Raw genomic sequence first — 51,050 nt, forward strand, 5'->3', positions numbered from 1 at the left:
GGAGTTATCTTCGCCACGCCGGTCTACAGCGTGAACGTGACCGGCCGGATGAAGACCTTCATCGACAGGATAAGCTACAACGGCCACAGGCCACAGTTCTCCGGGAAGAAGGCTTTCTTCCTTGTGACGACCGGCATACTGGGCGCCGGCGAAGTCCTCGGTTACCTGGAAAAACTGGCGCATGCATGGGGGTTCGAACCGGCGGGAAAGGCCGGGCTCATCACCCCGAACGGTCCCGTGCCGCGTGATCGGGCAGAGAAGAATACCCGGCTGCTCGAAAAAGCCGCCGCCAAATACTCCGCCTCCCTGCTCGGGAAAAAACAAAAACGTCCCGGCCTTAGGGATGTGATCTATTTCTACTGCCTGAAGGGGACTTTTTCGGGACTGGAAAAGATATCGCCCGCCGACTACCGGTTCTGGAAGAACAGGGGCTGGCTCTCGCCCGGCACTCACTACTTCACGGATGTCCCGGTCAATCCGTTATACAGGGCCGCAGGGAAGTTCTTTGAGATATACAGCAAACGATCCAGTGATAAATACAATAACCGGTGACCCGTGGTGACTGATGAATACAATTGAAAATAATCCCCCGGCAGAACACGAGTACAGGGAATTCTTCGACGGCGTAATAGAGACTACACTGAAGAGTGCGCTGAAGATCGCCGCGTCAGACCCGAAGCTCGCAGTCGCCGGGGCGAAGATCCTCTACCACCAGAAGAAGGCCGCAAAGACCAGGCGGGGATACGAAAAAGAAGGAATAACGGTCCCCGCCGTCATGATGACCGCCCTTACATCGGGATGCAATCTCTCGTGCAGGGGGTGCTATATGCGTACACTCAGACGTGAGCCTGCGCCCGACATGACGAAAGAGCAGCTCTCGGGCCTTATCGCACAGGCGAAAGACCTGGGGGTCTCGGTCGTCGTTTTCGCAGGTGGAGAGCCCCTGATGAGACTTCCGGAGATCTCCGGTTATGCAAGAAAGTATCCTGAAATTCTCTTTCCCGTTTTCACGAACGGACTTCTGATCGATGAAAATATCGCAGACGAGATCGCAGCATGCAAAAACATCGTCCCGATGATGAGCTTTGAAGGCCCGGAGGAAGATACAGATCGCAGGCGGGGGCCGGGCACTTACGAAAAACTTGAGGCTGCATGCACAAGGCTCTCGGAAAGAAAGGTATTCTTCGGGTGCTCGGTCATGGTTACGAGCGGAAACATCGGGACGGTCACCGGCGATTCCTTCATCACCGGTATGATCGAAAAAGACATCCGGACCTTCGTGTTCGTCGAGTATGTCCCAATCGAAGAGGGGACTGAGGATCTCGTGCTGACCGAAGACCAAAGGTCGGAACTCCGGGAAAAGATCAGGGTCTTCTGCGACAGATACCCGGCACTCTTCATCGGGTTCCCCGGCGAGGAGGACGCATATGGTGGATGCCTTGCGGCAGGAAGAGGATTCGTCCACGTGAGCCCATCCGGAAAACTCGAACCCTGCCCCGCCGCCCCTTTCTCGGACGCGGACCTGACGAAGATTCCGTTAAAGGAGGCCCTCGGATCGGAGCTGCTCGAAAAGATCAGGCGGGAGCACAACCTGCTTGTCGAGACGAACGGGGGATGTGCACTCTGGGCGAACCGCGAATGGGTCGAGGGCCTGACGGAAAAAGGGGGACCTGACTAAAGGTAGGACCATGATAACGGATGAAGATGAGATAAAAAGACTCGGGAGGCTCTACCCGGTAATACTCTCGGAATACGACCCAGGATGGCCGGAGATCTACGCCGCGGAAAAAAAGCACATCGAAGATGCCCTCGGTGCCGAAAATATCGCGAGGATGTCGCACATAGGCAGCACTTCTATTACGGGCATGACAGCAAAGCCGACGATCGACATCCTGCTCGAAGTCCGGGACGAACTTGAAGACGACCGTATAATCGCCGCCCTGACAGGTCTCGGATACGGCTACGACCCGCAGCCGCAGAATCCCCCGCCCCATATGATGTTCATGAAGGGCTACGGGAGGGAAGGCTTCGAAGGGCAGGCATACCATGTCCACGTCAGGTACGAAGGCGACTGGGACGAACTGTATTTCAGGGAATACCTCTCCATGCACCCCGGAGCGGCGGAAGAGTACGCGGATTTGAAGTGCCGGCTCAAAGAGAGCTATGAATTCAACAGAGAGGCCTATACAAAAGGCAAGACCGAATTTATCAGGATTACAATGAAAAAGGCACGGGAAGAGATAAAAGAAATTCCGTGATAATTTCAGCCCCAACTTTTTTTATATATCGTGCATATGTTACACCTGTGAGAGATCATGGATATCGATACGTGCATTAAATTCGCAACCGAAAACCCGATCGCCTGGGTCGCGACCGACGACGAAGGCCAGCCCCGTGTAAGGCCGCTTGGGATGTGGTTCGCGGACAAGACCGGGTTCTACTTCCAGACGTGGACGATTAAGGACATCTACAAACAGATTGTAAAGAACCCGAAGATCGAGCTAGGGTTCATAGGCGAAGAGAACGGGAGAGTTCTCCGCGTTGCAGGCCGGGCCGAATGGATCGAGGATATCGAGCTCAAGAAGAAGTCGCTCGAAGACCGCCCGTTCCTCGCCGACATGGGCCTCACACCCGAGAGCCCCGAACTCGTCCTTTTCAGGATCGCAAAAGGTGAGGCGTACTTCTGGACGATGGAGACGAATCTCGACCCGAAGAAGAAGATATTCTTCTGAAACAGGAAACCTTCAAAATTAATTTTCATTTTTTTCCGTTCTGTACATCACCCGTGGCTCCTCCTCCCGGTCCTCGATACGGATCTCCCTGCCCCTGATGCGGCAGTACAACAGCTCGATACCAAGAGCGATGCCGAGCATGGCTGCCAGAACCAGAAGGTTCAGCGGTGCGGTAAGGATCGTATCATAGACCAGGAACCCGACCGCCGCAAGGCACAAAACCGTTCCGACAGCCGGGATTAAACGGTTAGATTTCGTCTCCTTCCACAACTTCACGTTCGCGTAATTCACGGCCGCAAAGATTAGCAGAAATCCGGCCGAGCCCATCGTCGAGATGTCCCGGAGGTCGAGGGTGTTCGCGATTACGAGCGTTATTCCGGCAGTCAGGAAAAGCCCTTCGAGATGGCGGTTCCAGATCTCCTTTTCAAGAAACCGGGGAAGCTCGCCCTGCTTCGCGATGATATAGCTCAGCCGGGCGGTCCCGTAGAATGTCGCGTTTATGGCCGATGCAGTGGAGAGAAGAGCCGCTATAGCGATCAGGACGAAGCCAAACTGCCCGAGGAAAGGAGTGGCCGCCTCCGCAAGGGCATAATCGCTCGCGGAAACTATCTGGTCGACGGGGAGATTTCCTATTGCCACTATCGCAATCAGGGTATAGAGGACTGCAACGAACCCGACCGAGATGTAAAATGCCTTCGGGAGCGTTCGTTCGGGCTCGCGGACATCCTGGGCGGTGTTCGCGATCAGCTCGAATCCCTCGTAGGCGACGAAGATGATGAACCCGCCGGATACGAGGGCGAGTGCCGGGGACCATGTCGAAGGAGAGAGCGACGCCGCATCGACCGAAAGGAGGCCGACTGCGATGAAGAGAACGAGGATCGCGAGTTTAATCGCCACGATCAGGTCCTCGGCCTTCCCGACTACATTCGCCTTCATTATGTTAAGCAGCATCAGGACCAGTACCACCACGGTGATCAGGACATGCTTCATCAGCGGCTGGAGATCGGCGGAAAAAAAAGTCGACCCGTAACTCCCGAACGCATACGCGTAGAGCGAGAGCATTATGATATAGCTGATCCAGATAAGAAGATTCATCGTGCCCGAGAAGAGGCCGTTGCCGTATCCACGGAGGATGAACTTTACCGTCCCCCCCGCACTCGGATAGGTGACCGAAAGCCGGGCATAGGAGTACGAGGTAACGATTGCAACCAGTCCCGCGATCAGGAATGCGACCGGTGTCCCGCCGCCTGCAAGCTGGACGGCGAGCCCCAGGACGGCGAAGATTCCACCGCCGACCATCCCTCCGATACCGATAGATACCGCCTCGGGGAGACCGATATCCTTTCTCTCGCCGGACATTATGCTCATAACCCGAAGTTCTCCTTCAATGCGAGGATCATACAGCCCCCTCCGGGAAGGGGCACTACTTTTTCCACCGAGCTTGCACTCACATCCGGAACCTTCGTCTCCCTGAGCAGGTTTCCGCCTGAATCATACAAAGACAGATCGATTATTCTGTCCCGATACCCGCCGGCCGATCCGCCGCTGCTTCCGGGAGATGTGCCGGCGATTAAATACTCGCCACCTGCTGTCCGGGCGAAGACGGTGCCGGTGCCGATTATACGGAGAGATGTCACCTCTCCTTTCCCGGCATCGAAATGCGCCTCAGCGAGCCTGTTGAGATAATGTCCGTCGTGGAGGGTCGTATTTATGTACATGATGTCGTATCCTCCGGGAGCATTGCAGATGACCGGTATTGTATAATACCCAATCCGGTCGAGGCGGTCCGAGCTTAGAGCCGTCCCGTTCCCGTCGAGAAGCAGTACCGCAGCATAACTTGTGGTGTTCACATTATGATCGCCGGTAGTCTCGTATCCTGCAACGAAGAAATTCCCTCCGTCTGGAGATTCGGCCACGGTCCATGCACTGGTCAGGTTTTCCGCACCGTAAGCCTTCTTCCAGGAGACACTCCCGTTTTCGCCCACCTTCACCACGGCTGCCTGCTTTATCGTATCTACCGGGACCGTGCACTCGGTCACCGTCATCGCATTGTCCCCGGACCCGATGACAGTCTCGTGACAGCCTGGGGTTGCGACAACTTCCCCGGGAAGGGGATCACGATACGTGACGTTGCCGTTCTCCCCGTATACAGGGACCGAACCGAACGGGATCCTGTCCTGCTGCAGCCCTGCCGCCGCAAATCCGCCGTCGGAGGTCGCGACGAGGGATCTTGCATCTTCGATTCCGGTAGCGGTCCTCCATAACAGCTCGCCGTCAGGCCCTGTCCGGAAGATGGCACCGTCACTGGTCAGTACGGCAAAACCGCCGTCATGGGTCTGAACAACGGAGTACCGGCTGTAGTACTGGCTTCCGTCTGAGCCGGGGAGTGTTTTGTCCCACAGGATCTCTCCCCCGGGAGAAAAACGAATCAGCCTTGAGATGTAGTCGCCGTAACGGCCGCTGGCGTTCTTTCCGGCAACGATACAGCCGCCGTCATATGTAATTGCAATATCGCCCGTATAATCGTCGAAACCGTAGTCGAGAGTCTCCGCCCAGTCCGTTTCGCCGTCCGGAGAGATCCTTACGACCACGATGTCGCGGTTGGCTACATAATTCCCGATGCATCCAGAAGAGAGGAGAAGAAGAATGATGAATGCGGCGGCAGGAAAAGGCAGAGAAAACCGTTGGGATTTCATATAACCCCCCGGGCCCACGAAGACATTCCGGAAACGGTCTTCGTTTTTTCCTGCATCATTAAGTAAAAGACGGCAGGATCATACTTATTGATTTGTTCCGCCTTCGGTGTCATCACAGCCGTTCCCGTTGCCCAGGTATATCGTGCCCCATTTGCATAAGGCCTGGAGGACAGGAATCAGGGTCATCCCGAATTCGGTGATCGAGTACTCGACCCGTGGCGGAACCTCAGGGTATACTGTCCGGAGAACTATCCCGTCTTCCTCCAGCTCTCGGAGCTGCTTCGTGAGCATCTTGGCGTTCACACCGGGAAGAGTCCTCTGGAGTTCGGAAAAACGCATAACGCCGTCGCCGAGTTTCCATAGTATAAGTGGTTTCCATTTGCCGCCGATTACGTCCAGTGACGCCTCCACCGAACAGTGGTATGTCTTTCCGTTCTTCCTGTACATGATTGTCCCTGTATTTCGGTTAGGTTTCAATATTGAAAGCTGCTTTCACAAAACGCTGTATGCAGTATTTATTCGACTGAGGCGTATTTTACCCTAATGGCTGTTGCAGCCGCTGCTTAAAAAATGCCTTCATACCTCGTGCGAACGGCATTTTAAGGATAATGCACACTATGGAAAAGAGAGGGATCCAGATGGAAAAAGAAATGAAAAAGGAAAAGATCAACAGCAATTTCTTCATCCCTATGCCTGTCGTACTCGTCGGGACACAGGTGAACGGGAAAGCGAACTTCATGACAGTCGGGTGGTGCACCCGTGTCAATGCCGCCCCGCCGATGATCGCCTGCGCAATCGGAAACAATCATTATACTCCCAAAGGGATCGCGGAGACGAAGACTTTCTCGGTCAACATCCCGTCGACGTCCATGATCGAAAAGACCGACTACTGCGGAATTGTGTCGGGTGCGAAGACGGACAAGTCGGGCGTCTTCGAAATATTCTACGGTGAACTTGAGACGGCTCCGATGATCTCCGAATGCCCGGTTTCGCTCGAATGCCGGCTGGTGCAGACAGTGCCGCTCGCAACAAACAGCATTTACATCGGCGAGATCGCCGGGGTATATGCAGACGGCCGTGTGATCAGAGATGGGAAAGCTGATTTCACCGAGATAGACCCGGTAATCCTGACCATGACGGACAACAGTTACTGGTCACTCGGGGATCACGTGGGCGATGCCTGGAGTGCGGGAAAAAAGTTAAAGAAGACGGACTAAACCGAATGTAAATACGAAAACAGGAGAATGAAAGATATGAGTACGATAATAGTCGATGAAGATCTCTGCACCAAATGCGGGATCTGTTCTGAAGCCTGCCCGATGAGCATTGTCAGTCCTGCGGGAGAGGAGACGCTCCCGGATGTCCCCGGTGAAATGGCGGACAGGTGCATTCAGTGCGGCCACTGCGAGGCGTTCTGCCCGACCGGAGCACTTGTACTGAACCTCCGCCCGGAGGAGAAGGAAGTCCTGCCGAAAGGAGCAGGCAATATTTCGGCGGACGAGATCGGGTTCTACCTTAAAAAACGGCGTTCGGCAAGGATGTATAAGGCCGATCCCGTACCCCGCGAAAAGATCGAAGAACTCCTGGACGTGGCAAGGTACGCACCGTCCGGCGGGAACGGCCAGCCTGTCGAATGGATTGTCGTCCATGACCCGGCGAGAGTGAAGAGAGTTGCGGACCTTGTCGTCGAATGGATGAAGAGCCTTGTCGCAGCCGGCCACCCGATGGGCGGATTCTTCTCGGGGCTTATAGGTGCATACGAAGGAGGCTTCGACGGCATCTGCCGCAACGCCCCGCACATGCTCTTCGCCCACGTCCCGGAGGACAACCCGATCGCACCGGTCGACGGGATAATCGCCCTGACTTACTTCGATGTCGCGGCACCGGCGGCAGGGGTGGGTACCTGCTGGGCCGGATTCGTCGCGATGGCCGCCGCCGAATACGAGCCGCTTCAAAAGGAGATCGGAATCCCGGCCGGAAGGAAATGCGCCTACGCGATGCTGTTCGGCTACCCGAAGTATAAGCCGCAGAACATCCCCCGCAGAAAACCTGCGAACGTCACTTGGATCTGAGGTCAGTCCGATGAAAGTCATTGCAGTCAACGGGAGCCCGAGGAAGAACTGGAACACGGCGACCCTTCTTAAAAACGCCCTCGAAGGCGCCGCTTCAACTGGTGCAAAGACCGAACTGGTTCACCTCTACGACCTCGATTACAAGGGTTGCACCAGTTGTTTCGCCTGCAAACTCATAGAAGGGCCGAGCTACGGGAAATGTTCCATAAAGGACGGACTCACGCCTCTGCTCGAAAAGATCGAACGGGCCGATGTATTAATCACCGGGTCGCCTATATATTTCGGCTTCGTCACCGGAGAGACGCGGTCTTTTCTCGAAAGGCTCTTTTTCCAGTATCTTGCATATATGAACCCAACGTCATCGCTCTTCGGCAGGGAGATGAAGACGGCGGCGATCTACACGATGAATGTTTCAGAACAGCAGGCTGAAAAAATGGGCTATAACTCCATCTTCTCGTATACAGAAGGCAACATGAAGATGCTGTTCGGGCATTCGGAGAGTCTGTGCTCGTACGAGACGTTGCAGTTCGAGGACTACGGCCGGGTGGTCTCGGGCCTCTTCGACCCGGAGGCCCGGAAGGAGAGGCACAGGACGGTCTTTCCCGAAGACTGCAAAAAGGCATACGAACTCGGGCGAAGGCTTGCAGAACCGGCCGGTACCGGCAACCGAATCTGAATCTCTCTTTTTTCCCCTGCCGATGCGATTTCAACCCGCGGTCAGGGCAGGAAAATATTTATATCAAAGAAACAGTCTGGAACTGTAAAGGCTGTAAAATTAATGGGGTGGCTTGAATATGGCAGAAACTGGTGTTGATAACAAATACTTTGTACCGGCAGGAGTAGCATTTCTGGTTCTTACCGTGATCCTCGTCACGATGAAGACCGTCACCGGCTTAACGATCTTCGGGCTTTCGAGCACGATCGTAATCGCGATCTTCGCATTCTGGCACGGTACCATCAGGTACGACTGGAAGAAGATGCTCTTCTTCTTCGTCGTGATATTCATCGTGAGCTGGATGTATGAGACGGTGAGCATCCTGACCGGGTTCCCGTTCGGGCATTACAACTATTCCACCGACTGGAGTCCCATGCTGGGACTCGTCCCGGTCATGATCATGCCCGCATATTTCGCAATGGGATATCTTTCCTGGACGATCGGATCGATACTGCTCGATAAGAGAGATTCGTCCGTTGCCGGCTGCGAGATTATACTTCTGCCCGTGATATCTTCATTCGTGATGGTTATGTGGGATATCTGCATGGACCCGATCAACTCCACGATCGACAGGTTATGGATATGGCACAACGGCGGCGTCTATCTCGGGGTTCCGTTCGTAAACTTCCTAGGATGGTTCCTGTGCGTGTTCACTTTTTACATGATATTCGTCTTCTTCCTGAGATATACGGACAAAGGAAAGAATCCGGGCGCTCCAATTTCACTGAAGGCGTTCTGGATTCTGCCGGTGCTCCTCTATGCTTCAAGGACGATCGAGTTCTTCGGGGACTTTGCACTCGGGTCCAATTACGAAGTCACTGCCGGAAACGGGCATGTATACTGGACGGGGGATATCTACGGAACTCTCGCACTAATGGCGATTTTCACGATGATCTTCGTAGCATTCTACGCGATTGCGAGAGTTTACCTGAATAAAAAGGAATACTCCACTCCCTGATTTTTAAACCTTTAACTGTACATAATTTACCTGACAGATATGAAAAAAGAGAGTGAAGAGAGTAAAACGAATGGCAATAATAAGGCCCTGGAGCTGAGAAAAAAAGTCCTCGATCTTGCCGGGCCGAATGGCAAAAGCATACTGGATATCGGGGCGGGGCCTCTTGCGATATTCGCCGTAAAGAAGTACGACTGCACGGTCACGTCCGTCGATATCGACAGGGAGAAGATCGAGACATGGAGAGAAAAGGCGGAGGTGGAGGGTGTATCCGACAGGATCACATTTAAAGAGGAGGATGTCACGGCTCTTTCTTTTTCCGATGACGAGTTTGACATGTCACTCTGCTTCGGCTCCCTCCATCACATTGCCCCGGGCGACAGAAGGAAGGCGGTCCTGGAGATCTCGCGTGTAGCCAGCAGGCGGATCGTGATCTCCGATTTCACCACCGAAGGGCTGCCGGAGATTCACCCGGGGGGAGAGTTCGAACCCGTGAACTTCGACCACCTGAAGGAGATCCTTGAAAGCAAAGGGTCCCTTGAAATAATCCCGCTGGAAAAGATGATGGTTTATATCGTTGAAAAAAGGAAAGGGCCGGAAGGGAAATAGACCGGGGCCAGGCTCCGGCTTATCACGATTTTTATTTTTTTAATTCCTGAAGCTGTGGATGGGTGCGGGGATGCGTCCGCCGCGGTTGATGAAATCTTCGCAGCCGAACTTGTTCACTTTCTGGACCGGGGCATGGCCGAGGAGCCCACCGAACTCCACGGTGTCTCCGACGTCCTTTCCGATAACAGGAACGAGGCGGACGGCGGTCGTCTTCTGGTTGATCATTCCTATCGCTGCCTCGTCTGCGATTATCCCGGATATAGTCGTGGCGGGTGTGTCCCCCGGTATTGCGATCATGTCGAGACCTACGGAGCATACGCAGGTCATGGCTTCGAGTTTTTCGATGGTGAGTGCACCGCGGTTTACGGCATCGATCATCCCCTGATCCTCGCTTATGGGGATGAATGCACCGGAAAGACCTCCGACGAACGAACTTGCCATAACCCCGCCCTTCTTCACCTGGTCGTTTAGGAGAGCAAGGGCGGCGGTGGTTCCCGGTGCACCGACAGACTCAAGGCCCATCTCTTCGAGAATCTCGGCGACGCTGTCTCCTACCGCAGGGGTGGGTGCAAGGGAGAGGTCGACGATCCCGAACGGAACGCCGAGCCTGGCGGACGCCTCCTGTGCGACGAGCTGGCCGACGCGGGTGACCTTGAATGCGGTCTTCTTGACGGTCTCGCAGAGGACCTCGAAGTTTTCTCCCCGGATTCCTTCGAGTGCATGCTTGACGACGCCCGGACCGCTTACGCCGACGTTGATTACCGCGTCGGCCTCCGATACCCCGTGGAAGGCCCCGGCCATGAACGGGTTGTCGTCGGGTGCGTTGCAGAAGACGACGAGTTTCGCACACCCGAGGGAGTTGTCGCCCTTCGTCGCTTCGGCCGTCTCCCTGACGATCTCTCCCATGAGTTTTACGGCGTCCATGTTGATCCCGGTCTTCGTGGAACCGATGTTTACCGAACTGCATACCCTTTCGGTGGAGGAGAGTGCGGCGGGAATGGAGCGGATGAGTTTTTCGTCGGTGGGGGTCATTCCCTTCGAGACGATGGCGGAGTATCCGCCGAGGAAGTTGACGCCGGTATCCGCCGCTGCCTTGTCGAGCGTCTTTGCAACAGATACGAAATCCTCCGTGGATTTGCATGCCTGCCCTGCGACGAGTGCGATGGGGGTTACGGAGATCCTCTTGTTTACGATCGGAATCCCGTATTCGAGCTCGATCTCCCTTCCGACGGGGACGAGGTTCTTTGCGATCCGGGTGATCTTGTCGTATATCTTCCGGTTCAGGGCATCAAGATCCGAATCGACACAGTCGAGAAGGCTGATGCCGAGGGTGATCGTCCTGACGTCAAGCTTCTCCTGCTCGATCATCTTGTTCGTCTCGTTTACCTCGAAGATGTTTATCATGGAAAACCTCAGATGCGGTGCATCTTCGTAAAGATATCCTCGTGCTGGCAGCGGATTTTGACGCCGATCTCGTCGCCGAGATTTTCGAGTTCGGCGACCATCTCCTGGTACGGTTTCGACGACCCGCCGGTGTCGACGATCATCATCATATTGAAGTAGCCCTGCACTATAGTCTGGGATATGTCCTCGACATTTACGTTGTTTTCGGCGAGGTAGGTGCAGACTTTCGCGATTATTCCGACCGTGTCCTTCCCGACGACGGTTATGATTGTCTTCTTCATGCTCTCCCTTCTCCTGTATTATTGGCCCTCTTCAGGCATTAATCCGATGAAGAGGGAAACAATATTTATGTATCGTAATATCACTTCTCAGTCAGGAGGATATTACTGGCATGGCTGACTTCGTTTTTGTGCACGGCGGGAACATGGATACGGCGACGTGGAACGGGTTGACAGTAGGAGAAGAGGTCTTCACGGAGGACGGGAAGATGGGCGGACAGATCTGGGACGGGACTGTTTCATTTCTCCGGGACCTGGGCCACCGGGCCTTTGCCCCTACTCTCGCCGGGGAATATTCCTGTAATCTTTCGGGTCATATCCAGGAGATCTGTGTGTTGATCGCAGAAAACAACCTTCATGATGTTATTCTCGTCGGCCACTCCTACGGCGGGATGGTAATTACGGGAGTGGCGGCACGGATACCGGAGAAGATCGGGCGGCTGGTATATGTCGATGCGGCTCTTCCCGGTCCGGGCCAGTCGTTATATGATCTGATCGAATCGGCGGGGATCGATACGGGGTCGTTCACGGGTCTCGAACCCGCTCCTCCTTACGTTGAAAAATTGTTCTTCGATCCGTCTAAGATCCGGGCGATCCCGAAGACGTACATCCTCTGCACGAAGAGCGATTTTGTCTCGGTTACAGGTGTCGCCCGGAAAAAGATCGAGGCGGACCCGGAGGGGTGGGAATATTATGAGCTCCCTGCTTCCCACGTTCCTATGGCAGATTTGCCGGGGAAGTTTTACGGGCTGATCGCGGATCTTATTTAGTCACCCGGAGAGTGAACGGGGCAAAATCGAATCCACCCATCGGCGTTCTCAGTTGTGCACTGAAACAGTAATCACCGGGTTCGACCGAAGGGTCGACCGAAAACGACATGTCGACATAATAATTCGCAAAACCTCTCGCGAGGAACCGGTTGGGATTCACGGATGCCCGGATTCCTTCCGGCCACGGCGGCCATTCGTCGTCCCCGCGTGGCATGTGATCCATTTCACATGACATTGTCGTCAGGTTCACGGTGACAATTCCGGTGTCGAGTTCCCTTGTGCCTATATAGAATTGTGCATGCCCCGATCCGCCCCGCGGGACTACAAGCAGTCTCTCGCAGTAACCGCCGGTGCTCTGGTAGAAATGATACAGTCCCGCTCCACTCATGGGCGTTCCGTCGTTAACCGCGACTCTCACCCAGTCGTCCGTGATCGCACTCGGGGCCCCTTCGACATCGGCATGAATGTACAGCCACAGGTTGTCAGGGATCTCCGATTCAGGGAGGAGGCGGGCGGTTACCACGGACGTATATTCCTCCCCGGGTTCGGCCGTGAATTCACGGGGCTCTATTGTTACGGATAAGTTCTCCGGCATGGGAAGGGGTTTTGTATCGTAGAGGAAGGCTACGCGGTATATATTGTAACTGACGTTTCCGTGGCTCATATTCCGGGAGTAGAAGGTGTAGTTGACCGAGGCAGACGGGGCTGGATCGGGGACGAATTTGTAGTCTGCACCTTCATAACTGTAAGTTGATACCAGGAATCTCCTGCCGTTGAACCCGCCGACCGGGGAGTTCATCAGGGCCTCCGTGCAGTTCCTGCATCCGGGCATGAGGGCGGGGTCGACCGTCTCAAGGTCTATTCCCTCAGGCAGGGTATTCCAGCCCGTACTGTCGCACTGCGGATTCGATCCGGGCGGGGGATCGAATGAGAACCAGCTCTCCGGGATGCCGGTGTTTGTTTCGATGTGTTCGTAACGTATGGTGTGGATCACGGTATCCGACGGGTAGAAGGTGGTGATATTCCATGCAAGGCCGGATTTTGGATCGATCCAGGCCTGTATCTTCGAACTTGCGTATGTGGTGTACTTTTTCGACCACGGTTCGGTTATTACTTCGATCCCGTAGAGCGTCCGGCCGTCTTCCTTCATTGTTCCGGTGACGGAAAAATCGCCGTCCCTGACGATCTCCCGGACCATCGCCTGATAATCGTTTTGCGGGAGATCCCTGATCTCCGGCTGGACTATGTATACATTTTCCCCTGCATCGTAGCTTACAGCGGTTGTCAGGTTCATGCAGAGGAAGGAGCCGGGAGCGACATAGGTTTTGTTTAGATATTCAAGGCGGTATTCGGCGGGAGATTTCCAGTCGAAGATGACCTGCCCGTCGGAGTCCGAAGAATATTTTGAGGTGTAGTCGCGGATGTTGTCCGCTTTTTCCAGGAACCTTGATCCGAGTTCCGAGGCTGTAAGGTTCTCCGCGGGAGTGTCGGTGCAGCCTGAAGCGGAAGAAAAGGAAATAAAAAGAACGGCAATGGTCAGGATAAACAGGATGTTTTTCATTTCATCATCTTATCCATGATATTTTCAAACCGGCCATTGCTGATCGGGTGATGGCTGATTACCTCCCCGTTGTACATAATGCAGAATGTCCCGAAGGGACACGGTGAGTTCTGAACTGATTCCGCACTCTCCATCTCGATCAGGCGGGGAGTCAGGCCGTACTTTTTTTCGGCGGACTCCATGATGGCTGCGACGTTCTTCTCTGAATACGGGCATTGTGCCGAGCGGAATATCACTAGACCTTCGGGATACTTCTCACGGTTCTTCTCCATTTCCGGCCTGAACCTAGGGTCGGCAGCGTCCGGGTCGAATTTGAGTGCGAGCAGTTCGAAATCAGGTTCGGCTGAATCCACCGGGACAAAACCCTTTTTGACGAAGATATCCTTTTTGGCCATGAACGAACCTTTCCTCGTGACGACGGCAACACCTTTCATCCCGGCCGCTTTCGCCTCCTCGATACAGGCGTCGATGAGTAGGGAGGCATATCCCTTTCCCTTGAACTCCTTTTTGAACCCGACGAAGATGCAATGGATGAACATGTATCCGTCCGCATCGACGGGGCGGTGGGCATACCGGCCGGGGATGTATTCGAGCATCCCCTGATATCCTCCTTCTTCCGAAACGAGCGCCTTTATCCTCAGGCCGAGCGGGTAATACCTAGTGAACCAGTCGATCTTTCTCCTCAGTTCGACGTGTTTTTTTATGTCCTTGTAACCGCACACCCCGTATTCTGCGATATTTTCGGGAGTGAGATCGATGACTGAGATGTCTTGCATACGGATCACCACCTTGAAATTTTTAATGCTGCTGTTAGTCCGATCATTTTATCCTCCGGCTTTCTCCGTTTTATTCATCAAACAGCTCGATCCGAAAAACGACGGGCCTGATACCGTCCGAGCAGCAGGCGATTATAGTGCGGTCGTCTTTCATCCAGCCTTCGAATAATCCATGCGAAAAGTTACCTCCTGCAAAAAGGACTGCGACAAACGGATGAATGTCCCGCCACGCCCAGTCGCAGAATCCGGGAGGTTTTTCAAGACCGCAAACGAACTCATCCCCCTCCTGAAAACATGGGCAGGGACCGACCTCGTCCTGACAATATTCGGCGGCCAGATCGGGGTTGAACATTTTTTTGACTACGGTGATCCTGCACTGCTGCATCGGTCTTCCTCTTCGAAATTTTCGAATCTGCTCATACAATTACGGTATAATCAAAGCAAATTTATAATATTATCTGGGTCAGTAAGTCTCGATTTTACTTTAAGCTGAAGTAGAACAGAACCTGAATTGGAAACTGATCCATCTGATAAAACTAAAATTAGTGATAGACATCTAAAAATCATAGAAAGGAACAGATCACTGGTTCATATAGAACAAAAAAGATTGAACTAGATATTAGAAGAAGGGTTTGATTTTAAATTTTATGTATTCCTCCTTCATTTACATAAAAATGAATGCTTCTCATACACGTAATCATTAACAATATAATTTCGGCAGCGGAATCCTTTTCAATAATCCAATGATCTAATGACAATTTATGAACCTTATGAATAGCTGGGTTTCTGAAAGTTCCTATAAAACTGCACATTTTTTGATGTTCGGTGAGAATTACTTTAATCTTCTTTGATCCAAGTCTCTGTCCAATTTCATCTATACCATTAGCATCTGTTAAATCAATCCCTTTTTGATTACCGACTCTTCTAAGATATGATTCAAAGGCACCAGCGGCATCATCAATCGCATTTGAGGGATTATTAGATATTTTTATTAAAGAATCACAAAGTAATTTTCTTTCAGGATCAATGATGTTAGCATAACAATTTTGTCCTAATTTATCGGAAAGGAAAATTTCAGCTGATATTTGATCATTGATAGTGTTGATTACTTTATTTATATTAGAATATTGGGTTTTTGAGGACGGAACTATTTTTAAAATCTCTTCTTTATTTAGACCACTAATACCAATATATTTACAAAAATTATTCATTGTTTTTATAATTATTCGAGGATTTGCATCTATATCAAAGACTACTTTTGTTTTTCTTACAGCTTCTTCAGGATTTTCATCATTTAGAATATAATCACAAATTAGGATAAACGGTTTATAATGGAAAAGAGCCTCTTTAAAAATTACAGTATAATCTCCATTTAGATGTTTTATCAATGAAGAACAATTAGGGGATAATTTAATTAATCCATTTTCAGTTAAAAAAAAATTTAGTTGGTTACCCATGACAATTACTCTTCTTATAGATTCTTTACCAACTTTAAGATAGTTACAAAGATATCCTATATCACCCTCTTTTTTTGAGAGGGCTTCGATACATTGAACAATTGCCTTTGCAGATATTTCCGGAATTGCGTACTTCATTTGATTAGGGATTATTTATTTTCTCTTTTAACTTTAAAATATTCTCAGAGATCTTATCTATATCGCTATTTTCATCGATTGTGACATTTAGATTTATATTAATTTCACCTGAAATAAAAGATTGACCTTTATTAATTGTAGAAGGTAAAAAATCATTTTTATGAATTGGGTTACTACTCTCATTTCTAGGAGAATCTATTTTTTTTTCTAAACTTTCCTTTTGGGCATTCTCTTCTAATGATCTTTTCTCTTTTTCAGGACTCTTTACATCAAGAGAAGGATTTTCTGAGTTTATAGATTCTTTAGGATTGATTAAAAGATGATAATTATTTGTATTCTCATTTACTCCAATTATTTTACCATATTCTAAAAATTTTATAAGATTATTTATTTGAGATTGATTGGATTGATCAGCTTGAGCACATTTTCCAATACTTCGAACTAAGTCATCTTTACTAATTTCTGGGGTCATTTGAAAAATTTGAATTGCATGTTTTCCAAACCAAGTATTGAGCAATATTTTACCAAATGCAATTTCCGCTTCCGGTTGATCCCACTCTAATATATTAAAATAATCCACAACCTCAGATATTGGTTTATATTTACCTCTTTCACTTTCTTCAGTGAGACCAATTTGGTTAAAAAAGCTCAAAACACCACTAACACTGACTTCATGTAATTGAGCAAAGGGAGCAATGTCCGCATATGATACAAAATTATTCCCTTTATTACTACCAATATTTAATGCTTTTAAAACAACTAAATGATTTTCAAACGAGGACTTCCGAAATGGAATTGGATACTTCAATATTTGTTTAGGACTTCTTTTTCGACCTTTCTTTTCTTCTTTAGGAGATTCAGTTAGGGAAGTATCTTCATCCATCATGATCACTATGATATTAAAATAATTCTCAAGAGATAATAAAAATACCGGGGTACAATTTTTCATTGATCCCAACCGAAAAATCTAATAATAGTGATTTTTATCCCGTTTAATCTCTAAGATCCATTTGTACTCAAAAATACCGAACTAAGAACTGTTTTGTGATAGTCGCCGCTCGTCCCTCTATTCGACCTGAAGGAAAAAAAATCAGATTTCACATTCCCTATGATAGTTGGATAACGGTAGCCGCCCTTCCACAATAACAGTCCACCCGTCCTCGACACACAAGAAAAACGCATTTCCTCCCGTCCTGTCCTTTTCGATAAAGTGCATGGAATGAAGATCGATCCTCGTGCACCCTGCATCTTTGAGCGTCTCCTCGATCTCTTCGGGGGTGTAAGTGACCGTCCCGTCCGGGTTGCAGTCGTGGTTGATGACACGCCAGATCCCTTTCGGGAACTTCCGGCGATCTTCGTTCACCAGACGGCAGGGAAGCATGAAATCGAAGATCACGGTGTTCCTGTGATCAGGGGAGGAAAAGAGGCCGATGACACCCGAAAGGAGCGACGGGGGAATATAATACGAGATCCCTTCCGGGATTATCACCGTAGGGAGAGCAGGATCGTACATTCCCGTTTCCCTTACCGCTTCGATTACTCCGGGAAGATCGAACAGATCGGCGGTGACGCAGCTAATTTTTCCGGCGAACTCCGGTGAGGCTTTTTCATACAGCCGCTTCTTCTCTTCCATCCCGGAAATATCGATCTCGATGACCGACCTGATCCTGTCGTTATGATCGTCGAGGAGTTCGAGGGCGAGCGGGGACTTTCCTGCCGCAGGAAGGATCACCTGGCAGGGACCGTCCGCACCCCTGATAAACTCCCCGGCGAGGCGGTGGATCATCCATTTCCTGTTCAGGGTCACCTGGTTGTACCACGGGCATGCCACATCGCATTCCGCCTTCATCTTTTCCCCGGCAGAAAGATCGAGGATGGAGTAGAAACGGCCCGGACTACCCGTGCCGTACATCTCGCGGGCCCAGATCATCACGAGAGCCGCTGTCGGTTCGATCTTCGTATGGTCTTCCATTATAAGCTGATAAAGGTAGAATTACGAATTCATTTAATCTTTTCATCCGGAACACGGAAATTCAGGCCGTCAAACTCCAAAAAGAGTTAAGCACTGCTGAAAACAGTACTTCAACGCCTGAAGATTATTCGCCTGTGCCGGGAAAGAATCAGTCTACCGGCACCAGGATCTCGGTAATGATATCTTCAGGTTCGACAACACGCGGGTCGTTCGGGTAAATTTCACGGATCGGCCCTGTTATCCGGAGATTTCTCTCTGCAATCCAGGCAAAGATTTTCAGGTAGGTTGATTCGCACAACTCATACGGCCCGCGGTGGACACCCTTTACCATCTTTCCGCCAGGAAGCTCATATACCTCGATCTCTCCGTTTCCCTTCACTTCGCCTGATACAGGCCATACAACCTCAACAAACGCCGTCCCTTTCTCGTTTGCCTCCATAACAGCCTCGGGAGAAGTCTCGTGACAGATGAAGGCCGGCATTCCGACAGGTACAATCCCGTTTTCGTCCAGGTAGCTGTATACTTTCATCAGGAGTTCGGGAATCAGGGTATATGAACCGGTCTTCTTTATTCCTGCAACAAGCTGCGGCCCAACTTCAACAATGCCGATCTCTTCCATATTTTTTAAGAGTTCGGGCCCGCCAATATAATTTTGCATATGCGACGGAATGAATAGCCCTTCCGGAAATTTTCATTTGTAAAATAAAATGTTTGAAAGACATTAAGAAAATTATGAACTAATTCGTCCTACCTTCCGGCTACAACCAGCAGCTCGGGAACGACCTCCTCTTTTTCCGCAGCGGATGAGGATTTTTGTGCCACAATCTCATCCCACAATGCGGCATTCCGTATGCAGCCGGGGTCCGGTTTAGTTACGTCGTGGAAGTACGCCCATGCCCGTGCCCTGCACCCGCCGCAGATATATTTGCTTGAGCATGTGCCGCAGTTTCCGGTCAGGAGATCGCGATCTCTCAAAGTCTTAAGAAATTCCGCATTCTGCCAGATCGTCAGGAAATCCTGCTCCCTGATGTTCCCGACAGTGACAGGCATGAATACGCAGGGCTGGATATCACCCTGCGGCTCGACACTGCAATACAGCCGGCCGGCCCCGCAGCCGCCTATGAAATCGGCGAGCATCCGGGTCTTTCCTTTCATCCCGGCGCCAAGATGGAAGTGTCCTACGGGAATACCCGAATCTTCATTCTCCTCGACAGCGACACGGGCGAACTGCGGGGCGGTCGAGAGCACCTCGGGCATCACTCCCGGCATATTCATCGCAAGAATCCGTTTGAGAAAATCCTCTCTCACGCAGGGGTGGATGTCCTTCTCGGCCATTTCGATTCCCCGGCCGGTCGGAATGAAATTGAAGCAGATCATCCGCATCGCACCGATATCCTGTGCAAACCGGTAGATCTCCGGAACCTGTTCGTAGTTGTCCTGCGTTACGGTAGTCGCAATGCATGTATAGATCCCTTCCGCGACGCAGCTCCGGATGCCCGCAACACTTCGATCGAAGGCACCATCGATTCCCCGCACCGCATCATGATGCCTGGCATCCTTCCCGTCTATCGAAATTTCGACATATTCCACCCCGGACTCCCTGAGCCGGGCAGCAATTTCAGGCGTGATCATCGTCCCGTTGCTGGCAAGTGCGACATACATCCCTTCCTCGTGGGCGTAGGAGGCGATATCGAAGAAGTCCTTCCTCATCAGCGGTTCACCGCCGGAGAACGCGATAACGACGACACCGGCGGCGGCAAGATCGCGGATCAGCTTCTTTGCCTCATCCGTATCCAGTTCATCGGGCAGGGCCTTCTGTGCATCCTGGTAGCAGTGTTTGCACTTCAGGTTGCACATGTGAGTGAAATCCCAGACCACGAGAAAAGGGGCGTTGGTTATCTGCGGCCTGGAAATCCCGTAACGTGCAATACCATTCAGGACGTTCATTAGTCCGCGTTTGAATATCGGCTCCTCCAGCCCCTTCCGGATATAATCTTCATTTACATCGAACAGGCCGCTGCTTTTTTTCAGCGTATAGCCTACTATACTGCCGGCGAACCTGCATTTCCAGCAGAGTTTCTGCTCTTTTCCGAGATACTGGTCGATTGCATTCGACAATCTGTTTCCGCATTTGTCGTCGGTTACAACAAACCTGAGAAAGGCACGCGAGACCGGATTTCCAATCCATCGCTCGACTGCCGTTATGGCCAGAGTAATGTCATCAGGCATCGGTAAACCCCTTTGAATTCCTCGGGCGTGTAATTTTGGATATTTACGGTTTTACTCCGCCAATGATTTGCCTGTTACAGGATGTCCGGAGATCGTGCATGATATTATTTGAAAGATTACGCCAATTGTTTGGATGCTCAATCATCCTAGATTAATATTTCGCTGGTCAGGATACATACTGCCTGAGGTATCGATACAACAACAAAAAAAAAAAGTGATTATTTCAGGTGCTCAAAGGCGATTCATCGGTATCAAGGAAATACAACGCATTCTCCCCGTACTGAACGGGGGCGTAACCTGAACCGGCGTGCGGGAGATCTTTGAAACGCACGAGCCATGAGCCGTTGATCTGTCCTGCCATCTGCACCGAGATCGAATCGGGCGTAAGATCGTCTGCCGTTCCGACTACGAGCATGACATCCTTATCTATACCGGAAAGGCCGTCCCATGATCCGTTCCAGATAAGATTTGCCTCAGCCTCTTTTCGCATTCCTTCAGGCATTGTAGGATCGTCTGCAGCCGCTTCGAGTTCGCCGAGCAGTTTTTGGGTCCCGGGAATTCTGAGACTGTAGCTGTTGGAGTCCAGGATCACTTTTCTCACCGAGTCCGGGTGATCGATTGTCAGCTGCTGCGATATGGAAGATCCCATCGAGAGTCCGTATACATTCATGCTGTCATAGCCTACCGCCTGCATAAAGAGTGCGGCATCATCCGCGTACATCGGAATTGAAGTCGTAGTATTAGCTTCACTGCTGTATCCCATTCCACGGTGGTCGTAGGTGTAGACGTGATATTCGGTCGCAAGAATTCCGATGAAGGTCTCGTTCCAGTCGTTGATAGTTCTCGAGAATCCCTGCACCATAAGCAGCGGATCGCCGGACCCGAATTCACGGTATCCAAGCGTTACATCGTCGACCTGCACATACTCGACCGGTGTGTCGTTAAACGAGACTGCGGGATATTCCTGTTGTGACGAATTCAGGTCCTCAGTAACAGGTATACCCGTATCAGCCGTGCATCCCGCAGTGGCGAAAATACAGAGAATCAGGGCAGTTAAAATGATATATGCTTTCAGATTGTTCATAACAAATCATCCTTTCGGGTTTACAAATTCCAAACCGAATATTAAACGTTTAGATAAATCCGTGCTTATAATTTTTGAAATGCGGCCGCCATTTAATAACAGATCAGAACACAGCCAGTAAGACATTCTATCTTGTTTGAATAATATTCACATTACATCCGGTATTTAGTACATTTTGAACCGGCTACACTGTTCTCCGTAACGTCAGAACTTGTCTTTTTTCTGCTAAGAATTCGTCACCGGACAGCAGGAGGAAGCAACAAAAACGGGTGATTTCTCTATAAAACCATTTAAAAAGAAGAGATTTTTAAGCCCGCCAAATCATTCAGCCGTTCAGCGGGGACTCGTCGGTGTCGAGGAAATACAACGCATTCTCCCCGTACTGAACGGGGGCGTAACCTGAACCGGCGTGCGGGAGATCTTTGAAACGCACGAGCCACGAGCCGTTGATCTGTCCTGCCATATGCACCGAGATCGAATCGGGCGTAAGATCGTCTGCCGTTCCGACTACGAGCATGACATCCTTATCTATACCGGAAAGGCCGTCCCATGATCCGTTCCAGATAAGATTTGCCTCAGCTTCCTTACGGATTCCATCGGACATGGAAGGATCGTCTGCCGCCGCTTCGAGTTCCCCGAGCAGTTTCTGGGTTTCCGGGATTTTAGCGCTGTAAGTATTTGAGTCGAGAATCAGCTTTTCCACCGAATCCGGGTGATCAATTGTGAGTTGCTGGGAGATCACCGATCCCATCGAGACCCCGTATACGTTCATGCTGTCGTAGCCCACCGCCTGCATAAATTGTGCGGCATCGTCCGCGTACATCGGAATGGAAGTAGTGGTATTGGCTTCACTGCTGTATCCCATGCCACGGTGGTCGTAGGCGTAAACATGATATTCGGTCGCAAGAATTCCGATGAAAGTCTCGTTCCAGTCGTTGATAGTCCCGGTGAATCCCTGAACCAAGAGCAACGGTTCGCCGGACCCGAATTCACGGTATCCAAGCGTTACATCGTCGACCTGCACATATTCGACAGGTGTGTCGTTAAACGAAACCGCAGGATACTCCTGTTGCGACGAATTTAAGTCGTCGGTAATAGGTATGCCAGTATCGGCCGTACACCCAGCCGTTATAAAAACGGAGATAATCAAAGCTGTTAGAATAATGAATGTTTTCAGATTGTTCATAAGAATCACTCTCCCGGGTATTTAGATCCAAACCGGATTCTCACCGTTGGCTAAATCCGGATATAAAATTTTTGAAAAGTATATGAATTTCCTGTGTGAGGTCCGCAGGGACTCTTGAAATTCCCTTGTCTGCAAATGTTACAATCTTCACTCCGGAATCGTACCCGGGACGGCATCCCGAAATTCAATATCAAAATGACTCCATAGGATCAGGTATGGATGTAAATTTCTGTGTACACTATAAGGGAGACGGGTTCCCGCCGGCTAACAGGTACTGCCGTGAATGCCCTGAGGCGGAGAAGGCATGCGACAAGCTGTGGATGCTTGTAGTAGAGCTTTCCAAATCCAATAAAGGCGGCGCGGTAAAACTTCCGGGAACACGGGCTGAAATGTATCCCAACCCTAAAAACCGGGAGATTATCCACCTTAAGATCAACTGCCGGTGGAATCTTGGAAAGGAGGATTTTCTTTATTTCATCTCCACAGGTTATGCTAATATGGGACGGAAAGACGAACGGCACAAAAGAGAGGTTTCACCAAGTATGACGAGGCAGGTGCCGTATGTACGATCCATAGTTGAGGCAATCGGCGGATATAACATTCCGGAGATCAAAGCCGTAAGAGATATTCAGCAAAAACGTTTATGAAACAAAGGCTTCAGGGACTGTTTCATGTAAATATTGACGGGTGATAATTTCCCGTCAAAAACAGATGAAAATAATGAACGGACAGAAAATAATTGACCAGTATCTCAGGCTTGAGTCGCAGAATACCCGTGGAGATCTCGGAAAAGCGATAGCCGAAGCAGTATCCAACTACTCTCCCGCTGATCTAAAAAAGATGCAATGGAATTTTTCAGGTAAAGTCCGGAATATAAATCCCATCTATCGCAGAATGCTTGAAAAATCTGTCAACAGTCATCTCAGCGAAACCCGGGAAAAGATCAGGCTCATGAAACAGCAGGGATCTTTTTCTTTTATGAAAGAGCCGCTGCCGGAAGATGCGAAACAGTTCTGGAGGATGGCAGCGGCAGACTGCTCTTCGGGAGATCCTGAAAAAGACAGGATCAGGTTTCTCAAGTATCTTCTTGCGGGTTTTTGTATTTTCGTCATGAATATCCCGCCTCATCCCGTCGGAATGCCCTTTCCCGGCGGCGACAAGGTCCAGTTGATCGATGAAATATATTACTGTCCGGTCAGGACGAAGGCGGGGGATGTAGATTCCGCTTTATGCCCTTTCTGCCCGGCCCGGCAGACACCGGAGATCGGTTACCTGAAACCTCCCCGGGACGGAAACACCCGCAGGAAGCAGGAGTTCATAAAAGATACATATGAGCATCATCACTTCAACGGATGAAAAAAACCAATTTAAAAAGCATATAATCCGGATTTTTCCGGAAATTTTTACGCGCTATTTAACGGACATTTTTTACTAAACTGAGAACACTTAACCCGATCTCCTGGCAAAGCAACATGTAATAAATTTCTGAAAATACATTTTTCAAAAGAATACAGCTCGCAACGATTACATGCCGGACAATTCCGAAATCATTCATCAGGTGTGCCGGAATTCAGAATTTTGATGTATTTACTATAGGACAAGATGAGAAAGTGAAACCAATAAATAAACATTTGTACAAACATTTATAGTACATGGAAGGAATATTCCTTCTATGTTAAGAAGGTGATAAACTGACATTAAAAGAGCTTAGATTTTTAATGATCATTTTTATGATCCTGATTGCAGGACTGGTTATGCCGGTTGCGGCCGGAGACCCGTCGGGAGCTGAAACTTACGAAAGCGATCCGACTACTGCAATCAACTTTACATGGGTTTTAATCTGTGGTTTTCTGGTAATGCTGATGCAGGCCGGTTTCGGCCTTCTTGAAGCAGGACTGACACGTGCAAAGAATGCAGCAAACATCATGATGAAGAACATGGCTGATTTCTGCATCGGTGCACTGGGTTACTGGGCAGTCGGATTCGCCCTCATGATGGGAACTGCGTCAGGAATAACCGGACTTATAGTAGGTCTGAACGGGTTCTTCCTCGTGGGGGATGCATACGATGTTTCCACCATTGAACTATGGTTCTGGCAGATGGTCTTCTGTGCGACAGCAGCCACGATCGTATCCGGAGCCATGGCCGAGAGGACGAAATTCAGCACATACTGTATTGCGAGCCTGGTTGTAACCGCATTCATCTATCCGTTATACGGACACTGGATGTGGGGAGGCGGATGGCTTTCGCAGCTCGGCGCTCTTGACTTCGCAGGATCGGGTGTAGTCCACGCAGTCGGCGGTTTCATTGCACTTGCCGGTGCATGGCTCGTAGGGCCGAGGGTCGGCAAGTTCAAGAAGGACGGAACACCTGTTGGTATTCCCGGCCACAGCATTACGCTTGCAATACTTGGTGTATTCATCCTCTGGTTCGGATGGTTCGGGTTCAACCCGGGCAGCACACTGGCTGCAACGGATCTCAGGATCTCGGTAATCGCGGCAAACACTGTGCTTGCAGCGGCTGCCGGCGGACTGATGGCTATGCTCCTTACGTGGAAGAAGTACGGCAAAGCCGATGTCCCGATGACCGGAAACGGTATCGTCGCAGGACTTGTTGCAATCACAGCCCCGTGTGCATGGGTGAGCCCTCCCGCGGCGGTATTAATCGGACTGGTTGCAGGAGCACTCGTAATTCTCAGCGTATGGTTCATCGAGTGGAAGCTGAAGATCGACGACCCGGTCGGTGCGATCTCGGTTCACGGAACAAACGGCATCTGGGGTATTCTCGCCCTGGGACTTCTTGCGGACGGAACCTACGGCGGAGTCACGGGACTGCTTTACGGTGATGCCGGGTTTATGATGGCACAGATCATAAGTGCAGTAACAGTCTTCGTCTGGGCATTCGGAATGGGAGCAATCATGTTCTACATACTGAAGAAGACAATCGGAATACGTGTTACCGACCGCGAACAGATCGAGGGCCTGGATATCGGCGAACATGGCATGACAGCCTACCCCGACTTCCTGCAGGCTGAACCACTGATTAAGGAAGGGTGATTGAATTGATAAAAGTAGAAGCAATTATCCGGTCTCAAAAGATTGACGAAGTGAAGGTCGCCCTCGACGCCCTGGGCGTGGGATCGATGAACGTATCCGAGGTCCGCGGAAGAGGCCAGCAGAAAGGAATCGTCCAGAACTGGCGTGGTGCGGAATACACCGTCGACTTCATACCGAAGACCAAACTCGAACTGGTCGTCAAGGATGACATTGTCGAGAAGGTTGTCGATGTCATTTGCAGTGTTGCAAGCACCGGAAATATCGGTGACGGAAAGATCTTCCTAAGCCCGGTCATTGATGCCATCCGCGTCAGGACAAAGGAGCGTGGAGACGATGCGTTATAACCTCAAACCTAACCTCTTTTTGAATGGAGAAATGCCGCAGGGAGGTGATAAAAAGTAGGCAAAACGGTAGCTAAAGGACGATTTATATGATTCAGATATAAATTCCGTAATTACCACTGTCGGAGGCACCGGGAGAAATACTCCATACTCATCCTCCCGGGTCTCCAGGGCACAAAATTCTTATACCCCCTAGTATATCCGCATTTTGACTAAAAAAATTATTCATCTTTCCTTTTAATTAAAAAATGAAAATTCCTTATAATAAATTCACTTCGGCATGTGCTTTACATGAAAATCACGTTGTGGTTTACACGAAACAGTCTATGAAACCTCCTTTTCATAAACGCTTTTAAGGAAAGCGATTGCCTGCTCCTGTGCCTCCTTTGATTTGGGATTTATCCAGAAGCAGAGATGGGAGCCTTCCTCAATCCATATTCTTTCAGCATCCCTGATATGCTCGTATGCATAAACCCCGTCGTACAGTTTCACGTCGGCGTCATGGGTGCCGTGGACGATAAGCGCCGGACATTCGATCTTTTCTACAGGGAGATGATAAAGAGTCCTTGTAATGGCCATATCGTTTTCCGTCCCGGCCTTTCGGGTCTTATACGGGTACATAGTATTCATGAAAGTCGTAACGAAATCATGAGCACAGGGGTCGTTCAGGACGAAATCAAGATGTTTCTTCATCTGTTCCTTTGTGAAATACGCCTCGCTTTTGAAGATCTCCTTTATGAAAGCATCCGGTTTGGATTTCGTCATCTTCTGCAGGAGTTTCTGGCCGGAATCGGACAGGAATATCATCTGGGCTACCGGCCCTGCTGTTTCCGGCAGATCATAATATCCGCTGACGGAATCGGCAGTTACAAGAGCCCATATTCGATCGGGGTGGCGGATTGCAAACGTGTATGCAAAAGGCCCGCCCGCAGAGACCGAAAAAACCGCGACCTTATCTATTCCAAGCTCATCGAGAGCGGCAGCAAAGAGATCCACCTGATCTTCAAGGGAGGCCCCACTCTCAAGCGGAGTGCCAAGATAACCCGGCCGGGAAAGCGACAGCAGCCTGAAATCCTTTGCTGCGAAATCGATGGCCGCACGGCACTGGTCGATACCGCCAAGACCCCCATGAATTCCCATCAATACGGGGCCGTCGCCTTCCGACAGGTCGATCTCGATCTTCCCGCGTTTTGTCTCAATAATCTTTGGAGTGATTGATACGCCTTTTAATACTTCCAGCCTTCCGTATTCGGATTTTTTGGATTTTTTATCCTTCTTTTGCGACATTACAGATCTCCGTCTCCTGATTGAATGTTTGATTAAGATGTAATTTCTATCAATATTGATATTCTATCTTTCGCTGTCGCAGGTTTTTTTAAGTCCCTCTGGAAAAAATAGAGAAATAACCGGACCTTAACCTTCAGGCAGTCCGGCCCGGCAGTTTGTGGATTGTTTTATTGTTTCTTCAAATATATCTTCAAAACATTCCTCAAAATTTATCAAGCGGGCACACCTTGATGCACATTCCGCACCTGAGCCCCCCGAGGGCATTGAACATGTAGTCCGCACATTTCTCCCTGTGGATCACCCCTTCGGCAGTAATCGCTTTCGGAGGGCAGATCTCGATGCACTTCATGCAGTCCCTGCATGCCTCGTTTACGAACGGGAGTTCTCCCTTGTCGTCAGGCTCAAGAGGCGCATCGGTGAGAATTCCCATCATGCGAACCTTCAGCCCGAACTCCTTCGTGATTAGGAGATGGTTCATCCCGAAGTTCCCGAGTCCGGCATGGTATGCAGCATATTTGAACGAAAAATCGGCCATAAGCGTTTTCCGGTCTGCATACCAGTAGCCGAACTCGCTCCCCTCGCTCGGTGCGATCGTCGCCATGTAACCGGACTTCTCGATAAACTTCGCAACCTGAAAAGAGATGACACGAAGAGTCGCTGTTCCCGCCATGAGAGTATTGGTGTACTCGGCCCGCCCCAAAGGAAGGGTTGAAAAGGCGCCTTTCGGGACCGATACGCCGATTATTATCACGGACTTAACACCCGGCATAACGTCCCGCGGGTTTTTACCCTTGTAATCAGGGCTGTCGAAGCAGGACGAATCGACAATCCCCACAAAATCTGCCCCGAGCCCGAGAGCGGTACTCTTCAGTGATCCTGATATGTTTTCTTCTGCCATCTTTCGCTCCTCGTATCTGAAAAAAGGTTCCTGATGAACTTTTGCGGGAATAAAAGATTAAAGTTCCCCGTTTCCGGTTTACCTGTGAAAGATCCCTTCCAGGCAGTATACCGTCAGTTTTTCGACATGCCCCTCTTCATCGCACAGGGGCCTCAGGTTACACCCTGGACACATCCTTGAACCGAGATCTTTCTTATCGATGTTCAGCGTCCCGCGTTTTTCATGAAGCTCGTAGAGCAGCTTGAGATATTTCCCCTCTGCGATCCTCGGGACCGTGTCTATCCCGTCTGGCCCAGTCCACTCGTAAAGACGCTTTCCTCCCTTGCCGGAATTGCACGAACGGCAGACACGGATCGCGTTGTCGGGAATGTCCGGCCCGCCGCAGGAGCGGGGGAGAATATGCTCGGTGGTAAGCGGACCCTTCGCCCCGCAGTATATGCACTCGTCAGGTTTCTCGTGCTCCTTCAGCCACTCCCTTATCGTCGACGACCACACTATATCGCCGTCGCGGAGCTGGATGAATTTTTTCATCTGGAACCCCCGGTTGCCTCCGAGCCCTGCGGACTTTGATATCAGCTTTGCATACTGCCAGAAGATCTGGTCGCGGATTGTTTTGACTGCTGCAGGCGGCATTGATAAATTTATGTCGTCGCAGTGACGCGATAAAGGTATCGGGAGGGAAGTTCAGGACAGAAAATCCTACGAATAAGGGTGGATGAACCTGAAGAGCCAGACCTTGATGATATCGTTGATGAGGAAGAACAGGAATGCATAACCCCAGACCAGAAGCGCCGGCACCCAGCCGACTGACGTCATGAGGACACCATATACCGCGATAAGAGTGGGTATGACCTGGGTCGCCTCCGTCGTGCCGAACAGGGCAAGAGAGGGAAGCGGGTGCTCCCAGAAATGCTGCTGACCCGTGCGGGCGAGATAGATCGTCATGTGGCCCGCTACTGCGAGCTTTAAGAATATGAGCGTCTGGATGGTATCGGCATCGAAAAGGAAGTAGAACTTCAGCAGCCAGAGAAGAAGGAAACTGGAGCCTACGCCGAGCACGCCGAGGATACTTGCGATAGTTAAGATCCGGTTCATCTGCCAGCGTACAGGTTTTGGCGCGATCGGAGCATTGTCGTATGCAATCATCATGATCGGGAGATCGTTGAGAATCGCAAGAACGACGATCATGAGCGCAGTCACCGGGTAGAAATTCAGAACGACAATACAGAGCGTCATGAAGATAAGAACCCTGACCGTCTCGGCCAGCCTGTAGACGGCATAATTCTCCATCCTCCTGAAGATCGCCCGGCTCTGGCCTATCGCATCGATAATCACCGAAAGACCCGGTTTCGTAAGCACTATATCCGCAGCCGATTTCGCGGCATCCGTCGCACCCGCGACTGCGATCCCGGAGTCCGCCTCTCTCAGGGCAGGAGCGTCGTTCACCCCGTCGCCGGTCATCCCGACGATGTGATCCCCTTCCTGCAGGACTTTGACTATCCTGAACTTGTTCTCCGGGAATACCTCCGCGAACCCGTCGGCATTTTCAAGCTGCGTGAGGACATCCTTCCTCTCCCCGGAGATGAACGACGACTGGGGGACGATCTTCATTCCGAGTCCCACCTGACCGGAGATCTCCTGTGCGATTGCCGTATGGTCTCCGGTCACCATCTTGACATCGATGCCAAGCCCCTTCGCCTCGGCAATCGTTGCGGCTGAGTCCTCACGCGGCGGATCGAAAAGCCCGATGACCCCGAGATACTTCCACTTCCCGTCGCCCCCCTTCCGTGCAACTCCTAGTGCACGAAAACCCTTCTTCGCAAAATCCAGGACCTGACCGTCAAGTACAGCCGAAAAAGCAGGATTGACCGCCCCCCCGGACCCGGTAAGAGAAGATATCGCCTGGGGTGCTCCTTTGGCGACTTCATACAATTCACCAGATCCGTCCCTGACCATCGCTCGGGAATATTTGGATACCGGATCGAACGGGGTGAAGTCCTCCTGCTCGCCGGGAAAAGACTGTCCTCCATTAAGTTCAGAGAAGCGCTTAAGGATCGCACGGTCTATCGGGTCGTTGCTCTCGGGATTCGAGGCGAGGGCGGCGGCCGTGATCACGTCTTCTTCAGAAGCACCGTCGAATGAATGAACCTCGCCGACACTTATGGCATTCTGCGTTATAGTCCCTGTCTTGTCCGAGCACAGGATATCCATCCCGGCCAGTTCCTCTATGGCCGTGAGCCTGCTGACGATCGCTTCCTTCCTGGAAAGGGCCATTGCACCGACGGCAAGAGTAACCGTGAGCACGGCCGGAAGGGCGGCGGGAATCGCGGCGACGATTAAGACCAGTGCGAACTGGAGCGTATTTGCGAAGGACTCCGAACGCAGCATCGATACCGTAAAGACGATTGCAACAAGGACAACTGCAAGGAGGATAAGGTAGTTCCCGATCTTTATTACAGCCTTCTGGAAGTGGCTCCGGGGCGGCTTCACCTCGAGCAGGCTGGTGGTTTTTCCGAAGAACGTGTCCGCCCCGGTCTTGGTTACTGAGGCATCCATCTCCCCCTCGCGGATAATCGAACCGGAATATGCCTCGTCGCCGGATTTCTTTTCAACGGGAAGAGACTCACCGGTAAGAGCAGACTCGTCGAGGAGGAGATAGTTCCCCTTTAGCAGGTGAAGATCGGCAGGGACTATGTTTCCGAGCCTGACATGGACGATGTCGCCCGGCACAAGTTCCCGTGCAGGGAGATCCTGCCATTCCCCGTCCCTTAGCACACGTGCCGAAGGAGCGAGACGCTGTTTTAAAAGCTCTATGGAATTTTCGGCCTTTCTTTCCTGGAGAAAACCTACGACAGCGTTGATCATTAAAAGAAGGACAATGACCGAGAAGTCCTCCCAGTGGCCTATGAACGCAGACAGCACGGCGGCGATCTCGATCATCCACGGGATCGGGCCCCAGAAATAGCCGAGAAATTTCAGGAGAGGGTGTCTCTTTTCCTCCAGTATATCGTTGAATCCGAACTTTTCACGGAGTTCTTCGACTTCCTGCCTGGTCAATCCCTTCAGAGACCCGGAATTTCCTCCGTTGCCGCCTGCACCGGTGAGTCCTGCACTCGCACCCTGCTCAGTCATTATCAGCTCCTGGGGGAGCCTGTAAGTAAAAAATAATACTGCCTGTCATCGGTTTTCTGTATCGAAATCCTTTCAGGATCTATATGCAGAACATCGTAAAAAAAGATCGGCCGGTATGTTCGTGCGGGTTCACCCTTCCCTTTGTTTAGCCGGTAAGCCTAAACGGGGATTCCGGTTTTTTCATGAATCACGGACAATAAGGGTTTAGAGATCAGTCTCTTCTTTTCGAATCTAACCACCAACAAGTATATCATGATCTACTTTCAAGATCGGGTCACCTTAAATAGGTTGGTGATTATTTTGATTTTGAATCGACTTGCATTATTAATTCTGATCGTTCTGTTGGGAAGCCTATGCCTTCCTGCCGCAGCTTCTACGGACTGGCCGGATCAGGTCTATGCACCGTATATAGACATATCCCTCACGACAGACCCCGAGCAGACAATCGTCACAATGGCAGACGATACAGGGGTGATGTATTACACATGCTGCTTCGTTACCGGAGATGACAATAACAATCCTATATGGGGTTGGCGGCCTGTGTGGTCTAATAATGGAGTGGTGTATTATAAAGATAAGATCGACGCCCTCCGGGCTAAGGGAGGAGATGTGATAATATCCTTCGGCGGGGCAGATGCTGTTAATACGGAACTGGCGATAAAGATAAAAGACGTTTCCAAACTTACGGATACCTACCGCTCCGTCATAGATGCATATGACGTGAATTACATCGATTTTGATATCGAAGGACCTGCCCAGCTTAATTATACGGCAAACGACAGGCGCAATCAGGCGATTGTAAACCTCCAGAAGGAGAACCCGAATCTCAAGGTGTCCTTTACTCTCGCTGTCACACCCAACGGGCTCCATCCCGATGGCATGGGAGTTCTTACCGGAGCTAAGGATGCCGGTGTCAGGATCGACAGGGTCAATATAATGCTCATGGACTACGGCCCTGAAGTCGCACCTCCGCCCACGACCATGGGAGAGTATGGAATAATGGCTGCTAACGGTCTGCACGGGCAATTAAAACAGTTGTATCCGGATAAAACCGATGCCGAGATCTGGAAGATGATCGGCCTGACCCCGATGATAGGTCAGAATGACCAGCCGGCCGAGGTATTCTATCCCGATGACGCCCGGCTGGTTGCAGGGTTTGCAGGAGAGAAAGGTATAGGCCTGATGTCGATATGGTCTGCAACCAGGGACAACGGGAATTGCGGCAGGAAAACCCAGGCAGATCCTCTCTGCAGCGGCATCCCAATGGAACAACAATATGAATTCTCAAATATCTTCAAGAATTATGCATCGATGAGACCTTCAGCCACACCCGCTCCGATATCATCAACGGTCTGGCCTGATCAGTTCTACGCACCGTATATCGATTACGGGCTAACACGGGGCTGTACGATCAACGAAGCCTACGCTTCAACCGGCGTGAAGTATTATACATGCTGTTTCATAACCGCGAACACGACTACCGGAGTACTTGGATTTGCAGATAAAAACGTCGGCTACAGATTGAGTGATATCGAGACACTCCGTGCAAACGGAGGAGATGTAATAATATCATTCGGTGGAGCAGGCGGTCAGACGACCGAACCGGCGATCGTAATAAAGGACCTGAACTCTCTCGTTGATGCATACAGCTCAGTCATCGAAACATATGGCGTAAACTACATAGATTTCGACATCGAAGGAGTGGCAGTCACGAATCAGGGGGCCAACAGCAGGCGTAGCCAGGCGATAATAAAGCTCAAGGAAAAATACTCGGACCTGAAGGTATCGGTCACTCTTGCCGCAACTCCCAAAGATGGCCTCCCCACCCCCCAGATTGCCTACCTCAATGACGCAAAGAGTGCAGAGGACAGGTACAAAAATGAAAATCCGGGAAAAGATATGCTCATCTTCGACAGGGTTAATATCATGCTCATGGACTACGGCACCTATTATGTAACAGACCCTGACAATATGGGAGGATATGCCATAGATGCCGCAAATGTAGTCCACGATCAGCTCAAAAGTGGATATTACAGTGGCAAATCAGATGCTGAGATCTGGAAGAGAATGGGCCTTACACCGATGATCGGACAGAATGACATGCCGGGAGAGGTATTCTATCCGAAAGATGCCACACAGCTTGCAGAGTTTGCGGGAGAGAAAGGCGTCGGAATGATGTCGATATGGTCATTAACCCGGGACAACGGGAACTGCGGCAGGGAAAGCGTGGCAGATCCTCTCTGCAGCGGCATTGTACAGGATCCGTTTGAATTCTCGAATATCATCAAGAATTATCCCACCATGAGGCCTTCGGCGACTGAAACGGAAACTCCGACGCCCGAACCTACTCACGCGACAGGTCTGATTACTCCGACACCCACCCGTGCAACGGGCCTGATACCGGAGTGGAGTTCCGATAAGGAATATGATACGGGCGACATTGTCCTTTACAAGGGCAGCATGTATGCCGCGAGGTGGTGGACGATGGACGAGGAGCCAGGCATTGAATATGTCTGGCTCTCCACTTCAGGAAAGCTCGTCCCTAAACCCGATCACGCGAAAGGCCTGATTACGCATTGGAATTCGGATGATATCTATCTCGCCGGCGATACTGTCATCTACGACGACGGCGTATACTCCGCAAAGTGGCTGACAATGGGTGAAAAACCTGGTGAGACCTATGTATGGGAACTTACGTCGGAGATTGAACCTGAGGTTCCCGTGACAGAAACCGTTATGGAGACAGAGACTCCTGCAACCGGCCTGATACCCGTATGGGACTCAAAGACCGAATATGACGCCGGAGATACAGTCCTCTACAAGGGTAAAACCTATACTGCGAGATGGTGGAACGTAGCCGAACCCCCCGGCCACACATATTCATGGATCTCGGATGCAGGCGAATACATGCCTACCCCTACTCCCTCATCGGGCCCGGCAAAACAGTGGGATTCGAGGAAGGCATATGCAGCCGGCGACATGGTCATCTACAACTACAACAGGTACAGGGCGAGCTGGATGAACAGAGGCGAAGTTCCCGGAGTATCGTACGTCTGGGAGCTGGCCCCGGAAGAGCCTACACCTTCACCGACGCAGGCAACCGGCCTGATCACTCCGACTCCCACTTATTCAAAAGGACTTATTACTCCGACTCCGACCCATGCTACAGGTCTGATTACCCCGAATCCCACCCCTGCAACAGGCCTTTTGGGAGGATAAATCTAAACCAATTTTTTTAAATTCATAACTCTCCTTTTCAGAATGCAGGCGGGAAATACCCCGGAGGATTTTCGGCCTCTAACACAATATTTTTATCATCCTGCAAGAAATATTCAAAATAAAGCGTTATCGGTCTTTTTTCGATAAACAGGCACTTACCGGATCAGGCCGTACTTACGGAAGTGACATCAATGTTCAGTTTTAAAACCGACCAGAAGACATACGAGATCGCCGGCACCAGGGTAGGTGGCCAGCCGGGCGAAATTCCAACGGTTCTTGTGGGGAGTATGTTCTATACAAAACACAAGATCGTAACAGACGAGAGAGCGGGGAAATTCGACAGGGATGCCGCCGAAGCCCTGGTAAGAAAGCAGGAAGAGCTCGGAGAAAAGACCCGCAACCCGGCCTTAATCGACATCGTGGCTTCATCGTCGGAATCGATCCTCAGGTACATCGATTTTGTTGCAGGGATGAATGAAAAACCGTTCTTCATCGACTCTGCAAGTGCGGATGTCAAGATTGCCGCGATTGAATACGCAAAAGAGATCGGTCTCGAAAAAAGGATCGTCTACAACTCCGTCTCTATCGAGACAAAAGATAACGAATACGCGGCATTAAAGGCAAACGGGATCGAATCGGCGATCCTCCTCTCGTTCACCAGGGACATCATGAGCAGCAGGGCACGGGCGGAGACCGTGGATAAACTCGCACCCAAAATGGAAGAATCCGGTATCAAAAATATCCTCGTCGATACCTTCGTAATGGACGTCCCGAGCCTCACGCCATCCGGCAGGGCGACGATAGAGATCAAGAAGAAGACCGGATATCCATGCGGGACCGCGGCACACAACGCGATATCGACATGGAAGGGCCTTAAGAATATGCTTGGTAAAGAGGGAGTGAGATCTGCGGATATCGTTGCAAATATCATGCCGGCAATCTTCGGCGCAGACTTTCTGCTCTATGGCCCGGTCGAGAACTGCGAATCGGTCTTCCCCGCGGCCTTCACTATCGATACGACCTACAGGTATGCCGCGAGGATGAAAGAGACCATCGATGTCTGAGAAAGATCACGACGTCAGGGTCACCTTCGAACCCGACGGAAAGACGATCGAGGACTCTTCAGGGACATTGCTCGAACTTGCACAGGCTGCAAACACGAGCCTTCGCGGGGACTGCGGCGGGGCTGGAGTCTGCGGCAAATGCAGGGTCCAGATAGTAAAACTATACGGAAAGGTATCCGAACCGACGGAGAAGGAGAGAGACCACCTGAAGGATGAAGAGATCGCCGCCGGCTACAGGCTCGCCTGCCAGACGAAGATTCTCACGGGGAAATGCACGGTTCACATTCCACCGGCAAGCAGGACAGCGAAGCGGGAGATCTCCGGGCTTGGGCTGGACGAGGACGTCCCCCTCGGCCCGGCCGCCAGGAAGATCCACCTAAAGCCGGAAAGGGCGACATTCGGGGACCCGAGACCTGACATTCAAAGGCTCAAGGACTCACTCCAGACAGGAGACGAACTGAATTTTCCGCTTTCGGTCCTTTCCGAGCTCCCCGCAGTTCTGCGCAGTTCCGGCTGGAACATAACCGCAACGCTGTGGAAGGACAAACTTGTCTCAGTGGAGCCGGAGGACACCTCGAAAGAATGCTTCGGGATAGGGGTCGATATCGGTTCGTCCAAGATCATCTGCCATCTCGTAGATCTCTTGACAGGAGAGACCATTGCAAAGGCGAATGGCGAAAACCCGCAGATCATGTACGGCGAGGATGTAGTATCGAGGATAACATACGCATCGAAGTCGCCGGAGAAACTGAAAAAGCTCCAGTCGCTTGCAACGGGAACCATAAACTCGCTCATAGACGAGGCGTGCAAAGAGAGTGGAAAGTCACCTGAAAATATCTACGAGATGGTATTTGTAGGAAATTCGGTAATGCACCATCTCGTCCTCGGGATAATCCCGAAGTACATCGGTGTCGCACCGTTCGTCCCGGCTGTAACCGGTATGGTGAGCTTTCCCGCAAAGGATATCGGGATCAATATCAACCCCGACGGGATGGTAACCGCAATTCCCCTCATAGGCGGATTTATAGGAGCGGATGCGGTTGCAAACATCCTCATATCAGGGATCTACGAAACTGAAGATCTCTGCCTCCTGATCGATATCGGGACAAACTCGGAGATCCTTCTCGGAAACTCCAAAGAGATCATGGCATGCTCGGCCCCCTCCGGGCCGTCGTTTGAGGGAGCGCACATAAGTTCCGGGATGAAGGCGGTCAGCGGAGCGATAGAGAGCGTGAAGATCATCGACGGAAAGCTCCTCTACTCCACGATCGATGATGAAAAACCCAGAGGAATCTGCGGCAGCGGCATAATCGATCTCGTCGCAGAGCTATATACGGCCGGAATAATCACAAGGACAGGTAAATTCACGGATCTCAGTCATCCCCGGATCGTAGTCCGGGACGTTCCCAGGTTCATCGTCGCAGGAAAGGAAGAGAGCGGGATCGACAACGACATATCGGTCAGCGAAAAGGACATCAACGAGTTTCTGCTCGCAAAGGGATCGCTTAAGGCCGGCTGGAAGATACTTGCAGACAAGTGGGGAGTTGCTCCTTCCGAGATAGACAGGATCTATCTCGCTGGTTCCTTCGGCACGCATGTAAATATCGACAACGCGATAGTTATCGACATCCTCCCGGACATCGACAGGGAGAAGATAGTTTTCGCCGGGGAAACCGCGGTCGGGGGGGCGAAGATCGCACTCAAATCACTGGAAAAGAGAAATGAACTGAAAGAAATCCTGAAAAGGGTCAGGTACGTGGAGCTATCGGTAGAAGATTCGTTCCAGAAGGATTACCTCGCGTCCATCCCGATATCCGGCCTTAAAAGCTGATTTCAGTTCAACTTTTTTAAATTATAACCACGGAATTTGTTTTTTGAGCCCGCAAAGAGGCTGCAACAGAGATAAATTATATCTGGAGCCCCGCAAGAGTACCAATTATCTCACTCATTTGTGAGAGGGGTATAAGAAATGACAGACGTGAGAGAAGATTTTATAAATGCACTCGTCGATCTCGACGAAACTAAATGCATCGACCTTGCAAAGCAGAGAGTCGAAGCCGGAGAAGACCCCTTCACTATCCTGGAAGACCTCAGAGAGGCTACCGACAGAATAGGCAATATGTTCGAAGAGGGCCGGTTCTTTGTCTCGGACCTCATGATGGCGGGAGAGATCCTCAAACAGATAATGGTGGTGCTCAAGCCCGCATTCGGAGACAGGAAGATCGAAAGCAAAGGAACGATCGTCATCGGAACAGTCGAAGGCGACGTCCACGATATCGGAAAGAACATCGTCACCGCACTTCTTGAAGCTGAAGGGTTCACGGTAGTCGATCTCGGTGTCGACCAGCCGCCCGAGGCGTTCATCAATGCGATCAGGGAGAACAAACCGCTCGTCGTAAGCCTTTCAGGGCTCCTGACCGAGGCTATCGATTCGATGAAGAAGACCGTCGATGCAATCAAAGCCGCAGGCCTCCGCGACAATGTGAAGATAATCGTCGGAGGAGGAAGGACCGACGAAGAGGCGAAGGAATACATCGGCGCAGACGACTGGTCCGACGATGCAACAAGCGGCGTTAGGAAGATTAAGAAACTGGCCGGGGTGGCGTAGATGGAGCCCGCAGAACTCTACCGCCAGAGACTTGACAGGTTAGAGGCGGTAATCAAAGGAAAAGAGCCGGACCGTGTTCCGATAACGGCCATGGTAACAATATTCCAGGGCCATTATGCCGGATACAAGGCAAAGGACGTCATACTCGATGCTGCGAAGAACAAGGATGCAACCCTTAAGATGGCGGCCGATTTCGATTTCGATTCGATAACCGCCCTTACCGGACTTGAAGGAACGATCATGAGTATGACATTCCTTAAATCGGCTCCCGAACTCATTCCCGCCGCAAGATTCCTGCAGGCCCAGTACCACCCGATTCTAAAGGATGTCTACACAAAATGGCCTGGAATCGAACTGGAAGACGACGCCCACCCGCAGTTTATCGGCAAGGAGATCATGAAGGTCGAAGAATACGACCAGTTCATCGAAAACCCCACAGAATACCTGAACCGTGTTGCACTGCCGAGGATCTGCACCGGGCTTGCTGAACCGGGATCCCCGGAATCTAACGCTGCATTCTCAAAATACGGCGCCCAGCTTGCCGCTTTCGGTGCATCGCAGGGCGATCTGATAGGATCTCTCGCAGCGATGGGGTACCCGACATTTCCGACGGCATGGAGCTATTCGCCGCTTGATGTACTCGGAGATTTCCTTCGCGACATAAAGAACATAGTCATTGATCTCTTCAGGTACCCGGATAAAGTGAAGCAGGCTGTGGAAGCCCTTACACCTATGCTCATAGAGTCGGCAAGGATAACGGGAACCGTCCCGCCGGAGATGAAGAAGGCGCTCGGCACCGATATCGTCGAATGCTTCTTCCCGCTGCACTTAAACGAGTATCTCAACCCGAAACAGTACGACGAGTTCTACTGGCCGGCACTGAAAAAAGTGCTCGAAGAAACTATCGCAATGAGACAGACACCGTACATCCTCTTCGAGGGGCGTCATGACGCACATCTCGAAACACTCCTCGAACTTCCGAAAGGAAAGGTGATCGCCGTCTTCGACAAAACAGACCCGAGAAAGGTGAGAGATGTCGTCGGCGATCATGTAATTCTCTCGAGCGGCCCGCCCAATTCGCTCCTTATCGGGGGAACGCCCCAGAAGGTCGACGACTACATGAAGAGTATGCTGACCGACTGCAAGGAAGGCGGAATGATGATCTACCCGGGAGTCGACGGCGGAATCTCAGGAGATGCCAGACCTGAAAACGTTCAGGCGATGATCAAAGCCGTGAAGAAATACGGAACATACTGATTTTAACAGGCAGGGAGATCAATCCCGCCTGAATTTTTTTCCTGCCGGAGATGCGAAACGATTCTCCCGCGGCATAAAATTCAAATTACTTCCAAGAAAGAACTGAAATTTTCAGAAAATCCGACATGTATAAATACTACAATACATAGTCTTCTATCATGAAACAGGGAGAAAAGGGGGTACATTGCATATTCTCCTGCAAAGTGCCCGGAAAATCGATCCCTCAGGGGGGTACGGCATGAACCCCGAGGAGAAACTCCAGGTAGGAGTTATCGACGCGAACGTTCATACCGACACTCCGGCAGGAAGGGCTGTAACAAAAATTATCGAGGACCTGGCTGAATACGGAATCGAGGTCACTGTACTTGTATCTACAGAAGATGCAAGGACAGCTCTCTCGAACCTGCCGTCGGCAGACTGCATAATGGTGAACTGGAACGTCGGGGAATCGGATGATAGTCCTGCCGGAAAGAAGGGTGCCTCAGGGGTTGATGCAAACCTAATCATATCCGAGATCAGGAAACGAAACGAGGACATCCCGATCTTCCTCATGGGCGAACCTACGAGCGAACCGCCGAAAAAGCTCCCTATCGAGATGATTAAAGGGATCAACGAGTTTGTCTGGGTGATGGACGACACCGCCGAATTCCTTGCGGGACGAATAAGAGCAGCGGCGAAGAGGTACAGGGATCGGCTCCTTCCCCCGTTCTTCGGCGAACTGGTGAACTTCTCCCGCGACTTCGAATATTCATGGCACACGCCCGGCCATGCAGGCGGAACTGCGTTCAGGAAATCGCCGGCAGGAAGAGCATTCTTCAATTTCTTCGGCGAACAGCTGTTCAGGTCCGACATATCGATTTCAGTAGGCGAACTCGGTTCTCTCCTCGACCATTCCGGCCCGGTAGGAGAGGCAGAAAGATACGCTGCCAAAGTATTCGGTGCGGATTCTACCTATTTTGTGACCAATGGAACATCGACATCGAACAAGATCGTCTTCTTCGGGAGGGTCACCGCAGACGATATTGTCCTCGTCGACAGGAACTGCCACAAATCTGCGGAGCATGCACTGACCATGACCCATGCAGTCCCGGTATACCTCATTCCGACAAGGAACAGGTACGGGATCATCGGTCCGATACATCCCGAGGAGTTCTCGCCTGAAACCATCAAAGCGAAGATCGCGGCCTCGCCGCTCACAAAGAAACTGAAAAACAAGACTCCAATCCACTCGATAATTACGAATTCAACCTACGACGGCCTCTGCTATCACGCGGAATGGGTGGAGAACGAGCTCGGAAAGAGTGTCGACAGCATCCACTTCGACGAGGCGTGGTACGGATATGCACGCTTCAATCCGATGTACCGCAACCGCTTCGCGATGAGAGACGGTGCGGAAAATCCCGAAGGACCCACGGTCTTTGCAACGCAGTCGACTCATAAACTGCTCGCTGCTCTCTCACAGGCGTCGATGGTTCATGTGAGAAACGGAAGGGTGCCGATCGAACACTCGAGGTTCAACGAGGCGTTCATGATGCACTCCTCTACCTCCCCGCTATACACCATAATAGCATCATGCGATGTCTCTTCCAAGATGATGGACGGGGCGTCCGGAAGGATGCTCACACAGGAGCCGATCGAGGACGCGATCAGATTCAGGCGTATGATGGCGAGGATCAACAGGGAGATAGGCACCGGAAAAACACCGAACGACTGGTGGTTCGGAATGTGGCAGCCTGATTTCGTAACTGATCCCGCTACGGGAAAGAAGATGGACTTCGCCGACGCCGGCATTAACCTGCTGGGCAAAGAGCCGTCATGCTGGGTTCTCCACCCCGAGGACAGCTGGCACGGGTTTACTGATCTCCCTGACGACTACTGCATGCTCGACCCGATAAAGGTGACAGTACTCATGCCGGGAGTAAACGACGACGGAACCCCGGCCAACTGGGGAATACCCGCGGCAATCGTCGTCAAGTTCCTGGACACGAAAGGAATCGTCAACGAGAAGTCTGGCGACTACAACATACTCTTCCTCTTCTCCATGGGAATAACCAAGGGCAAGTGGGGAACGCTGGTTACAGAGTTGTTCGAGTTCAAGCGCCACTGGGAGGAGGAGTCTCCGCTGGAAGAGGTCTTCCCCGATCTCGTGAAAGAATGGCCGGAGAGGTACGGTGGGATGACACTACCCGGACTGGTCAACGAGATGCACGATTACATGAAGAAGACAGAGCAGGGCAAACTTCTCCAGGAGGCCTACGAGAAACTTCCCGAACAGGTCATGACATACGCGGAAGCCTACAGGTGCCTCGTCCGCGACGAAGTGGAGCATGTCGCAGTCTCGGATATGGAGAACAGGATCGTCGCAACCGGAGTGTTCCCGTATCCCCCCGGAATTCCGGTTCTCGCACCCGGCGAATCCGCGGGAAAGAAGAAAGGAGCGATCATCAAATACCTCCTTGCACTGCAGGAGTTCGACAAGAAGTTCCCGGGATTCGATCACGACATCCACGGCGTTGAGAACGTAAACGGGAAGTACATGATATACTGCCTTAAGGAGTGACCATGAGCGAAGAAACAAAGACAGGCAAGGGAGTAAAGAAAGTCTATCTTGGCATATTCGCCCTTGCGATGATAAACGTCGCCGCGGTGCTGAGCATCAGGAACTTTCCGTCGATGGCAATCTACGGGTGGTCGTGTATCGGGTGGTACATCATCGGAACGATACTCTTCCTTATACCGATCTCCCTTGCGGGTGCAGAACTTGCAACAGGCTGGCCCGAGGGCGGTGGTGTCTACGCGTGGGTAAAGCAGGCGTTCGGGGAGAGAGACGGATTTATCGCGCTTTTCTGCGAATGGTCGAACAACCTCGTCTGGTTCCCGACCGTCCTGTCGTTCATCGCAGCAACGCTCGCATTCGCCCTTACACCGAATCTTACATCGAGCCCACTGTATATGTTCACCGTGATGATGATCGCATTCTGGGGAACTACCGCAGTCGCCTACTTCGGCGAAAATGCCTCGACAAAACTCAGCAACTTCGGTGTAGTGCTCGGCAGCATCATCCCTGCGATAGTGATCACACTTCTCGGGATCTGGTGGTTTGCATCCGGGCAGCAGCTGGTTCTCCCTGAATTTTCACTTGAACAGATCGCACCGGAGATAAATCTCGATACACTGCCTTTCTTCGCAACGGTTGTTCTTCTCTTTGCAGGTATGGAGATGGCGGGCTTCCACGCTCTCGAGGTCAAAAACCCGCAGACCGATTTCCCAAAGGCGATCGGCATCTCGGCAGTGATAATATTCTTCTGTACGGTTGCGGCGACACTCGCAATCGCGTTCGTGATCCCTGCAAACCAGCTGAGCCTTGCATCGGGCGTTATGCAGGCGATACAGTACTTCTTTGATTCCGCAGGGCTGTCGGCTTTCGTCGGGCCGATGGCGTTGTTGATCACTATCGGCGGTGTGGTAAATCTTGCCGCATGGCTCATAGGACCCGCAAAGGGTCTCGGGGTCATTGCGGAAGAGGGAAACATGCCGCCAATGTTCGACCGGACGAACAAATACGGAGCTCCGGTTGCGGTTCTGGTCACGCAGGCGCTCATCGGTTCAGTAATCTCGCTCCTGTATGTGTTCCTGCCGTCCGTCAACCAGGCATACTGGATACTGTCGGCTATGACCGTGGAGCTGCTCTGTATCGTATACTTCCTGGTATTTGCAGCTCTCATCAAACTCAGGTACAGCCAGCCAGATAAGCCCAGGCCGTTCAAGATACCCGGCGGGATGCCCGGAGTCTGGATCGTCGGGGGCATGGGAGCTGTAGGAGTCGTATTTTCGTTCATCGTAGGACTTATGCCGCCTTCATACTACGACAATACAATCGGCTATGTCGTAGCGGTTCTCTTCGGAACGTTCGTCCTCGCAGTTCCGCCTCTTATCTTCCTCAAACTCAAGAAACCAAGCTGGACAAAAGCTGTAAACAAGGAGGTGGCACAGGATGAATGAAAAGCAGGAGGTTGTAATTATCGCGGTAATACTCGTACTTGCGATTATACTGCTGCCGGTCTCAGTTGCGGTATTAGCTCACGGTACCGACCCGTACCGTATCATCGAGGGGAACCCTATAGAGATCGCAGCAGAGGCTGCGGGCCTGGTCATCTGCAACGAAACGGAGACGTCATGGAATATTGCCGGACTCACCAAAGGAATGACTTACACGATCTCCGACAACTGCGCAAACCCGACTGAGACGATAAGGCTCGATGTATTGTCATTCGACAGTTCCGAATCGAGGGATGCGGCGATACTCGCGTATCACTCGAATACGATAGGAAAGAACCACCCTCACGGAAGCCTGATCGTATTAGGGCAGTACCTGATCTTTGTCAATTATTCGGGAAGCTCGCTCCTGGACACGATCTCGAAAGAACTGGGGAAATTATAGAACTAAACCTTTTTTTTAACAGCCGGATATTACGCGGTATTTTCCTTCCGGAACAGTCATTTCAAATCTTACACCCCTGCCCTGGAGGCCACATTCTCTTATCTCTATACCGGATATCGCGAGGATCTCCCTGGCCAGGAAGAGACCTAAGCCGGTATTTTTGCCGAACCCGCGCTCGAAGATCAGTTCCTTGTCGTCATCCGGGATCCCTGTTCCGTCGTCCTTCCAGACTATACTGTATCCGCCGTTTTCGGAACGCATGCATGAGACCTCCACCCGTGAAACCGACTCACCGCCATGCCTCAAGGTATTGTCGAGAAGCGTGTCGAAGACCTTCCTCAGGATGGGGTCCGCTAAGATCTCTATATCGCAGCCGGTTATTTCAAAAGGAAGAGAACTCTGGCTTTTCACAACAGCGAGAATTTCAGCAAGGTTCTGCCATACAGGCACATGCGAACCGAGGTTCTCGTACTCTCTTGTGAATTCGATCTGCTTCTGGATCTTTTCAAGAAGTTCATGGAGGGTATCTATGTACTGGCCGTACTCCGGATCTTCAGGGTTTTTCAGCAGTTCGATGAAACAGTAAGCAGCCATGACGCTGTTCAGGATGTCATGACGTGTAATGCTGTAGAGGAGTTTCAGCTTGTGGTTTGCATTCTCAAGTGTTTCCCTGATATTTTTAACATCCCCGACATCATCGAAGAATCCCAGGACAATAAATGAGCCGTCCTTATTACTCTGTGAGATGCAGGCATTGATTTTCAGGTGCTTCTTTTTCGTCTCACCTTTTTTTATGTATTCAAAATTAAAGTCCTCGAGATAACCCTTCTCCAGGAGAGTATCGGTCATAAGATCGCTTCCGGCAGGGTAGGAATGCAGAATATCTTTCAGGGATCCTGGACTGCCTGTAACTTCTTCCGGAGAGGAGAAACCGAGAATTTTCGCCCCGGTTCCATTAAGGCTAAGAAATTCACCTTCCGACGTGCTGGTGAATATACCGATGGGAGCATTTTCGATCAGGTTCCGGTATTTCTCTTCGCTCTCCCTGAGTTCCCTGTGACTATTTTCCAGTTCGTCGAAGCCCTGGCGCAGTTCTTCATCCATTGCCGCAAGCTGTTCATACGCAGAAGTCAGTTCTTTATTCCTGTTTATCAGGGCTTCCTCTGATTCTTTTTTGGCTGTGATATCCCGGATCGATTCGATGGCACCGGTGATTTTACCGCCGGAATCATAGAGTGGTGTTGCGATGAACCAGAGATAGGCGCCTTTGCCATCGTATAAATACGGAATCTCGAACTCGGATATGAGCCTGTTCCCGTCGGTTATGACTGAAGGATAATGAGATTCACCAAGAAGATCGCTGTCCAGGACCATATCGATAAGAATGGGCTTTCTTTCCCTGTAGAAGGGCAGGGCATACTCGTAATTTTCCCTGCCGACGATATCTTCGGACCGGATCCCAGTCATCTCCTCGATAGCCCGGTTCCATGCAATAACCCTGCCGTGATCGTCTATTACGAACGTTGCATCGGGAAGGAAATCGATGATGTCCATCAGCTCCTGCCTGCTCTCTCTTAATGCATCTTCGGCACGCTTCTGTTCGGTAATATCGGAAACCATGGCAAACGAACCTCTGAAGTTCCCGCTTTTTCCAAAGATAGGAGTTGATTTCACCTTCATCCACCTGATCTCCCCGTCCTTTCTCATCATTCTCCGGACATATAGACCGGTTGCACCCCCTTTCCTGTGCTCGACCTCCGAAAGGTGAGCTTTTTGATCCCCTTTATGGATGAACGATGAGATCTTTCTCCCGAACATCTCCCCTGTGGAGTATCCAAGCATCTCAGCCATTTTTTTATTTACGAAGGTGGTCATCTCCCTGTGGTCCATCTCCCAGATTCCTTCCTCCGCCGTCTCGACAATGCGCCTGAATTTTTCCTCGCTCTCACGGAGGAGAATTTCTTTTTGCCCCAGTTCTTCGTAATTCTGCCTGAGCTCCTCTTCGGCCGCCTTGAGCTGTTCATATGCCCCCTGGATTTCGTCGTTTCTGCTCTCTATGGTCTTCAGGTGCATCCTGAGCTCTTCATTGAGCTCGGCGAGTTTTCTGTTGCTTTCCTGAAGTTCATCTTCGGCTGCCTTTCGTTCAGTGATCTCGTCAAGTATGATCAGCAGGGCCGGCTTCTCTTCCCAATGAATAAGAGTGGAGTGAATCTTCACCCAGTGTGTATTCCCGGAAGAATCGAGGATCCTGAATTCATACTCATCGGGAGCACTTTTTCCTGCGATTCTGCGTTCATAACGGCCGAGTACCATCTCACGATCATCGGGGTGGATTAAATCGTCAATAGATTTTCCGACCAGCTCACCCGGGGGAACATTGAGAATGGAGGAAAAACGGGGATTGGAAAACCTGACCAGGCGGTCCTGTGCAATGAAGATCGCTTCGTTCGCTTTTTCAACGAGCAGGCGGTACTTCTCTTCGCTGTCCCTTAGTGCTGCTTCGGTCTGCCTTAACGCGATCGACTGTCTCACCTTGTGAACAAGCTCTACAAACTGGGAGTTGGGTTCTCCACCCTTCTGGATGTAGAAATCGGCTCCGTTTTCAAAGGCCTGGATTACAACCTCTTCCCGGCCTTTGCCTGTGAAAATAATGAATGGTATTTTGTTGCCTGAGGCCCGGATGGCCTTCAGGAGCTCGATACCGTCCATTTTGGCCATCTGGTAATCGGAGATAACCGCATCATATTTTCCGGTTTTCATCAGTTCAAGTGCAAAAACTGCGGATTCGGCTGTATCGACTGAAAAGTCACCGCTCTTTTCAATAAATATCCTTGCGAGTTCGAGAAGAACGGGTTCGTCGTCGACATAAAGAATCTTTATCATGAGGGTGATCACCGAATCCCTTTGTTGTAGAATAGGGGAAGGTTCTGTAATAAATTATCCTTGTTCCGGATAGCCGAATATAACAAACGACATCAAATTTGACATAGATCGATTCCCGCATGTAAACCGTTAATGATTATATATTGCGGCTTATCAACCATATATTGTAAATCCATCCTTAAACGATCGGTTTCCGGAAATGAAGATATTAAATTTATTTTCAGTAATTCCCGGACTATTCAAAAAAGAAAGAAAGATTTACAGAGGCAAAGACATGCAGAATTCAAAGAATATAAAAAACTGGATCGACTGCTGGGAAGCGTCGAAAAAAGATTCGGAAAAACCAGGGAACATGGGAGATCCCGAAGTATGGGAAAAAAGAGCGGAGATGTTCGCACACAGGCTCAAGCCCGGAAAACGGCAGGGAAGAACGAACATGGTACTCGAACTCCTGGAGGAGGTCGGTTTTAAACCGGAGGGGTCCCGTGTCCTCGACATAGGCTGCGGTCCGGGAGCGTTGGCAATTCCCCTTGCCCGTGCCGGTGCCGAAGTTACGGCAATCGACATCTCCTCGAAGACACTGGAATACCTGAAAGATAATGCAGAGAAAGAAGGACTCTCGATAAACCCCGTCAAATGCCACTGGTGGACTGCGGATATAGACGAACTCGGGTTCAGGGACCAGTTCGATCTCGTGATATCGTCGATGACCCCGGCGATTAAAGACTTCGAGACATTCGAAAAGATGAACGCCTGCTCGAAGAACTACTGCTACCTCAGCCATTTCATCAGGAAAACCGACAACGAGGTTGACCCGGAGATCTACAGGGATATCCTGAAAACAGAGCCTCCACGCCGCAAGTCTGAAGGGACGATACCCGGATTCTTCTATATCTTCATGTACGTCTACCTCAACGGGTACAGTCCGCTGGTTACGATCAACCACAGGCAGCCGGAAGGCGATAATGGATGGAAAGACGCTGCAGAAAGAGCAATCGAATTTTTGGAGGCTGAGTATGACTGCACGGAATCGGTCAAATCGGAGATCATGGACTATTATGAAAAGAAGGCAAAGGCCGGGGAAGACCTCTTTGGATCGGATGTATTCATAGGCATGATGGCATGGTCGAAGGACAAGTGAACCGAAATATTATAACTCATAACCCGGTAATTCACTCCGAAATTATATTTTTTTAATACTCGCAAAATTTTTGCATACCCCCACATAACAGTTCGAATCTTCACTAAAATTCCGGCAGGGATAAAGATAAAGCGTCTTAAAAGAGATAAGAGATTGCCATTTTAAGGCAGACCGGAAAGATGCCTGCCTGGATCAGAAACGCGAGGGTGAACGATATGAATACGGAAAATGATCCCCGAAAAGTTATAGAAGTGATAAATCCGGCGGACGGTTCTACCATCGGGACTGTTTCTGCCGGAACTGCTTCAGATATCGGTGCTGCCGTCGATGATGCCTCCGGAGCACTTGCAAAGTGGTCGCCGCTACTTCCGAGGGAGAGGGGGAAGAAGCTCTTCAACGCCGCAGCGGCGATCAGGAAGGATAAGGACAGGCTCGCATCACTCCTGACGTCCGAGCAGGGAAAGCCGCTTGCCGAATCTAAAAACGAGATCATGGGCTGTGCAAACGTGCTTGAATACTATGCCTCAATCTCGGGATCGATCACAGGCGAGGCTCTTCCCAAGTCCGATTACGGCTACTCGTTCACTATAAAGAAGCCGCTCGGGGTCTGCGGTGCGATCATCCCGTGGAATATGCCGGCCCTGATAATGGCATGGAAGACCGGGCCTGCACTCGTCGCCGGAAACGCTCTGATCGTAAAACCTGCGACATCGACACCGCTTACGTGCATGGAGATGGCATCGGTAATACACGGGGCAGGGGTTCCTGAAGAGATACTCCGGGTGATCCCCGGAAGCGGGGATGAGGTCGGAAACGCGATCGCCGCCCACCCTGAGATAAGAGCGGTATCGTTCACCGGATCGACAGAGACAGGAAAACTCGTCGAAAAGGCAGCCTGCGGAACGGGAAAACACCTTACACTTGAGCTTGGCGGAAGCGACCCGATGATCGTATGCGACGACGCCGATATCTCTGCGGCGGCGGCAGGTGCGGTTGCCGGACGTTTCTATAACTGCGGCCAGACATGCACGGCCGTAAAGCGCCTGTATGTATTCGAAAGCGTTGCAGACGAGTTCATGAGGGTACTTGAACCCGCGGTTGCAGGGATAAAGATCGGAAACGGGCTCTCTCCGGGTGTAAGGATGGGGCCGATGAGCAGCAGCACGGGAAGGGAGAGGATCGAAGAGATCATAGACTATGTCCGTAACTCGGGCGACGGGGGGATCACAAGAGGCGGCCGGATCCCGGAAGGTGCAGAATATGAAAAGGGCTTCTTCTATGAACCTACGATCATAGCCGGAGTCTCAGGCGAAAGCAGGCTCATGAAAGAGGAGGTCTTCGGCCCCGTGCTCCCTGTTTCCATAGTCTCCGGGATGAATGAAGCGATAGAGTCGGCGAACTCGACGAAATACGGCCTCGGCGCCTCGGTCTGGACAAGAAACATAGGGCGGGCGACAAGGGCCGCAGAAGAGATCGACGCCGGTATCGTGTGGATCAACAGGCACTTAAAGATCCCCCCGGAGGTTCCGTTCGGCGGGGAGAAGGCAAGCGGAAGCGGAAGGGAAAACGGAATTTATGCACCGGAACGTTATATGACAGAAAAAACAGTCATAGTCTCGCCTTAATAGCAGGAAGGAACTCGGGATACAGGAACCTATCAATGAGTGATTTGAAGAAAGAAACTACGCGAATTACAGAAGAGCTTGACAATTTCATCGGCAGCTGCGATGCCGCAATATGGGGCTACTGCGACCTTTCAGGCATTACTAACCGTCCTTTCCCGGAACTCAGGAACGGGATATCGATGGGGATAAAACTGAACCCTAAAATAGTCCTATCCCTGAAGGAAGGGCCGGGAGAGGAATACACCCGTGAATATGACGAGGTCAATATCCGGCTGGCGGAACTTGCCGGGAAAGTTTCCGAATTTCTCAAAGATCTTGGATACAACGCCGGTTTCATACCCCCTACACAAAGTCTCAACGACCCGGAAAAACTCTATGCAAAATTCCCACACAAGACTGCTGCAACCTTGTCCGGTCTCGGATGGATCGGGAAGAACGCACTTCTGGTTACAAAAAAATACGGGTCTGCACTTAGGATCATCACGATATTCACCGACTCCCCGGTAACCACGGGAGATCCTGTTGTAAAATCATACTGCGGAGACTGCAACAATTGCAGGGAGCTCTGTCCTGCAGGAGCTGTACGGGGTGTGAAGTGGTCGCAGGGAATGTCGAGGGAGGAAATTCTCAATACACGCGGGTGCTTTGAATACAGCAGAAAAATGGGATACGAAGCCGGCCCGGGACATGGAGTATGCGGGAGATGCATCGTAGTCTGCCCGTGGACTGAAAAATACCTGAAACGGGAAGGCGTCCTGTAATCAAAACGGGGATTCCTGAAGATGAGTGTAAAAGTGGGCTGCCATGTTTCAATCGCCGGATCGATCGATCAGGCCGTCGATCGTGCAGAGAAGATCGGGTGCGACACCTTCCAGGTGTTCACCGGAAACCCGAGAGGATGGAATGTCAAGCCTCTCGAAGAGAATGCTGCCAAATCATTCAGGGATAAAGTGACTGCATCAGGCATCTCTCCGGTTATAGCTCATATGCCGTATCTCCCGAATCCCGCATCGCCGAAGGATGAGCTGTACGAAAAGTCATGCAGCGTCCTTCTACGTGAACTTCAGAGATGCGATACTCTCGGAATACCATATCTTGTCACTCATCCCGGAAGCCATTTAGGGAGCGGAAGAGAGGGAGGAATCGAAAGAATCGCAGGAGCAATCGATTCGGCACTCGCGAAGGATACGGGAAGCACCTGCATACTTGTCGAAAATACAAGCGGATCGAAGAACTCTATCGGAGGAAGTCTTGAGGATATTAGCGACATTCTGGATGCTGTGTCCGGCACCGGGAAGAAAAGAACCGGCGTCTGCTTCGACACCTGCCATGCATTCGCTGCAGGTTACGATCTCTCTGAAAAGTCCGGCCTCGATGATCTGCTTGACAGATTCGAGTCGTTGATCGGCCTTAAAAGACTGAAGGTCATCCATCTCAACGACTCGAAAGGAGCAGTCGGAGGAC

The 51,050-nt window shown here is 51.0% G+C and carries 46 protein-coding genes; 26 read left to right on the forward strand and 20 right to left on the reverse strand.

The annotated features are described in order from the left end of the window. The 4 genes from METPAY_RS03520 to METPAY_RS03535 all read left to right on the forward strand — a co-directional run. Positions 1-552 (forward strand): flavodoxin family protein (locus METPAY_RS03520; RefSeq protein ID WP_048149215.1); only part of this gene is annotated, 552 nt, incomplete at its 5' end. Positions 553-565: 13 nt separating this feature from the next. Further along, positions 566-1,678: a radical SAM protein gene (locus METPAY_RS03525; RefSeq protein ID WP_048149217.1), complete on the forward strand. Its 1,113-nt coding sequence runs from the start codon at positions 566-568 to the stop codon at positions 1,676-1,678. 10 nt (positions 1,679-1,688) lie between these two features. Continuing rightward, complete coding sequence (locus METPAY_RS03530) at positions 1,689-2,258, forward strand: GrpB family protein (protein WP_048149218.1); 570 nt, start codon at positions 1,689-1,691, stop codon at positions 2,256-2,258. 57 nt (positions 2,259-2,315) lie between these two features. Beyond that, complete coding sequence (locus tag METPAY_RS03535) at positions 2,316-2,732, forward strand: pyridoxamine 5'-phosphate oxidase family protein (RefSeq protein WP_048149220.1); 417 nt, start codon at positions 2,316-2,318, stop codon at positions 2,730-2,732. 18 nt (positions 2,733-2,750) lie between these two features. On the opposite strand, the gene METPAY_RS03540 is transcribed toward METPAY_RS03535, so the two are convergent. From METPAY_RS03540 to METPAY_RS03550, 3 genes are all read right to left on the reverse strand, one after another. Next, positions 2,751-4,100 (reverse strand): APC family permease, encoded by a 1,350-nt coding sequence (locus METPAY_RS03540; RefSeq protein WP_084600675.1) that lies wholly within the window; start codon positions 4,098-4,100, stop codon positions 2,751-2,753. Continuing rightward, positions 4,097-5,428, reverse strand: coding sequence for a hypothetical protein (locus METPAY_RS03545; RefSeq protein WP_157198984.1), 1,332 nt, complete (start codon positions 5,426-5,428; stop codon positions 4,097-4,099). Before METPAY_RS03545 ends, METPAY_RS03540 begins: the two co-directional genes overlap by 4 nt. Before the next feature lie 84 nt (positions 5,429-5,512). After that, positions 5,513-5,875, reverse strand: a complete 363-nt coding sequence (locus METPAY_RS03550; protein WP_048149225.1) for a winged helix-turn-helix transcriptional regulator — start codon at positions 5,873-5,875, stop codon at positions 5,513-5,515. A 170-nt stretch (positions 5,876-6,045) separates the two neighbouring features. Between METPAY_RS03550 and METPAY_RS03555 the strand changes: the two genes are divergently transcribed. The 5 genes from METPAY_RS03555 to METPAY_RS03575 all read left to right on the forward strand — a co-directional run bounded on the left by METPAY_RS03555 (position 6,046) and on the right by METPAY_RS03575 (position 9,779). After that, complete coding sequence (locus tag METPAY_RS03555) at positions 6,046-6,645, forward strand: flavin reductase family protein (RefSeq protein WP_245611514.1); 600 nt, start codon at positions 6,046-6,048, stop codon at positions 6,643-6,645. Positions 6,646-6,681: 36 nt separating this feature from the next. Next, positions 6,682-7,500 carry a nitroreductase family protein gene (locus tag METPAY_RS03560; protein ID WP_048149879.1) on the forward strand — a complete coding sequence of 273 codons (819 nt, stop codon included), beginning with the start codon at positions 6,682-6,684 and terminating at the stop codon, positions 7,498-7,500. A gap of 10 nt (positions 7,501-7,510) precedes the next feature. Then, a complete protein-coding gene (locus tag METPAY_RS03565) occupies positions 7,511-8,176 on the forward strand; it encodes a flavodoxin family protein (RefSeq protein ID WP_048149227.1) in 666 nt (221 codons plus the stop codon). A gap of 118 nt (positions 8,177-8,294) precedes the next feature. After that, complete coding sequence (locus METPAY_RS03570) at positions 8,295-9,173, forward strand: carotenoid biosynthesis protein (protein ID WP_052418636.1); 879 nt, start codon at positions 8,295-8,297, stop codon at positions 9,171-9,173. A 39-nt stretch (positions 9,174-9,212) separates the two neighbouring features. Next, positions 9,213-9,779 (forward strand): class I SAM-dependent methyltransferase, encoded by a 567-nt coding sequence (locus METPAY_RS03575; protein WP_048149229.1) that lies wholly within the window; start codon positions 9,213-9,215, stop codon positions 9,777-9,779. A gap of 39 nt (positions 9,780-9,818) precedes the next feature. Here the strand turns inward: METPAY_RS03575 and METPAY_RS03580 are convergent, their stop codons facing one another. After that, a complete protein-coding gene (locus tag METPAY_RS03580) occupies positions 9,819-11,183 on the reverse strand; it encodes a PFL family protein (protein ID WP_048149231.1) in 1,365 nt (454 codons plus the stop codon). Positions 11,184-11,191: 8 nt separating this feature from the next. Then, positions 11,192-11,464, reverse strand: coding sequence for an ACT domain-containing protein (locus tag METPAY_RS03585; RefSeq protein WP_048149234.1), 273 nt, complete (start codon positions 11,462-11,464; stop codon positions 11,192-11,194). 110 nt (positions 11,465-11,574) lie between these two features. Here METPAY_RS03585 and METPAY_RS03590 point away from each other — a divergent pair, with 110 nt between their 5' ends. Next, positions 11,575-12,231: an alpha/beta fold hydrolase gene (locus METPAY_RS03590; RefSeq protein WP_048149236.1), complete on the forward strand. Its 657-nt coding sequence runs from the start codon at positions 11,575-11,577 to the stop codon at positions 12,229-12,231. On the opposite strand, the gene METPAY_RS03595 is transcribed toward METPAY_RS03590, so the two are convergent. The 10 genes from METPAY_RS03595 to METPAY_RS03640 form a co-directional block, all read right to left on the reverse strand. Further along, on the reverse strand, positions 12,224-13,792 hold the full coding sequence (locus tag METPAY_RS03595) for a LolA family protein (RefSeq protein WP_048149238.1): 1,569 nt from the start codon (positions 13,790-13,792) through the stop codon (positions 12,224-12,226). The two genes, METPAY_RS03590 and METPAY_RS03595, sit on opposite strands and share 8 nt — an antisense overlap. Further along, entirely contained in the window at positions 13,789-14,568 is a 780-nt protein-coding gene (locus METPAY_RS03600; protein WP_048149240.1) for a GNAT family N-acetyltransferase, read from the reverse strand. The genes METPAY_RS03595 and METPAY_RS03600 overlap by 4 nt, the downstream gene beginning before the upstream one ends. 70 nt (positions 14,569-14,638) lie before the next feature. Beyond that, entirely contained in the window at positions 14,639-14,953 is a 315-nt protein-coding gene (locus tag METPAY_RS03605) for a TIGR04076 family protein (protein ID WP_048149242.1), read from the reverse strand. Between the two features lie 253 nt (positions 14,954-15,206). Next, entirely contained in the window at positions 15,207-16,163 is a 957-nt protein-coding gene (locus METPAY_RS03610) for a hypothetical protein (protein WP_048149244.1), read from the reverse strand. Positions 16,164-16,167: 4 nt separating this feature from the next. Beyond that, positions 16,168-17,049 (reverse strand): hypothetical protein, encoded by an 882-nt coding sequence (locus tag METPAY_RS03615; RefSeq protein WP_211251512.1) that lies wholly within the window; start codon positions 17,047-17,049, stop codon positions 16,168-16,170. A gap of 204 nt (positions 17,050-17,253) precedes the next feature. Then, positions 17,254-18,135 (reverse strand): class I SAM-dependent methyltransferase, encoded by an 882-nt coding sequence (locus METPAY_RS03620; RefSeq protein WP_048149248.1) that lies wholly within the window; start codon positions 18,133-18,135, stop codon positions 17,254-17,256. Between the two features lie 148 nt (positions 18,136-18,283). Next, positions 18,284-18,754 (reverse strand): GyrI-like domain-containing protein, encoded by a 471-nt coding sequence (locus METPAY_RS03625; protein WP_048149884.1) that lies wholly within the window; start codon positions 18,752-18,754, stop codon positions 18,284-18,286. Between the two features lie 128 nt (positions 18,755-18,882). After that, positions 18,883-20,364, reverse strand: a complete 1,482-nt coding sequence (locus METPAY_RS03630) for a radical SAM/SPASM domain-containing protein (RefSeq protein ID WP_048149250.1) — start codon at positions 20,362-20,364, stop codon at positions 18,883-18,885. Between the two features lie 223 nt (positions 20,365-20,587). Then, on the reverse strand, positions 20,588-21,448 hold the full coding sequence (locus METPAY_RS03635; RefSeq protein WP_048149252.1) for an alpha/beta fold hydrolase: 861 nt from the start codon (positions 21,446-21,448) through the stop codon (positions 20,588-20,590). A gap of 325 nt (positions 21,449-21,773) precedes the next feature. Next, on the reverse strand, positions 21,774-22,634 hold the full coding sequence (locus METPAY_RS03640; protein ID WP_048149254.1) for an alpha/beta fold hydrolase: 861 nt from the start codon (positions 22,632-22,634) through the stop codon (positions 21,774-21,776). A gap of 215 nt (positions 22,635-22,849) precedes the next feature. Here METPAY_RS03640 and METPAY_RS03645 point away from each other — a divergent pair, with 215 nt between their 5' ends. From METPAY_RS03645 to METPAY_RS03660, 4 genes are all read left to right on the forward strand, one after another. Further along, a complete protein-coding gene (locus tag METPAY_RS03645; RefSeq protein ID WP_048149887.1) occupies positions 22,850-23,281 on the forward strand; it encodes a hypothetical protein in 432 nt (143 codons plus the stop codon). Positions 23,282-23,354: 73 nt separating this feature from the next. Then, positions 23,355-23,990, forward strand: a complete 636-nt coding sequence (locus METPAY_RS03650; RefSeq protein ID WP_245611515.1) for a DUF2115 domain-containing protein — start codon at positions 23,355-23,357, stop codon at positions 23,988-23,990. A 362-nt stretch (positions 23,991-24,352) separates the two neighbouring features. Then, a complete protein-coding gene (locus METPAY_RS03655; protein ID WP_048149258.1) occupies positions 24,353-25,690 on the forward strand; it encodes an ammonium transporter in 1,338 nt (445 codons plus the stop codon). Then, entirely contained in the window at positions 25,687-26,034 is a 348-nt protein-coding gene (locus METPAY_RS03660; RefSeq protein ID WP_306413906.1) for a P-II family nitrogen regulator, read from the forward strand. The genes METPAY_RS03655 and METPAY_RS03660 overlap by 4 nt, the downstream gene beginning before the upstream one ends. Positions 26,035-26,355: 321 nt before the next feature. Here METPAY_RS03660 and METPAY_RS03665 read toward each other — a convergent pair whose 3' ends face one another. From METPAY_RS03665 to METPAY_RS03680, 4 genes are all read right to left on the reverse strand, one after another. Continuing rightward, a complete protein-coding gene (locus tag METPAY_RS03665) occupies positions 26,356-27,318 on the reverse strand; it encodes an alpha/beta fold hydrolase (protein ID WP_048149259.1) in 963 nt (320 codons plus the stop codon). 202 nt (positions 27,319-27,520) lie between these two features. After that, positions 27,521-28,216: a 4Fe-4S dicluster domain-containing protein gene (locus METPAY_RS03670; protein WP_048149261.1), complete on the reverse strand. Its 696-nt coding sequence runs from the start codon at positions 28,214-28,216 to the stop codon at positions 27,521-27,523. Positions 28,217-28,294: 78 nt separating this feature from the next. After that, a complete protein-coding gene (locus tag METPAY_RS03675; RefSeq protein WP_048149263.1) occupies positions 28,295-28,849 on the reverse strand; it encodes an HNH endonuclease in 555 nt (184 codons plus the stop codon). A gap of 66 nt (positions 28,850-28,915) precedes the next feature. After that, positions 28,916-31,348, reverse strand: coding sequence for a plasma-membrane proton-efflux P-type ATPase (locus tag METPAY_RS03680; protein ID WP_048149265.1), 2,433 nt, complete (start codon positions 31,346-31,348; stop codon positions 28,916-28,918). 342 nt (positions 31,349-31,690) lie between these two features. Here METPAY_RS03680 and METPAY_RS14045 point away from each other — a divergent pair, with 342 nt between their 5' ends. The 8 genes from METPAY_RS14045 to METPAY_RS03725 all read left to right on the forward strand — a co-directional run bounded on the left by METPAY_RS14045 (position 31,691) and on the right by METPAY_RS03725 (position 43,937). After that, positions 31,691-34,567, forward strand: coding sequence for a chitinase (locus METPAY_RS14045; RefSeq protein ID WP_052418637.1), 2,877 nt, complete (start codon positions 31,691-31,693; stop codon positions 34,565-34,567). Between the two features lie 191 nt (positions 34,568-34,758). Beyond that, the gene (locus METPAY_RS03695) at positions 34,759-35,631 is read left to right on the forward strand and encodes a tetrahydromethanopterin S-methyltransferase subunit H family protein (RefSeq protein ID WP_048149267.1); all 873 of its coding nucleotides are present in this window, start codon (positions 34,759-34,761) and stop codon (positions 35,629-35,631) included. Further along, the gene (locus tag METPAY_RS03700) at positions 35,624-37,462 is read left to right on the forward strand and encodes an ASKHA domain-containing protein (protein ID WP_048149269.1); all 1,839 of its coding nucleotides are present in this window, start codon (positions 35,624-35,626) and stop codon (positions 37,460-37,462) included. Before METPAY_RS03695 ends, METPAY_RS03700 begins: the two co-directional genes overlap by 8 nt. Positions 37,463-37,600: 138 nt before the next feature. Continuing rightward, on the forward strand, positions 37,601-38,239 hold the full coding sequence (locus METPAY_RS03705) for a cobalamin B12-binding domain-containing protein (RefSeq protein WP_052418638.1): 639 nt from the start codon (positions 37,601-37,603) through the stop codon (positions 38,237-38,239). After that, complete coding sequence (locus METPAY_RS03710) at positions 38,240-39,496, forward strand: uroporphyrinogen decarboxylase family protein (protein WP_048149271.1); 1,257 nt, start codon at positions 38,240-38,242, stop codon at positions 39,494-39,496. Between the two features lie 238 nt (positions 39,497-39,734). Beyond that, positions 39,735-42,056: an Orn/Lys/Arg family decarboxylase gene (locus tag METPAY_RS03715; protein WP_048149274.1), complete on the forward strand. Its 2,322-nt coding sequence runs from the start codon at positions 39,735-39,737 to the stop codon at positions 42,054-42,056. Between the two features lie 2 nt (positions 42,057-42,058). Then, a complete protein-coding gene (locus METPAY_RS03720; protein WP_048149276.1) occupies positions 42,059-43,498 on the forward strand; it encodes an amino acid permease in 1,440 nt (479 codons plus the stop codon). Next, positions 43,491-43,937, forward strand: a complete 447-nt coding sequence (locus METPAY_RS03725) for a hypothetical protein (RefSeq protein WP_048149278.1) — start codon at positions 43,491-43,493, stop codon at positions 43,935-43,937. The genes METPAY_RS03720 and METPAY_RS03725 overlap by 8 nt, the downstream gene beginning before the upstream one ends. 15 nt (positions 43,938-43,952) lie before the next feature. Here METPAY_RS03725 and METPAY_RS14050 read toward each other — a convergent pair whose 3' ends face one another. Beyond that, a complete protein-coding gene (locus METPAY_RS14050) occupies positions 43,953-46,820 on the reverse strand; it encodes a PAS domain S-box protein (RefSeq protein WP_052418639.1) in 2,868 nt (955 codons plus the stop codon). Between the two features lie 274 nt (positions 46,821-47,094). On the opposite strand from METPAY_RS14050, the gene METPAY_RS03735 reads away from it, so the two are divergent. The 4 genes from METPAY_RS03735 to METPAY_RS03750 all read left to right on the forward strand — a co-directional run. Then, on the forward strand, positions 47,095-47,961 hold the full coding sequence (locus tag METPAY_RS03735; protein WP_048149903.1) for a class I SAM-dependent methyltransferase: 867 nt from the start codon (positions 47,095-47,097) through the stop codon (positions 47,959-47,961). A gap of 215 nt (positions 47,962-48,176) precedes the next feature. Further along, a complete protein-coding gene (locus METPAY_RS03740; protein WP_048149905.1) occupies positions 48,177-49,586 on the forward strand; it encodes an aldehyde dehydrogenase family protein in 1,410 nt (469 codons plus the stop codon). A gap of 35 nt (positions 49,587-49,621) precedes the next feature. Next, positions 49,622-50,347, forward strand: a complete 726-nt coding sequence (locus METPAY_RS03745) for a 4Fe-4S double cluster binding domain-containing protein (protein WP_052418641.1) — start codon at positions 49,622-49,624, stop codon at positions 50,345-50,347. 21 nt (positions 50,348-50,368) lie between these two features. Beyond that, positions 50,369-51,050, forward strand: a 682-nt coding sequence (locus tag METPAY_RS03750) for a deoxyribonuclease IV (RefSeq protein ID WP_052418642.1), incomplete at its 3' end; no start/stop codon positions are given.

Source organism: Methanolacinia paynteri (assembly GCF_000784355.1).
Taxonomy (GTDB): Archaea; Halobacteriota; Methanomicrobia; order Methanomicrobiales; family Methanomicrobiaceae; genus Methanolacinia; species Methanolacinia paynteri.

Coding starts and splice junctions, on each gene's coding strand:
- METPAY_RS03560 (WP_048149879.1), top strand. CDS start 6,682: ATGAGTACGATAATAGTCGATGAAGATCTCTGCACCAAATGCGGGATC.
- METPAY_RS03655 (WP_048149258.1), top strand. CDS start 24,353: ATGATCATTTTTATGATCCTGATTGCAGGACTGGTTATGCCGGTTGCG.
- METPAY_RS03705 (WP_052418638.1), top strand. CDS start 37,601: ATGACAGACGTGAGAGAAGATTTTATAAATGCACTCGTCGATCTCGAC.
- METPAY_RS03725 (WP_048149278.1), top strand. CDS start 43,491: ATGAATGAAAAGCAGGAGGTTGTAATTATCGCGGTAATACTCGTACTT.
- METPAY_RS03710 (WP_048149271.1), top strand. CDS start 38,240: ATGGAGCCCGCAGAACTCTACCGCCAGAGACTTGACAGGTTAGAGGCG.
- METPAY_RS03570 (WP_052418636.1), top strand. CDS start 8,295: ATGGCAGAAACTGGTGTTGATAACAAATACTTTGTACCGGCAGGAGTA.
- METPAY_RS03700 (WP_048149269.1), top strand. CDS start 35,624: ATGTCTGAGAAAGATCACGACGTCAGGGTCACCTTCGAACCCGACGGA.
- METPAY_RS03680 (WP_048149265.1), bottom strand. CDS start 31,348: ATGACTGAGCAGGGTGCGAGTGCAGGACTCACCGGTGCAGGCGGCAAC.
- METPAY_RS03580 (WP_048149231.1), bottom strand. CDS start 11,183: ATGATAAACATCTTCGAGGTAAACGAGACGAACAAGATGATCGAGCAG.
- METPAY_RS03565 (WP_048149227.1), top strand. CDS start 7,511: ATGAAAGTCATTGCAGTCAACGGGAGCCCGAGGAAGAACTGGAACACG.
- METPAY_RS03630 (WP_048149250.1), bottom strand. CDS start 20,364: ATGCCTGATGACATTACTCTGGCCATAACGGCAGTCGAGCGATGGATT.
- METPAY_RS03640 (WP_048149254.1), bottom strand. CDS start 22,634: ATGAACAATCTGAAAACATTCATTATTCTAACAGCTTTGATTATCTCC.
- METPAY_RS03720 (WP_048149276.1), top strand. CDS start 42,059: ATGAGCGAAGAAACAAAGACAGGCAAGGGAGTAAAGAAAGTCTATCTT.
- METPAY_RS03650 (WP_245611515.1), top strand. CDS start 23,355: ATGAACGGACAGAAAATAATTGACCAGTATCTCAGGCTTGAGTCGCAG.
- METPAY_RS03715 (WP_048149274.1), top strand. CDS start 39,735: ATGAACCCCGAGGAGAAACTCCAGGTAGGAGTTATCGACGCGAACGTT.
- METPAY_RS03540 (WP_084600675.1), bottom strand. CDS start 4,100: ATGAGCATAATGTCCGGCGAGAGAAAGGATATCGGTCTCCCCGAGGCG.
- METPAY_RS03595 (WP_048149238.1), bottom strand. CDS start 13,792: ATGAAAAACATCCTGTTTATCCTGACCATTGCCGTTCTTTTTATTTCC.
- METPAY_RS03555 (WP_245611514.1), top strand. CDS start 6,046: ATGGAAAAGAGAGGGATCCAGATGGAAAAAGAAATGAAAAAGGAAAAG.
- METPAY_RS03635 (WP_048149252.1), bottom strand. CDS start 21,448: ATGAACAATCTGAAAGCATATATCATTTTAACTGCCCTGATTCTCTGT.
- METPAY_RS03605 (WP_048149242.1), bottom strand. CDS start 14,953: ATGCAGCAGTGCAGGATCACCGTAGTCAAAAAAATGTTCAACCCCGAT.
- METPAY_RS14050 (WP_052418639.1), bottom strand. CDS start 46,820: ATGATAAAGATTCTTTATGTCGACGACGAACCCGTTCTTCTCGAACTC.
- METPAY_RS03575 (WP_048149229.1), top strand. CDS start 9,213: ATGAAAAAAGAGAGTGAAGAGAGTAAAACGAATGGCAATAATAAGGCC.
- METPAY_RS03740 (WP_048149905.1), top strand. CDS start 48,177: ATGAATACGGAAAATGATCCCCGAAAAGTTATAGAAGTGATAAATCCG.
- METPAY_RS03590 (WP_048149236.1), top strand. CDS start 11,575: ATGGCTGACTTCGTTTTTGTGCACGGCGGGAACATGGATACGGCGACG.
- METPAY_RS03625 (WP_048149884.1), bottom strand. CDS start 18,754: ATGGAAGAGATCGGCATTGTTGAAGTTGGGCCGCAGCTTGTTGCAGGA.
- METPAY_RS03550 (WP_048149225.1), bottom strand. CDS start 5,875: ATGTACAGGAAGAACGGAAAGACATACCACTGTTCGGTGGAGGCGTCA.
- METPAY_RS03695 (WP_048149267.1), top strand. CDS start 34,759: ATGTTCAGTTTTAAAACCGACCAGAAGACATACGAGATCGCCGGCACC.
- METPAY_RS03600 (WP_048149240.1), bottom strand. CDS start 14,568: ATGCAAGACATCTCAGTCATCGATCTCACTCCCGAAAATATCGCAGAA.
- METPAY_RS03615 (WP_211251512.1), bottom strand. CDS start 17,049: ATGATGGATGAAGATACTTCCCTAACTGAATCTCCTAAAGAAGAAAAG.
- METPAY_RS03670 (WP_048149261.1), bottom strand. CDS start 28,216: ATGGCAGAAGAAAACATATCAGGATCACTGAAGAGTACCGCTCTCGGG.
- METPAY_RS03530 (WP_048149218.1), top strand. CDS start 1,689: ATGATAACGGATGAAGATGAGATAAAAAGACTCGGGAGGCTCTACCCG.
- METPAY_RS03735 (WP_048149903.1), top strand. CDS start 47,095: ATGCAGAATTCAAAGAATATAAAAAACTGGATCGACTGCTGGGAAGCG.
- METPAY_RS03620 (WP_048149248.1), bottom strand. CDS start 18,135: ATGGAAGACCATACGAAGATCGAACCGACAGCGGCTCTCGTGATGATC.
- METPAY_RS03665 (WP_048149259.1), bottom strand. CDS start 27,318: ATGTCGCAAAAGAAGGATAAAAAATCCAAAAAATCCGAATACGGAAGG.
- METPAY_RS03545 (WP_157198984.1), bottom strand. CDS start 5,428: ATGAAATCCCAACGGTTTTCTCTGCCTTTTCCTGCCGCCGCATTCATC.
- METPAY_RS03525 (WP_048149217.1), top strand. CDS start 566: ATGAATACAATTGAAAATAATCCCCCGGCAGAACACGAGTACAGGGAA.
- METPAY_RS03535 (WP_048149220.1), top strand. CDS start 2,316: ATGGATATCGATACGTGCATTAAATTCGCAACCGAAAACCCGATCGCC.
- METPAY_RS03675 (WP_048149263.1), bottom strand. CDS start 28,849: ATGCCGCCTGCAGCAGTCAAAACAATCCGCGACCAGATCTTCTGGCAG.
- METPAY_RS03745 (WP_052418641.1), top strand. CDS start 49,622: ATGAGTGATTTGAAGAAAGAAACTACGCGAATTACAGAAGAGCTTGAC.
- METPAY_RS03645 (WP_048149887.1), top strand. CDS start 22,850: ATGGATGTAAATTTCTGTGTACACTATAAGGGAGACGGGTTCCCGCCG.
- METPAY_RS03585 (WP_048149234.1), bottom strand. CDS start 11,464: ATGAAGAAGACAATCATAACCGTCGTCGGGAAGGACACGGTCGGAATA.
- METPAY_RS03610 (WP_048149244.1), bottom strand. CDS start 16,163: ATGAAGTACGCAATTCCGGAAATATCTGCAAAGGCAATTGTTCAATGT.